This window comes from Pseudomonas sp. zfem001, from assembly GCF_032621725.1.
Taxonomy (GTDB): domain Bacteria; phylum Pseudomonadota; class Gammaproteobacteria; order Pseudomonadales; family Pseudomonadaceae; genus Aquipseudomonas; species Aquipseudomonas sediminis.
In genome coordinates this window covers 683,732-739,303 of the sequence record NZ_JAVYJI010000002.1, presented here as the reverse complement: position 1 = coordinate 739,303, position 55,572 = coordinate 683,732, and the positions used below count along the sequence as shown (strand labels likewise).

Sequence of the window (55,572 nt, the reverse complement as noted above, 5' to 3'; positions counted from 1 at the left end):
TCATGCTCAACCCTCCCGGCTTTCGAAGTCGATGCGCGGATCGACCAGGGTGTAGGTAATGTCACCGATCAATTTCACGACCAGTCCCAGCAAGGTGAAGATGAACAGGGTGCCGAACACTACTGGATAGTCGCGGTTGATCGCCGCTTCGAAGCTCATCAGGCCCAGGCCGTCGAGCGAGAAGATCACCTCGATCAGCAGCGAGCCGGTGAAGAAAATGCCGATAAAGGCAGCGGGGAAACCGGCGATGATCAGCAGCATGGCGTTACGGAACACATGCCCGTAGAGCACGCGGTGGTTGGTCAGGCCCTTGGCGCGGGCGGTAACCACGTACTGTTTGTTGATCTCGTCGAGGAAGCTGTTCTTGGTCAGCAAGGTCAGGGTGGCGAAGTTGCCTATGACCAGGGCTGTGACCGGCAGTACCAGGTGCCAAAGGTAATCGAGAATCTTGCCGCCGAGGCTGAGCTGCTCGAAGTTGTTCGAGGTCAGGCCGCGTAGCGGGAACCAGTCCCAGTAGCTGCCGCCGGCGAACAGCACGATCAGCAGGATGGCGAAGAGGAACGCCGGGATGGCGTAGCCGACGATGATCGCTGAACTGGTCCAGACGTCGAAGGCGCTGCCGTGGCGGGTGGCCTTGGCGATGCCCAGCGGGATGGAGACCAGATACATGATCAAGGTGCTCCAGAGACCGAGTGAAATCGACACCGGCATCTTCTCGATGATCAGATCGATGACCTGGGCGTCGCGGAAGAAGCTGGAGCCGAAGTCCAGCTGCGCGTAGTTCTTGAGCATGATCCAGAAACGTTCCGGTGCCGACTTGTCGAAACCGTACATTTTCTCGATCTCGGCGATCAGCTGTGGGTCGAGGCCCTGGGCGCCTCGGTAGTTTGAGCCGGCCACCGACACTTCGGCGCCGCCGCCGCCGATGCGCCCCGTGGCGCCGCCGGCAGCCGCATCGAAACCTTCCAGCTTGGCGATCATCTGCTCGACCGGGCCGCCGGGTGCGGCCTGGATGATGATGAAGTTGATGACCAGAATGCCGAACAGGGTCGGGATGATCAGCAGCAGGCGGCGAAAGATATAGGCCAGCATGTTATTGCTTCGCCTCTTCGGTCGCTTGTTCGGCGGCTTGCTGCTGGGCCTCGCTTGGCTGCTCCAGGCCTGGGCGTACCCACCAGGTGTGCAGGCCGATATCGTAGAGCGGCGTCACTTTCGGATGCTCGAAGCGATTCCAGTAGGCGACGCGCCAGGTCTTGATGTGCCAGTTGGGGATCACGTAATAGCCCCACAGCAGCACGCGGTCGAGAGCCCGAGTGTGTGCGATCAGATGTTGCCGCGAGTCGGCGTTGATCAGTCCTTCGACTATCTGGTCGATGGCCGGGTCCTTGAGACCGATGAAGTTGCGGCTGCCAGGGTTGTCCGCGCTGGAAGAATGCCAGTATTCACGCTGTTCGTTGCCCGGCGAGTTGGACTGGCCGAAACCACCGACGATCATGTCGAAATCACGCGAACGCAGGCGGTTGATGTACTGCGAAACGTCAACACGGCGGATCACCAGCTCGATGCCGAGGTCGGCCAGGTTGCGTTTGAAGGGCAGCAGCACGCGTTCGAATTCGGTCTGCGCGAGCAGAAACTCGAAACTTACCGGCTGGCCGCTGGCGTCCAGCATGCGATCACCGTCGATACGCCAGCCAGCCTGTTGCAGCAGCTGGTAGGCGCGGCGCTGTTGCTCTCGGATGATGCCGCTGCCGTCGGTGACCGGTACACGGAATTCTTCGCTGAACACTTCGGCTGGAATCTTGCCGCGCAGCGGCTCGAGGATCTTCAGTTCGTCTTCACCGGGCAGCCCTTGCGAACCCAGCTCGGAGTTGTCGAAGTAGCTGCGGGTGCGGAAATAGGCGCCGTTGAACAGGCGTTTGTTGGCCCATTCGAAGTCGTACAGCAGGCCCAGTGCTTCACGTACGCGGCGATCCTGGAACTGCGGACGGCGGGTGTTGAAGATGAAACCCTGCATCCCTGTGGGGTTGCGGTTCTGGATTTCTTCCTTGATCAGCTGGCCGTTGGCAACCGCCGGGGTGTTGTAGGCGGTGGCCCAGTTCTTCGCACTGGTTTCCAGCCAGTAGTCGAACTGGCCGGCCTTCAGCGCTTCCAGGGCCACGGTGTTGTCGCGGTAGTAGTCGATCTGGATGGTGTCGAAATTATAGAAACCACGGCTCACGGGCAGGTCCTTGGCCCACCAGTCGTCGACCCGCTCGTAGCGGATGCTACGACCGGCCTGGACACGACCGACCTTGTATGGGCCGCTGCCCAGAGGCACCTCGAGATTGCTCTTGGCGAAGTCGCGCTCGGCCCACCAGTGCTTGGGTAGCACCGGCAGTTGGCCGACGATCAGCGGCAGCTCGCGGTTGCCGGCGTGCTTGAACACGAAACGCACGCTGTGCGGCGATTCCACTTCCACCTCTTCGACATCGGCGTAGTAGCCGCGGTACATCGGTGCGCCTTTTTCCATCAGCGTATCGAAGGTGAACTTGACGTCCTCGGCGGTGATCGGCGTGCCGTCGTGGAAGCGCGCTTCCTTGCGTATCAGGAAGCGCACCCAGGCGTTGTCAGGCGCTTTCTCGATCTTTTCTGCCACTAGGCCATAGGCGGTGAAAGGCTCGTCCATGCTCTGCACGGCAAGGGTGTCGTAGATCAGATTGATCTCGTCGGCGGCCACGCCCTTGCTGATGAAGGGGTTGAGGCTGTCGAAGCCACCGAAACCCGCTTCGCGAAACGTGCCGCCCTTGGGCGCGTCGGGGTTGGTGTATTCGAAGTGCGTGAAGTTGGCGGGATATTTGGGCGGCTCGTCGTAGAGGGTGACGGCATGCTTGGGGGCGGCGAAGGTGAGGCCGGCCAGGCCGAGCAGAATGAGGCTGCTACCGTGGAGCAGGAAACTGCGCAGCGGGTGGGTCATCGAGCGTTCTCCGTGGGCTTCAGCCACCAGGTGCGCAGGCCCAGGGTGTAGGGCGGCGTGGTGACGAAGGCGAACCGGTTGCGGTACGCCAGGCGGTGATAATTGATGTACCAGTTGGGAATGCTGTAGTGCTGCCAGAGCAGGACCCGATCAAGGGCCCGTGCGGCTGCCACCTGTTCGTCCCGCGTCTGCGCCGAGAGCAGCTTGTCGATCATCTCGTCGACCACCGGATCATTGACGCCCGCATAGTTCTTGCCACCCCTGATGTTCACTTGGCTGGAATGGAAATACAGCGATTGCTCCAGGCCTGGGCTGAGGGTTTGCGGCAGGGTCAGCAGGATCATGTCGTAGTCGAACTGGTCAAGGCGTTGCTTGTATTGGGCGCGGTCGACAGTGCGCAGGTTGGCGCGTATGCCGATACTGGCGAGGTTGGCGATATAGGGTTGGAGAATGCGTTCGAGGCTGGGGTTGACCAGCATGATCTCGAACTCGAGGCGTTGACCGCGAGCATTACGCAACTCCTGGCCGGAAGGCTTCCAGCCGGCGTCGGCCAATAGACCTAGGGCGCGGCGCAAGGTTTCCCGGGGGATACCGCGGCCATCGGTTACCGGTTGTGTCAGTGGCTCGGTGAGCAGGCGCGCGGGCAGCTTGTCGCGGTGAGGTGACAGCAGCAACCACTCTGCGCCTTCGGGTTTGCCGGTGGCCGAGAATTCGCTGTTGGGGTAGTAACTGGCGGCGCGTACGTAGGCATTGTTGAACAGCGTGCGATTGGTCCACTCGAAATCGAACATCAGCCCCAACGCTTCGCGCACCCTGCGGTCGCTGAACAGCTCGCGGCGCGTGTTCATGAACAGTGCCTGGGTCTGCGTCGGGATCTGGTGCGGTATCTCGGCGCGAATCACGTCGCCGCGGATCACGGCCGGGAAGCGGTAGCCGTTGCTCCAGTTCTTCGCCTGGTTCTCGATGTAGAAGTCGAATTCACCGGCCTTGAAGGCTTCGAAGGCGACATGGTTGTCGCGGTAGAACTCGACCTCGACGCGGTCGAAGTTGTACTTGCCACGATTGACCGGCAGATCCTTGCCCCACCAGTCCTTCACCCGTTCGAACACCAGGCGCCGGCCAGGCACGACCTGGACGATGCGGTACGGGCCGCTGCCCAGCGGGGCGTCGAATGTCGTGCTTTTGAAGTCGCGATCTTTCCAGTAGTGCTGCGGCAGCACCGGCAGTTCCCCCAGGCGCAGGATCAGCAGCGGATTGCCGGCGCGCTTGAAGACGAAGCGGATGCGGTGACGACCGAGGATATCGACGCGCTTCACCTCCTGCAGGTTGGTGCGGTACTGCGGATGGCCGTCATTGCGCAGCAGGCGATAGGAGAAGGCTACGTCATAGGCGGTGATCGGCTTGCCATCGTGAAAGCGCGCTTCGGGGCGCAGATTGAACACCACCCAGCTGCGATCTTCGCTGTACTCGACGCTTTTGGCGATCAGGCCGTAACTGGAGGCTGGCTCATCGCCGGAAGGATCGTAAGCGCCCGTGCCGACCATCAAGGGTTCATTCAGCTCATTGGCGCCGTACTGCAGGAAATGCGCGGTCGAGATCGGGCTGCTGCCCTTGAGTGTGTAGGGATTGAGCGTATCGAAAGTACCGGACGCCATGATGCGCAACGTGCCACCTTTGGGCGCATCGGGGTTGACCCAGTCAAAATGACTGAAGCTGGCAGGGTACTTGAGTGTCCCGAACTGGGCGTAGCCGTGGCTCTCGCTGATAGTCGCAGAGGCGGGAAAGCTCAAGGCCAGGCTGAGGAACAGCAGGAGGAGGGGACGCATCGGGCGTGAGATCCGATCCATGGCGGCGTTTGGGCTCTGGGGCGGTACAGTAACAGCTTGTATGGACAGGAAAAAGAGTGCAGCGGTGGGCGGGCGGTTACCACGCTATGACATACACTTCAGGGACACGCCATGAGGGTACGAATTTGTCGGAACGAAGCCATGGTTTGCAGTCATGGATCGATCGCCTGAACCAAGCTGAACTGCCCGCGCTGGCTGCCGTCGTGCAGGATCTGCAACGCCTTGCGCAGCAGGATTCTGCATCGGTGCAGCAGTTGGCCGATGTGTTGCTGCGTGATGCGGCGCTGACCAGCAAGGTGCTGCGGGTCGGCAACAGCGTCTACTACAACCCGTCCCAGGAAACCATCAAGACCATCTCGCGAGCCATTGTCCTGATCGGCTTCGACAATGTGCGCCTGATCAGCCTTTCTGTGAGCCTGATTGACGGGCTGCTAACCCGTGCGCCGCGAGAGCAGTTGCAGACATTACTCGCGCGTTCTTTCCATGCCGCGGTGCAGGCGCGCAACCTGGCTGGCTATGTCATTTCCGGGCACACCGAAGAGGTATTCATCGCTGCACTGCTCCATCACCTGGGCGAGCTGGCGTTCTGGGGTTGTGGTGGGGCGCAGGCTGACGAACTGGCCGATGCCCTTGACCGCCCCGGTGTCGATGTCGATGAGGCGGTGCGTGAGGGGCTCGGCGCCAGCTTTCGTCAACTTACCCAGGCGTTGTTGAAAAGCTGGAATCTGAGCGAAACCGCCATCCTCGCCCAGGCAGGCGCCAGCCAGCATGATCCGGCCGCCTACGCCGTACAGTTGGGCGTGCGAATCAGCGAGGCGGCGATGGGTGGCTGGGATTGTGCGGAAATGGAGGGCGTGCTGGGCAAGGTAGCGGCGTTTATCGAGCTGACTCCCGAGGAAACCCTGCAGCAGGTGCTGGCCAGTGCTGATGAGGCGGTGAAGGTCGCCTCGACCTTCGGTGCCAGCAAGTTGTGCCGGCTGATTCCCAATACCGATCCCGAGCAGATTCGTCAGCAGCAGGAAGAGCGTCGTGCGCGCTTACTGCAGCCGGATCTGTTGGTGATGCAGCAGGCACTGCAGGATCTCGGCCTGATGGTCAATGCCAGGGTCGATGTCGGGCTGGTGCTCGATACCTTGCTCAAAGGCCTGCATCGCGGCGCTGGCCTGGAGCGTGTGATGCTTACGGTGCTGGCCGATGGGCAGAGCCGCTTCCGCGCCAAACGGGTGATCGGTGAAAAGTCGCAGCAATGGCTGGAGGAGTTCGTACTGCCAGCCGAGCAGATGGAGCAGCCGCATATCTTCAGTTATGCGCTGCGCCATCGTGAGGCGATCTGGATGGGCGTGCCCGCCAGCTACAACCTGGCCGAGCTGGTGACCCAGCCGATACGGCGCAGTCTTGGCGCTGGCATGTTCTTCATCGCGCCGATTATCGCGGGTACGCGGGAAATCGGCGTGCTGTATGCCGACAGCCGGCTGTCCGGGCGGGCGCTACGACATGAGCAGTTCGTGGCGTTTCAACGCTTCACGCAATTGGCGGGGCGTTGTCTGGAGGCGATCAGCAGGCGCTGATCACGGCAGGTAGAGGGTCAGCATTTCCCCTGGTTGCAGCCTGCTGCTGCGTGGGTTCCAGGCTTGCAGGCGCTTTAGGTCGATCTTGAAGCGCTTGGCGATGACGTACAGCGAATCACCATGCTGCACGCGGTAGTAGGTGGCCTTGTCGCGCGAACTGGAGGTGCTGCGAGCGGTGCTGGCGACACGCGCGCTGCTATCGGCGGCGGCCAGGGTGAGCACCTGGCCGACTTTCAAATCATTGCCCTGCAGCTTGTTCCAGCGCTTCAGATCATGCACGGCGACCTGGTTGGCGCGAGCGATCTGCCACAGGTTGTCGCCATTCTTCACTTGATAGGTCCGGCTGGCCACGCTCTGCGCGGTGTCGCGCTGTTGATACAGCGGCTCGCTCGGCTGCGTGCCAGGTTTGCCTGGAATGGTCAGTACCTGGCCGATGCTCAGGTTGTTGCTGCTCAGGCGATTGACGTCCTTGAGCATGTTCACTGAAAGGTGATGACGATTGGCAATGGCGTGCAGGCTATCGCCGGAGCGCACGGTGTAACTCTGCCAGTCGACCATTTCCTGCGGTTTCATCAAGGCCAGGTTGGCGCTGAGCATCTCGGCTTTGTCGGTTGGTACCAGCAGATGTTGCGGGCCATCGAGGGTAATGCCGCGCTTATAGGCCGGGTTGAGCTGCAGCAGTTCCTGTTCATCCAGGTCGGCCAGTTTGGCGACGCGGGCCAGATCCATGTGCTGCTTGATCGCGATCTGTTCGAAGTAGGGTTCGTTGGCGATCGGCGAGAGGGTCACGTTATAGGCTTCCGGCGTCAGGATCACCTGCGACAGCGCCAGTAGCTTGGGCACGTAATCTTCGGTTTCCTTGGGCAGCGACAGGTTCCAGTAGTCGCTGGGCAGGCCGAGTTTCTCGTTGCGTTCGATGGCGCGACTGATGCGGCCTTCGCCAGCGTTGTAGGCAGCCAGGGCGAGTAACCAGTCGCCGTTGAACATTTCGTGCAGGCGGCTGAGATAGTTGAGTGCGGCCTGGGTCGAGGCGGTGACGTCGCGGCGACCGTCGTACCAGTTGGTCTGGCGCAGGTTGTAGTAACGGCCGGTAGATGGAATGAACTGCCAGAGGCCGACCGCGTGCGCCGAAGAATAGGCTTGCGGGTCGTAAGCGCTTTCGATCACTGGCAGCAGCGCCAGCTCCATCGGCATGTCGCGCTCTGCCAGGCGTTCGACGATGTAGTGGATATAGGGGGCGCTACGTTCGCTGACGGTGTCGACGTGCTTAGGATTGCTGGCGTACCACAGGCGTACGCGTTCGATGCGCGGGTTGATGCCTATCTGGTCCTGCAGCTTGAAACCGTCGCGCATGCGCTCCCAGATATCGGTGTATTCGCGGGGTTTGATTTCGCTGCTGAGCCACTCGGGCTCACGTTCCATGCCGATGGCGCGGGAGGTATCGGCAGAGCGATCCGGGGTGTCGCTGGGCAGGCTCTGACAACCGGCCAGGATCATGCAACACATCACTGCGAGCGCTCGAGAGCTTCGCGCCAATGCCTTTATATTCAATGGCTTGCGTGATGATAAAGGCATTGGCTGAGGTGTTCATCCCGACGAAAAATTCGGGCGATTCTAGGAATCGAGGCGGTGCTGGTCAAGTTTTCACCAGTCCCGGACTGGTCTTTTGCGGGCCTGTCGACCTTTTTCTCAGCAGCTAGAAGTTGTCTTTCCAGGCGCGCAGGCTAGCGAATACGGCGCTTGGCTCGCTCGACTGGCGGTCATCGCGTCCGTTGGTCGCAGCGACGACCGAAGGCTCGCCAGCACGCAGGAAAGGATTGGTGGCCAGTTCCAGTTCGATGTTCGACGGCAGGCTGATGCGGCCTTCGTCGCGCCAGCGGGTCACTTCGGCCAGGCGTTCGTTTAAGCGCGCATTGTCCGGCTCGACGGCGTGGGCGAAGCGCAGGTTGCTCAAGGTGTATTCGTGGGTGCAGTACACCAGGGTACGGGCGGGCAGGGCAGCCAGGCGGCTGAGAGACTGATGCATCTGTTGCGGGGTGCCTTCGAACAGGCGGCCACATCCGCCTGCGAACAGGGTATCACCACAGAACAGTAGGTCCTCTCCGGCGTGGTAGTAAGCAATATGACCGAGCGTGTGGCCAGGCACGGCCATGACCTGGAAGCGCAGGCCGAGCACGTCGATCTCGTCGTTATCACTCAGGTCGAGGTCACGGGCCGGGATCTTTTCTGCCGCCGGGCCGGCAACACGTGCGCCGGTGGCTTTCTTCAGTGTTTCGACACCGCCGACATGATCGAAGTGGTGGTGGGTGATCAGGATGTCGCTGAGCGTCCAGTCAGGACGGGCCTCCAGCCAGGCCATGACCGGCGCCGCGTCGCCGGGGTCGACCACGGCGCAGCGCTTGCTGCGGGCGTCCTGCAGCAGCCAGATATAGTTGTCATTGAAGGCGGGCAGCGCGTCGATCTGAATCATTGCGGGTCGCTAAGCTGATGATAAAGGTGCATCTTAGACACGACATGCAGAACCTGTCATGCGGAGGCAGCGATGACTGATGAGGCATTCGCCCAGGCCGACCCTGAGTGGCTCAAGCTTATCGGCGAGGCGCGCGACTGGCTTGCCGGGCCGCTCGGCCAACTGTTGCTGGAGGAAGAGCGGCGCTTGCTGGAAGAGGAGCTGGCGCGTTTTTTCGGTGGTTATCTGGTGAGCTACGGCCCTGGCGCCGAGGGCCCGCCCAAAGCGGGACAGATCCAGCACAACGTGCGCCTTGGCGCGCCGATGCCAGGCGTGCAGATCGTCTGCGAAGAGCAGTCCTGGCCGCTGGGCGAGCACGCCGCCGACGTGGTGGTGCTGCAGCACGGCCTGGATTTCAGCTTGTCACCCCACGGCCTGTTGCGTGAGGCGGCGCGTAGCGTCAGACCTGGCGGGCATCTGTTGATTCTGGGTATTCACCCCTGGAGCTCCTGGGGTGTGCGTCGCCTGTTTGCCCGGGACGGTTTGGCCAAGGCACGTTGTATCGCCCCGAGCCGTGTCGGCGACTGGCTGAGTTTGCTGGGCTTTGCGTTGGAGAAACGGCGGTTCGGGTGCTATCGTCCGCCGCTCGCTTCGCTGGCCTGGCAAACGCGCCTGCGGCGAATGGAGAGCTGGGGCGATGCCTGGCAGTTGCCGGGCGCCGGTTGTTACCTGTTGGTAGCACGCAAGTTGGTGGTTGGTTTGCGTCCGTTGCGGCAGTCGCGCCGCGAGCCGATGGGCAAGTTGCTGCCGATGCCAGTGGCGAAGGTCAGTCGGCGTGATCTCGACAACTGATTGCGGCAATTTGCTGCCGGCCAGACTCCGGCCAAACAATTCTGTACAGAGCTTATGAATGTCTGAAAACCATGATGTGGTGATTTACACCGACGGTGCCTGCAAGGGCAATCCTGGCCCCGGAGGTTGGGGCGCGCTGCTGGTGTACAAAGGTGTGGAGAAGGAACTCTGGGGCGGAGACCCCAATACCACCAATAACCGCATGGAGCTGATGGCGGCGATTGCCGGCCTGATCGCGCTGACCCGGCCGTGCTCGGTCAAGCTGGTGACCGACTCGCAGTATGTGATGAAGGGTATCCAGGAATGGCTGCCGAACTGGAAGAAGCGCGGCTGGAAGACCGCTTCGAAAGAGCCGGTGAAAAACGCCGATCTCTGGCAGAAGCTGGATGAGGAAGTGAATCGCCATCAAGTGAGCTGGCAGTGGGTGCGCGGGCATACTGGTCACCCCGGCAATGAGCGTGCCGACCAGTTGGCCAATCGCGGCGTCGACGACGTGCGTGCGGCGCGCTGAGCGGTTATTCAGCACCTGAGTTAAGATGCTGCGCTGAGTGTGCGGCAACCCGAATAGATGAGAGAGGCAAGGCGTGACAACCGAGAACACCGTCAAACGCTACGTAGTGCTGGATACCGAAACCACGGGTATGCCGGTCACCGACGGGCACCGCATCATCGAGATCGGTTGTGTCGAATTGCTGGGCCGCCGTCTGACCGGGCGTCACTTCCACGTTTACCTCAACCCCGATCGTGAAATCGACGAAGGCGCCATCGCGGTTCACGGCATTACCAACGAATACGTTGCCGACAAGCCGCGCTTCAAGGAAGTCGCCGATGAATTCTATGAGTTCATCAAGGGCGCCCAACTGATCATCCACAACGCGGCGTTCGACGTTGGTTTCATCAACAACGAATTTGCCCTGTTGGGGCAAAGCGAGCGTGCCGACGTCAGCGATTATTGCTCGGTACTCGATACCCTGATGATGGCGCGCGAGCGTCATCCGGGGCAGCGCAATAGCCTCGATGCGCTGTGCAAGCGTTACGGCGTCGACAACTCCAACCGCGAACTGCACGGCGCCTTGCTCGACTCGGAGATTCTCGCCGACGTCTACTTGGCGATGACTGGCGGGCAGACCAATCTGTCCCTGGCCGGTGAAGGTTCCGATGGCGATGGCAGCGGGCGTCAGCAGGCCACGCCTATTCGCCGTCTTGACGCATCGCGTCCGCGTACTCGCGTCATTCGCGCCAGCGAAGACGAACTAGCGGCGCACATGGCGCGTCTGGCCGTGATCGAAAAATCCGCAGGCGGCCCGTCGCTGTGGGCGCAGTTGGAAAAAGCGCCGGAATAACCGAACAGCGCAATTGCGACCTTTTCTTATAGCGTGATGCACAGGGGGTTCCGCCGATCGGGGGGAGCCTCTAACCTGAGGTGATGGGCAGGCCAAGCCTGCCAGCCTTCAGGACGTCACAATGTATAAAGATCTCAAATTCCCCGTCCTAATCGTGCACCGCGACATCAAGGCCGACACCGTGGCTGGTGATCGCGTGCGCGCTATTGCTCAGGAGCTTACCCAGGACGGTTTCAGCATTCTGCCCACGGCGAGCGCTGCCGAGGGGCGCATTGTCGCGTCCACCCACCACGGCCTGGCCTGCATCCTTGTGGCCGCCGAGGGAGCGGGGGAGAATAGCCGCCTGTTGCAGGACATGGTCGAGCTGATTCGTGTGGCGCGAGTGCGTGCACCGCAGTTGCCGATCTTCGCCCTGGGTGAGCAGGTCACCATCGAGAATGCGCCGGCCGAGGCCATGGCCGATCTCAATCACCTGCGCGGCATCCTCTATCTCTACGAAGACACTGTGTCGTTCCTCGCCAGGCAGGTGGCGCGTGCGGCGCACAACTATCTTGACGGCCTGCTACCGCCGTTCTTCAAGGCGCTTGTGCAGCACACCGCGCAGTCCAACTATTCCTGGCACACACCTGGTCACGGCGGTGGCGTGGCCTATCGCAAGAGTCCGGTGGGTCAGGCCTTCCACCAGTTCTTCGGTGAAAACACACTACGTTCGGATTTGTCGGTGTCGGTGCCGGAGCTGGGCTCGCTGCTTGACCACACTGGCCCGCTGGCCGAGGCCGAGGCGCGTGCGGCGCGTAACTTCGGTGCCGACCACACCTTCTTCGTGATCAACGGCACCTCGACGGCGAACAAGATCGTCTGGCATTCGATGGTCGGCCGCGATGACCTGGTGCTGGTGGATCGCAACTGCCACAAGTCGATCCTGCACTCGATCATCATGACCGGCGCGATCCCGCTTTACCTGTGCCCCGAGCGCAATGAACTGGGGATCATCGGGCCGATTCCGCTCTCCGAGTTCAGCAAGGAATCGATCCAGGCCAAGATCGACGCCAGCCCGCTGGCGCGTGGTCGCGCGCCCAAGGTCAAGCTGGCGGTGGTGACCAACTCCACCTATGACGGCCTCTGCTACAACGCCGAGATGGTCAAGCAGGCGCTGGGCGGCTCGGTCGAGGTGCTGCACTTCGACGAAGCTTGGTACGCCTACGCCGCTTTTCACGAATTCTATGCTGGCCGCTATGGCATGGGCACCCAGTGCGATGAACATTCGCCGCTGGTGTTCACCACGCATTCGACGCACAAGCTGCTGGCTGCTTTCAGCCAGGCCTCGATGATTCACGTGCAGGATGGCGGGCAGCGCCAGCTGGATCGCGACCGCTTCAACGAAGCCTTCATGATGCACATTTCCACCTCGCCACAGTACGGCATCATCGCCTCGCTGGATGTGGCCTCGGCGATGATGGAAGGGCCGGCAGGGCGCTCGCTGATTCAGGAAACCTTCGACGAGGCGCTGAGCTTCCGTCGCGCGCTGGCCAATGTGCGGCGTAACCTCAGTGCCGAGGATTGGTGGTTCAGTATCTGGCAGCCGGGGGCGGCCGATGGCGCCGACAGCCTGACGACCGCCGACTGGGTATTGCAACCGGACGCCGACTGGCATGGCTTCGGCGAAGTGGCCGATGACTATGTGCTGCTCGATCCGATCAAGGTCACGCTGGTGATGCCCGGCCTCAATGCCGCCGGCAAGCTAGAGCCGCAGGGCATTCCCGCCGCGGTGGTCAGCAAGTTTCTCTGGGAGCGTGGCCTGGTGGTGGAGAAAACCGGCCTGTACTCCTTCCTGGTGCTGTTCTCCATGGGCATCACCAAAGGCAAGTGGAGCACGCTGCTGACCGAGCTGCTGGAGTTCAAGCGCAGCTACGACGCCAATCTGCCGTTGATCGATGTACTGCCCTCCATCGCCCACACGGGCGGCGGGCGCTATCAGGGTATGGGCCTGCGTGACCTGTGCGACGCGTTGCATGGCTGCTACCGCGAGAACGCCACGGCCAAAGCGCTGAAAAGCATGTACACGGCGCTGCCTGAACTGGCGATCAAACCGGCCGATGCCTACGACCGTCTGGTGCGCGGTGAGGTCGAGGCGGTACCCATCGATCAATTGCAGGGGCGTATCGCTGCGGTGATGCTGGTGCCTTACCCGCCGGGTATTCCGTTGATCATGCCAGGCGAGCGCTTCACGGCGGCCACGCGCTCGATTCTCGACTACCTGGCGTTCGCGCGGACGTTCGACCAGGCCTTCCCGGGGTTCGATATCGACGTGCACGGTTTGCAAACCGAGGCGGGTGAGTACAGCGTGGATTGCCTGGTGGAGTAATCCTGCCGTGGATCTGTCGGGGAGCAAGATCCTCGACAGATCAATCTCTTATCTCTGACATTCAAAGCGGTTGTTAACGTCCGGGGCGTGCCCTGCGTCACAGTGGCAAGCATCGACTTTTATGGCGCGCTTGTTATAGTTGCTCGGTTATTAATCACAAAATTGTTACTGTGCTGCCGAGCCGCGGCTGAGGATGCCTGCCATGTCCGACTACAAAGCCTTCCGCGTCGAGCTGGCGGACAAGATCGCCCATGTGCAGATCAACCGTCCGGACAAGATCAACGCAATGAATGCCGACTTCTGGCGCGAGATCATCGAGATCTTCCAGTGGGTCGATGACAACGATGCGGTCCGTGTCGTAGTGCTCTCCGGTGCTGGCAAACACTTTTCCTCGGGCATCGACCTGATGCTGCTGGCCTCGGTCGGTGCCCAGCTGGGCAAGGACGTTGGTCGCAACGCCACGGCACTTCGCCGCAAGATTCTCGAACTGCAAGCCTCCTTCAACGCCGTCGACAATTGCCGCAAGCCAGTGCTGGCTGCCATTCAGGGCTATTGCATCGGCGGCGCCATCGACCTGATCAGCGCTTGCGACATGCGTTATTCCACGCTCGATGCACAGTTCTCGATCAAGGAAATCGACATGGGCATGGCTGCCGATGTCGGCACCCTGCAGCGTCTGCCGCGCATCATCGGCGACGGCATGATGCGTGAGCTGGCCTTCACCGGGCGCAACATCGATGGCACTGAAGCTGCCCGTATCGGCCTGGTAAACCGCACCTATGAAAATCAGGAGGTGCTGCTGTCCGGGGTGATGGAGATAGCCGCACAAATCGCCGCCAAGTCGCCGATTGCCGTGCGTGGCACCAAGGAAATGATTCGCTATATGCGCGATCACCGGGTCGACGATGGCCTTGAATACATCGCCACCTGGAACGCCGCCATGCTGCAATCGGAAGACCTGCGCCTGGCCATGGCGGCGCACATGACCAAGCAGAAGCCGGAGTTCGCCGACTGATGCCGTATTCGCTGATGTTCGCTGCGAGGCCTAGAGCATGGTAAGTGGAGCCACATCCCTGAATCTGGTGCGCGACGAGCTGTTCGTCACCATGGAAGAGGCCGAGCAGAGCCTGGAGCATTTCATCGCCGAGCGGCACAACGGCAGTCTGTTGCAGCAAGCGGTGGAAAGCCTGCACCAGGTTCGCGGCACGCTCAACCTTATCGAACTGGCCGGAGCGGAACTGCTGGCTCAGGAAGTGCTGGATCAGGCCACTGATATTCCGGCTGGTGCTGGTGAGGAGCGCGACGCGCAGCTCTCGGCGCTGAGCAATGCCCTGCATGTACTGCGTCGTTATCTGGAAAACGTCGAAGCCCATCGCCAGGAAATGCCTGAGCTGTTGCTGCCGGCGATCAACGATTTGCGTCAGGCCGGTGCGCAGCAGCCGCTCCCGGAAAGTTTCTTCTTCAGCGTTCGCCTCGATCATGCGCGGCCGCACACGGCTACCCAGCCACTCGATGGCGCGGCCAAGCTGAGCGAAGGCAAGCGCCTACGGCATATGTATCAGGTCGGGTTGCTGGGTTTTATCCGTGAGCAGAATCCGCAGGCCAGCCTCAAGCTGATGGTGCGTGCCATGGCGCGTTTGGACAGCCTGTTCGCCAACGAGCCGCGCGGACGCATGTGCTGGATTGGCGCGGCTGCAATCGAAGCCCAGTGCGATGGCCAACTGCTGCCGCGCAAATCGCGCAAGCAGCTGTTTTCGCGAGTGGATCGCGAGCTCAAGCTTATGCTCGGCAACCCACAGTACGAGGCGCCGCGCAGCTTGCTGAAAGAGTTGCTGTATCTGGTCGCGCTCGCCGATAGCCATGGCCCGCACGCCACTGCTATGCGCGAAGTGTTCGGCCTCACGCCATTGCCATTCACTGACCATTTGCTGGAAGAGGAATACCAGCGTCTGGCCGGGCCGGGGCAGGCGGTGATGCGTTCGTTGTCCACGGCGATTCGCGAAGAGCTGGCCAGCGTCAAGGACATGCTCGACCTGCTCGAGCGTGGCACCTTGCAAGGTGAAACCCTGGGCACCCTGCATGCGTTGCTGGGCAAATTGGCCAAGACCCTCGGCATGGTCGGTTTGAATTCTGCCGGCAACTCGCTTGGCGCTCAGCTGCCGCAGGTTGCCGCCTGGAGTGAAGAAACGCCGCCGCAGGCGGAGCAACTGCATAAGCTGGCTGATGCCGTGCTCTATGTCGAAGGTATGGTGGCCAGCCTGGAGCGTGGCGAGGGTCGCGATCTCAGGCCGGCTGCTGTCGAACCGGGCAATGAGGCCGACTCCTTCGCCACTCATCAGCTCAACGAAGCCCGTATCGTGGTGGTCGACGAGGCCCAGGCCGGTTTGGCTCTGGCCAAACGCGCGATCACCGCGTACCTGGAGTCGGCTGGCGATAAGATGCACCTGTCCAACGTGCCGTTCAGCTTGCAGGCCGTGCGTGGTGGCTTGTGGTTCCTCGAGCAGCGCCGCGCCGCGATGCTGGTCGGTGCCTGCGCCGACTATATCCAGGCGCGCATGCTCGATTCCGCGCAAATGCCGTCGGAACAGATGCTGGAAACCCTGGCTGATGCGCTGAGCAGCCTCGAGTATTACCTGGAAGCCGGCGCTGTGATGCGCCCGGAAACCCGCCCCAGCGTGCTCGATCTGGCTGAGGAAAGCGTCAAGGCGTTGGGTATGCCGGTGGCGGCCTGATGGTCTGGCGCAATACCTTTCTCGATCCTGCTCAGCCAGGCGGCTGGGCGCTGCTCTACAACCAGCAGCACTTTCTTGCCGACAGCAATGGCGTGCTATTTCCGCGTGACTGGGTCAAGCGCCAGGACCTGCCGATTCTAGGCGAGCAGGGTATCGGTCATTTCGGTGACGATGCCGTTTACCTGCTGCAACTCAAGCCCTCGGCGACGCTGGAGGGCTGCGCCTGGCAGAGCCTGCGTCAGTTCATGCTGCAGGGCGAAGCAGAAACCTTCCGCATGCTGGCCTACGCCGCACAGATTGGCACCTGGTACGCCGAGCACCGCTACTGCGGCAGCTGCGGTGCGCCGACTCGTCAGCTTCCAGGTGAGCGGGCGATGCGTTGTGACAGTTGCGAATCGCAGCACTATCCGCGTATCTCGCCGAGCATGATCGTGCTGGTGACGCGTGGAGACGAGGTCCTTCTGGCGCGCTCGCCGCGTTTCGTGACAGGGGTCTACAGCACCCTGGCAGGCTTTGTCGAACCAGGCGAGTCGGTGGAGCATTGCGTGGCACGCGAGGTGCGCGAGGAAGTTGGTCTCGAGGTGAAGAATCTGCAGTACATCGGCAGCCAGGGCTGGCCGTTTCCGCATTCGCTGATGCTCGGCTTCCATGCCGAATTTGCCGGTGGCGATATCGTCATGCAGGAAGACGAAATCGAGGATGCGCGCTGGTTCCGTGTCGATGACTTGCCGCCATTACCGGCGTCGCGCTCCATCGCTCGCCATCTGATCGACCTTTACGTCGCGCGCCGCCTCGGTCTGCCCGAGCCGAGTCTGTAGGGCGGGTGCAACCCGCCAAGTCGTTGCGGCGGCGGGTTGCACCAGCCCTACGCGACCCAGTGCTGCCAGACCAGGCGGGCGGTAAGCGCCAGAACCACGGCGATGAATACCGGGCGGATGAATTTCGAGCCGCCGCCAATCGCCGTGCGCGCACCGAGAAAGGCGCCGGCCATCAGCGAAAAGCCCATGCACAGCCCCAGCACCCATGCCACCTGTCCGGCGATGATGAACACCGCCAGGGCGCAGGCGTTGCTGATGAAGTTCATCGAGCGTGCCACGCCGCTAGCGCGCACCAGATCGAGCGGGTACATGAGCAGCGTGCTGACCGTCCAGAACGCACCGGTTCCCGGGCCGGCTACGCCATCGTAGAAGCCCAGGCTGATGCTCTGGGGCCATTGCCGGCGGCTGGCGATGGGTAGGTCGGCGTCCAACGGTGCGTCCGGCGTCTTGCCGAAGAGCAGGTATAGGCCGCAGGCGAATACCACCAACGGCAGCATCTTGTTGATCCACTCGGCCGGCATCCAGTGCACTAACACCGCACCGCCAATCGCACCAATGGCGGTGCCGGCCATTGCGTTCTTCCATTTGCCCGGGCTGAACAACTTACGCCGGTAGAAGGTGTAGCTGGCGGTTGCCGAGCCGAAGGTCGCGCACAGTTTGCTGGTGCCTAGCACCAGGTGCGGCGGCAGGCCGGTGGTGAGCAGGGCGGGGATGGTCAGCAGACCGCCGCCACCGGCAATGGCGTCGATAAAGCCAGCGATGAAGGCGACCAGGGCGAGAATGGCCAGTGTGCTGGGGTCGATGGCGAGCTCGAGAGCGAAGGGCATATTTAAAGTGTCGACTTGTGGGCGAATGCGCAGCCTGCTGGCTGTTCGTCGTGGAGAGAGCTGCGCATAATGCCGGGAATTCGCCAGAGAAGGAACGCAATCGATGCAATACGACGGGTTGGCCTGGGCCGTGGCGCTGTTGGCCGTATTGGCGCTGCTGGTGGCACTGCGCATCCTGCTCAATACGGGATGGTTCCTCGGCTGGTTGCGTGGCACCTGTGGTCTGGCATTTCTCGCGTTGGCCGCGCTGGTGGGCCTGGCGGCTTACGATCTGTATGCCTATGAGCCGTTGCAGCCGGGCAAGCCCCTGGTGACGCTGAGCTTCAAAGCCGACGGCCCGCAGCGCTATCAGGTGACGTTGCTCGAAGGTGGGCACGAGCGCACGGTTACCTTGGAGGGCGACATGTGGCAGCTCGATGGTCGGCTGATTCGCTGGAAAGGCCTGGCCGAGCTGATTGGTCTTGAGCCGGGTTACCGCCTGGAGCGTCTGTCTGGGCGTTTTCTGGCCATCGAGCAGCAGGCGCTGGCGCAACACGGTCGCGTGCAGTTAGCCGAAAGCCCCTATGGTGTGGACCTGTGGCGCTGGCTGCGGCTGAGCCAGCGTGATCTGCTGCTGTTCGACCCGCAGGCGCTGCGAGTGACCTATCTACCGATTGCTGCAGATGCCGTCTATAGCGTCAGCCTGACGCCGACCGGTCTGCTGGCCGAACCGATGAACCCGGCAGCCGAAGCCGCGTTGAAGGATTGGTAAGCGGCAGCAGAGTGTGGCGGAAGTAGGGTGCGCCGTGCGCACCCTACAAAAAAGGCACCTGCAAGGTGCCTTTGTCGTTTATGCCGTCAACCTCAGGAGAGGAAGCCGCCGTCCACGTTCAGCGCCACGCCGGTGGTGTAGCTGGAGGCGTCACTGGCCAGATACAGCACCGTGCCAGCCATCTCGCTCGGGTCGGCCACGCGCTTTAGCGGGATACGTTGCAGGGCGTGCTTGAGGATGGCGTCGTTCTTGGTCAGCGCCGAGGCGAACTTGGTGTCGGTCAGGCCCGGCAGCAAGGCGTTGCAGCGAATGCCGAACTGCGCGCATTCCTTGGCGAACACCTTGGTCATGCTGATCACCGCAGCCTTGGTCACCGAGTAGATGCCCTGGAATTCGCCAGGGGAGACGCCATTGATCGAGGCGACGTTGATGATCGAGCCGCCGCCGTTTTCCTTCATCAGCTTGCCGCCTTCGATGGACATGAAGTAGTAGCCGCGGATGTTCACGTCCACGGTCTTCTGGAAGGCGGAGAGGTCGGTGTCCAGCACGTTGCAGAACTGCGGGTTGGTCGCGGCGTTGTTGACCAGGATGTCGAGGCGGCCGAACTGTTCCTTGATCTGCGCGAAGACGTTGGTGATCTGCTCCATCTCGCCGATGTGGCAGGCGATGGCAGTGGCCTTGCCACCCTCGGCGGTGATGGCATCGGCCACGGCCTGGCAGCCGTCGATCTTGCGGCTGGAAACGATCACGTGGGCGCCTTGCTGGGCCAGCAGCTTGGCGATGGCCTCGCCGATGCCGCGGCTGGCGCCGGAGACGAAGGCGATCTTGCCGTCGAGGTCGAACAGTTGGGTCTTGGACATTGTGATTACCCCGGGGTTAGAGAGTGGATTTACCGATGACCTGCAGGCACATCTGCTCCAGCAGCTTGTTCATGTGAATGAACTGCGCGAAGCGCTTGTCCTGGGTCTGGCCGTGATAGAAGCGGTAGTAGATCTGCTGCACGATGCCGGCCAGGCGGAACAGGCCGTAGGTGTAGTAGAAGTCGAAGCTCTTGATCTCGATGCCGGCTTTTTCGGCGTAGTAGTCGACGAACTGCTGGCGCGTGAGCATGCCCGGCGCGTTGCTCGGCTGACGGCGCATCAGTTGCACTGGCGCCGGGTCTCCGGCTTCGATCCAGTAGGCCAGGGTGTTGCCCAGGTCCATCAGCGGGTCGCCGATGGTGGTCATCTCCCAGTCGAGCACGCCGATGATCTGCATCGGGTTGTTCGGGTCGAGGATCACGTTGTCGAAGCGGTAGTCGTTGTGCACGATGCCCGGCTTGTGGTGGTCGGCTGGCATCTTGTCGTTGAGCCAGGCCTTGACCGGCTCCCAGCTCGGCGCGTCCGGAGTCAGGGCCTTCTCGTAGCGGTCACTCCAGCCCTTGATCTGGCGCTCGACATAACCTTCAGGCTTGCCCAGGTCGCCCAGGCCGCAGGCGTTGTAGTCGACGTTGTGCAGCTCCACCAGCTTGTCGATGAAGCTCTTGCACAGCGCGGCAGTCTGCTCGGCGCTGAAGTTCAGCTCAGCAGGCATTTCAGAGCGCAGGATGATGCCCTTGACCCGCTCCATCACGTAGAACTCGGCGCCGATCACCGAGTCGTCGGTGCAGTGCACGTAGGCTTTCGGGCAGTAGGGGAAGCCGGCATTGAGCTGATTGAGGATGCGGTACTCGCGGCCCATGTCATGCGCCGACTTGGCCTTGTGGCCGAAGGGCGGGCGGCGCAGGACGAACTCCTGCTGCGGGTACTCGATCAGGTAGGTCAGGTTCGAAGCGCCGCCGGGGAACTGGCTGATCTTCGCTTCACCGCTCAGGCCTGGAATATTGGCTTTCAGGTAGGCGTCGATGACGGCAGCATCGAGCTCTTCGCCGGTGCGAATGCGGGTGGATTGGTCAGTGAGCGCCATGCTTATCCCTTCTACTTATGATGGGTGCCCCAGATAATTGGCTAATCTAATGCTGCACCCTGGCTGTCACAAGCAATACGCGCCGTTATAGGCGGGCGTGTTGCACCTCGATCAAACTGCCTGATCAGTCATTTTCGACCTGACCTTTCGCTTGTGCGCAGGCAATAAAAAACCGGAGTGCCAGGACTCCGGTTTTTGTGTTTTGCGCTCGGCTCGCCGATCAGACCGGGAACAGTTCGCCCAGCTTCATCGCCAGCATCATGTCGCCTTCGGCGCGCAGCTTGCCAGCCATGAAGGCCTGCATGCCATCGGTTTCGCCACTGACGATGCCCTTGAGGGTTTCGCTGTCCATGATCAGGGTCACGTTGGCGTTCGGGTTGTCGCCTTGCTCGAGGGCGCAGGTGCCGTCTTTGACGATCAGCGCGTAGTTCTCGCCATCTTCGATGTTGAATTGGAATACCAGATCCAGGCCTGCAGCGGCGCTGGCGTTGAACTTGGACTGCATGGTTTGGGCGATGTCAGCAACACTCATGGTCTTATCCTTTTTCGGTTTTTTCGCGCAGCCTCGCGGCCGCAGTGGGCTGGAGCTCATCGATAGGTGATGAGCTCCGGCGCCTTCAGCAGCTGTAAATGCACATGGCTGTTGAAGGAAGCCAGACTCACCTCGCTGCCACGGAATTTCAGCTGGCTGAGCGAGGTATTGACGATCTGCCAATTCAGTTCGAAGGCCTTTGCCGCCGGTACGCCGGTAATCAGGCGAAGCAGGGCGGTGATGGTACCGCCGGAAGTGAACACGGCAATGTTCTGTTTGTTGTTGGCCTGTTCGAGGATGCGCCGCAGGCCGCCTTCGACCTGTTCGACATAAGCCTGCCAGCTCTGCAGGCCTGGTTTGTCATGTTCGCCGGAAATCCAGCGCTGGATCAGTTTGGCGAACAGGCGCTGGAACTCGGCACGGTTCTGCGCACCGTTGCGCAGAATGTGCAGGGCTTCGGGCTCTTCCGGCAGCAGATCCGGCAGCAGCGTACGAATCACAGCATCGGCGTCGAATTCGTTGAAGGCTTCGTCTATATCCAGTGTCGGCGCATGGCTCATGCGCTGCAGGGCGGCGTTGGCGGTGTGCTGCTGGCGACGCAGGCTGCCACTGACGCAACGATCAAGGGCGATACCGAGTTGTTCGAGGTGTTCGCCCAGCACTTCGGCCTGGCGTACGCCGACGGGAGACAGGACATCGTAGTCGTCTGCACCGAATGAGGCCTGGCCATGTCGAATCAGATAGATGCTGCCCACGTCCGTATTGGTCCCGGCACGTTGAATGTTTCGCGAGGGTATGAGGAAGCTCAGGGGCTGTCAACGAAAAAACATACGCTTGTTTGAATTGCTTGTATGGCTATTGCAGCAACGCTGCCGAGGTTGGCCGCTAGGCCGCTGCGCCGGTATGCTTGAGCCTTTGTGCGCTCAGGCGCCGCTGCATTGTCCGAGGGGGATCCGTGGAGTTTCTTAGCGAGTACGCCAGCTTTCTGGCGAAAACCCTGACCCTGGTGGTCGCCATCGTCGTGGTGCTGGTGGCGATCGCCGCCACGCGCGGCAGGGGGCGGCGTGGCAGTGGCCAGCTACAGGTGCAGAAGCTCAATGACTTCTACAAGGATCTGCGCGAGCGCCTGGAGCAGAGCGTGTTGTCCAAGGATCAGCTCAAGGCTACGCGCAAGGCCGAGGCCAAGGCCAAGGCGGCCAAGCAGGAGAAGAAAACGCCGCCCAGCAAGCCACGGGTGTTCGTGCTGGATTTCGACGGCGATATCAAGGCATCGGCCACCGACAACCTGCGCCATGAAGTAACGGCGTTGTTGTCCATGGCCAAGGCCGAGGACGAAGTGGTGCTGCGCCTGGAAAGTGGTGGCGGCATGGTGCACAGCTACGGCCTGGCTTCGTCGCAGCTGGTGCGCATCCGCGATGCAGGCATCCCGCTGACCGTATGCGTGGACAAGGTAGCAGCCAGTGGCGGCTACATGATGGCCTGCATCGGCCAGAAGATTCTCAGTGCGCCTTTTGCCATTCTCGGCTCCATTGGCGTGGTGGCGCAGTTGCCCAATGTGCATCGTCTGCTGAAGAAGCACGAGATCGACTTTGAAGTGCTGACCGCCGGCGAGTACAAGCGCACGCTGACAGTATTTGGTGAGAACACTGAAAAGGGCCGGGAGAAATTCCAGGAAGATCTGGAAACCACTCACGAGCTGTTCAAAGGCTTTGTCGGTCGTTATCGCCCGCAGCTGGATATCGACGCCATCGCCACCGGTGAAGTCTGGCTGGGTATGGCCGCGCAGGAGCGCCTGCTGGTGGATGAACTGAAGACCAGCGACCAGTACCTGGCCGAACGCGCCGCCGAGGCTGAACTGTTCCATTTGCATTTCGCTCAGAAAAAGAGCCTGCAGGAGCGTGTCGGGCTTGCGGCCAGCATGGCGGCAGATCGCTTCGTCCTGACCTGGTTGAGCCGGCTCAATCAGCAACGCTTCTGGTAACGCTTCGTTCATGATGGGCTGCACGGCCGACTCGCGTCGCGCAGCAGCGAACCACGACAAGAGGAGAGGATGATGACCGAGTTCAAGGCCTTGCTGGTCAGCGAAGGCGCCGATGGCGGTTTCCAGCGTGAAGTAGTCCAGCGCAACGTCGAGCAGTTGCCGCAGGGCGAGTTGTTGATCCGCGTGCGCTATTCCTCGCTCAACTACAAGGACGCGCTGTCTGCCAGCGGCAATCGTGGTGTGACCAAGGCTTACCCGCATACGCCCGGTATCGACGCGGCGGGTGTGGTTGAGGCTTCCAGCGCTGCCGAATTCGCCGTGGGTGACGAGGTGATCGTCACCGGCTACGACCTGGGCATGAACACGGCCGGCGGCTTCGGTCAGTACATTCGTGTACCGGCCGCCTGGGCGATCAAGCGCCCGCAGGGCCTGCCGCTGCGCGAGGCGATGGTGCTCGGCACCGCCGGCCTGACCGCCGCGCTGTGCGTGGACAAGCTGGAGCAAGCTGGCGTCACCCCTGAAGCCGGTACGGTGCTGGTCACTGGGGCTACCGGTGGTGTTGGCAGTATTGCGGTCGTGTTGCTCAAGCAGCTCGGTTATCGCGTAGCCGCGGCTACCGGCAAGGCCGAGCAGGCGGATTTCCTGCGTGGTCTGGGTGCCGACGAGATCGTCAGTCGCGAGGAGCTGCAGCAAGGTAGCGACCGACCGATGCTCAAGGAGCGCTGGGCGGGAGCGGTAGATACCGTGGGCGGCGACATTCTGTTCAATGTGGTCAAGTCGTTGCGCCACAGCGGAAGCGTGGCCTGCTGCGGACTGACCGCTGGCGTCGGCTTCCAGGCCAGCGTCCTGCCGTTCATCCTGCGCGGGGTCAACCTGCTGGGGGTGGATTCGGTGGAGCTGCCACTGGTGGTCAAGGCATCGATGTGGGACAAGCTCTCGCTGCAGTGGAAGCTCGATCTCTCGCCGCTGTGCCAGGAAATTGGCCTGGCGGAGTTGCCGGCGTCCATCGAGCGGATCCTGGCTGGCGGCATGGTCGGCCGTATTCTGGTGCGACTCGACTGAATGCATGAGCAAGGCCCGTCGATGACGGGCCTCTGCATTTCAGGCCTGGCTGACGTACATGGTGATCTCGGCGCGAAACACCGGCTTTTCACCGACGTAGGCCATTACAGGCACCTTGATGTCACCGGTCTGCCCCCAGTCCACCTCGCTGCCATCGGCCACCGTGCGGATGTCGCCATCGGCCTTTGCCAGGTATTCCACTGTCATGCCCTTGGGAATCCAGCGGCAACCGGCGGGGATGGAGGCGTCGGTCATGCTGCCGGCGGCAAGCTCGGCAGCATTGCACAGCGCGATCGCGTGCACCGTACCTATATGATTCAGTACTTCGCGGCGTTTGGCGAAGCGGACCTCGGCATAGCCTGGACGCAGCTCGACCATTTGCGGGGCGATGCTGGCGAAGTAGGGGGCGACCTGACCGATCATCGTGCTGAACTGGGCAGCACCGGCTTGCTGGAACATCTGCAACATCTGACTCATGGCTTTCTCCTGAGTGTTTGCGATTGAAGATGAGCGCGCGCCGGAGCAGTATACGAAGATTAGAAAGTTATTCTAGAAAAATATTCTAGTCATAAGGAGCGGTATGGCTCGTCCATCACGCAAAGATGAGATTCTGCAGGCTGCACTGGCGTGCTTTACCGAGCACGGCGTCGATGTCACCACCATCGAGATGATTCGTGACCGCTCTGGCGCGAGCATCGGCAGTCTGTATCACCACTTCGGTAACAAGGAGCGGATCATCGCCGCGCTCTATATGGCCGGTACCGCTCAGTACGCCGACCTGCTGCAGCGCGGATTTGCCAGCACGGCCAGCGCCGAGGCCTGCGTCAAGTTGCTGGTGACCAGCTACATCGACTGGGTGGTGGCCAATCCGGATTGGGCGCGCTTCATCCTGCACAGCCGCAGTCGGGTCGAAGCGGGGGAGATGGGCGAAGCCCTGCGCGAAGCCAATCGTCAGCATTTCGCGCAGATTCTCACGGCGCTCGCCGAGTACCGCCTGCAGGGGCTGTTCAAGGCGCTGCCGGATGACTGTTTTGCCTCGGTGGTGATAGGCCCGACGCACGACCTAGCACGCAACTGGCTGGCCGGCCGCACCCAGAGCGAGCTGGGTGAATGCCGTGAGCTGCTGGCGCAGATCGCCTGGGACAGCGTGAAAAGCAGCAACTAGTCGAATCGATAGATGTCCATACCCAGTGCGCCGTAGGTGAAGCCTGCGTGAATCACGGAAAAGGCTTCGCCTGCGCCACGAGCGAAGAACAGCGGTAGCAGGTGTTCTTCGCTGGGATGGTTACGTACGGCGTTGGGTGCCTGCCGGCGGTAGTGGTGCAAGGCCTCTTCGTCGTTCGCTTCGAGCTTTTCCACCACCCAGTCGCGAAACTCCTTGGCCCAAGGCGTGATGACGTCGGGGCCGGCGCGCCAGTCGAGCTCGCCGAGGTTGTGGGTGATGCTGCCGGAGCCGATAAGTAATATGCCTTGTTCACGCAAGCTGCTCAGTGCACGACCCACACGCGTCTGCTGCTCGGGGCCAAGACGGCTGGGTAGCGAAAGCTGCACCACGGGGATGTCGGCTTGCGGATACATCAGCGACAACGGAACCCAGGCGCCATGATCGAATGGGCGCCGGGCATCGAGCGCTGCCGGCAGGCCCGCGTGATTCAATTGCTCTGCGATCTCCTTGGCCAGTTCTGGTGCGCCGGGAGCAGGATACTGCACGGCGTACAAGGGCGCCGGGAAGCCGCCGAAATCGTGCCAGGTATGCGGATGCTCGCCCGCTGTCAGCAGCAGTTGCTCGCTTTCCCAGTGCGCCGACACCACCACGATCGCCTTGGGCCTGGGCAGCTCGGCGGCCAGCCTGGCCAGTGCGGGGCCGCTGGCACCTGGGTCCAGGGCCAGCATGGGCGAACCGTGGGATATGAACAGTGAGGGCAGCATGACGATCAGCTCCTGAAGTAGGATGTCGCCATCTTCGTTGCTGGACCTATCGACTTCCAGCATAAATAGTTGAGCATTCCTATCGAATTTGTGGAGGTTTCACTCATGCACGAGGCGTTCTGGCAGGAGCGTTGGGCGCGCAGCCAAATCGGCTTTCATCAGGAGAAGGTCAACGGTTACCTGCGTCGACACTGGGCTCGGCTCGGGCTCGCCGAACAGGCGGCAGTGCTGGTGCCGCTGTGTGGCAAGAGCCTGGACCTGGCCTGGCTGGCGGAACAGGGCCACACCGTGATTGGTGTCGAACTGGCCGAGCGCGCCGTGGAGGATTTTTTCGCCGAACGTGATGTACAGCCACAGATCTCGCACCAGGGAGCGTTCAAGATCTATCAGGCCGGCAAGCTGCAGATTCTCTGCGGCGACTTTTTCGCCCTGAGCCGTGACGACGTTGCCGGGTGCCAGGCGTTCTATGACCGCGCGGCGCTGATCGCGTTGCCGCCGGAGATGCGCGAACGCTACGCCGCCCACCTGCAGGCGATTCTGCCGCCAGCTTGTCAGGGCCTGCTGGTGACCCTGGTATACGACCAGCAACGCATGGATGGCCCACCGTTCTCGGTCGAGGACGCCGAGGTCGAGCAGTGCTTCTCGCCAGGTTGGCTGCGGCATGAGCTGGAGCGCAAGGATGTGCTGAGCGGTAACCCGCGCTTTGTCGAGAATCAGCTCGAGGCGGTGGAGGAGGTGGTGTTTCACCTGGCGCGCCGCTAAAGCAGCGAGCAATGAAAAAGGCGATCCTGAGGTCGCCTTTTGTTTTTCGGTTTCGATCAGCCGTGGCGGCGCAGCGCCTCGATGCGATCTTCCAGTGGCGGGTGGCTCATCAGCAGGCCGGCCAGGCCGTTCTTCAGGCCGCCGTTGATGCCGAAAGCAGTCAGGCTGTCGGGCATCTGCACCGGCACGCCCTGTTCGGCACGCAGACGCTGCAGCGCCGCGATCATGGCGCCGGTGCCGGCCAGGCGGGCACCGGCTTCGTCAGCCTTGTACTCACGTTTGCGCGAGAACCACATGACGATGATGCTGGCCAGGATACCCAGCACCAGCTCGGCGAAGATGGTCGCGACGAAGTAGCCGATACCGTGGCCGTCTTCGTTCTTCAGGATCGCCTTGTCGACGAAGTTACCGAAGATGCGCGCGAAGAACATCACGAAGGTGTTCACCACGCCCTGGATCAGTGCCAGGGTGACCATGTCGCCGTTGGCCACGTGGCCGATCTCGTGGGCCAGCACCGCGCGGACTTCATCAGGCGAGAAGCGCTCGAGCAGACCCTGGCTGACGGCGACCAGCGCGTCGTTCTTGTTCCAGCCGGTGGCGAAGGCGTTGGACTCGTAGGCCGGGAAGATACCGACTTCCGGCATCTTGATGCCGGCTTCACGGGACAGCTCCTCGACGGTCTGCAGTAGCCACTGTTCGTGACGGGTGCGCGGTTGGGTGATGATCTGGGTGCCGGTGCTCATCTTCGCCATCCACTTGGACAGGAACAGCGAAACCAGCGAGCCGGCGAAACCGAACACAGCGCAGAAAATCAGCAGGCTGCCATGGTTCTGGCCGGTGAAGCGGTCGACCCCCAGCAGTTTGAGGGTGATGCTGGCGATAACCAGAACCGCCAGGTTGGTGGCCAGGAACAACATAATGCGCATCATGGTGTGAACGGACTCCTCACGGGGAAAGACTTTTACTAATGCCGGCTATATAAGGGCGCCCCCCAGGGGCTTTCAACTGGCGACTATTTCAAACTATGTCGCCTGTAGCGCTGGGTTGGGCATCGAACAATAGACGGGTAAGCCGAGCGGTACGTTCCCCATGCTGGCGCGCCAGTGCTTCGCGCAACTGGAAGGCCAGGGTGGCATGTACGCGACGTACGCTGGGTGGCAGTGGTTCGCCCTCCGGTAGGACATGGGGAATACTGCGGGAAAGGCGCATGAAGCCTTTTTCGCTGAGTACTGCTTGATCCAGTGCATCGTAGGCGATGGTCGACTCGAAACGCAGATAGCCTTCTTCGGCCAGCCACAACAGTGCACCCAGGCAGGCCTGGTGACGCTTGCTCGGCAGGCCGAATTCGTCCGGCTCCTCGCGCCCGATCAGGTCTTCCACGTACAGCGCCATCTTGCGCGGGAAGGCCTGATAGAGCATGAGCAGGCCGCTGGCGGCGTCCTTGTAGAAGTCGTCTATCTGCAGGTCCATGTCGGCTTACTGGCTGTAACCCTTGAGGAAGTTGCCGATACGGCCGATGGCCTGCTCCAGGTCGTCAACACGGGGCAGGGTGACCACGCGGAAATGATCCGGCCACGGCCAGTTGAAAGCGGTGCCCTGAACGATCAGCAGCTTCTCTGAAAGCAGCAGGTCGAGGACGAACTTCTCGTCATTGTGGATTGGGCAGACCTTCGGGTCGATCTTCGGGAAGGCGTACAGCGCGCCCATGGGCTTGACGCAGCTGACCCCGGGAATGTCGTTGAGCAGCTCCCAGGCGCGGTTGCGCTGTTCCAGCAAGCGGCCGTTTGGCAGTACCAGGTCGTTGATGCTCTGGTAGCCACCGAGTGCGGTCTGGATCGCATGCTGGCTTGGCACGTTGGCGCACAGGCGCATGTTGGCCAGGATATCCAGGCCTTCGATGTAGCTCTGCGCCCTGTGTTTGGGCCCGGAGATGGCCACCCAGCCAGAGCGGAAACCGGCCACGCGGTAGCTCTTGGACAGGCCGTTGAAGGTCAGGCACAGCACGTCCGGTGCCAGCGAAGCGGTGCTGATGTGCACGGCGTCGTCGTAGAGGATCTTGTCGTAGATCTCGTCGGAGAAGATCACCAGGTTGTGCTGACGGGCCAGTTCGACGATGTCCTGCAGCACTTCCTTCGAGTACACCGCGCCGGTGGGGTTGTTCGGGTTGATCAGCACCAGGGCCTTGGTGTTCGGTGTGATCTTGGCGCGCATGTCGGCGATGTCGGGGAACCAGCCGGCCTGCTCGTCGCACAGGTAGTGCACCGGCTTGCCGCCGGACAGAGCCACGGCAGCAGTCCACAGCGGATAGTCAGGCGCCGGGATAAGCACTTCGTCACCGTTGTTGAGCAGCGCCTGCATGGCCATGACGATCAGCTCGGACACACCGTTGCCTAGGTAGATGTCTTCGATGGTGACGCCTTCGACCTGCTTCTGCTGGTAGTACTGCATCACCGCCTTGCGCGCGCTGAACAGACCCTTGGAGTCGCTGTAGCCCTGAGCGGTTGGCAGGTTGCGGATGACGTCCTGGAGAATTTCTTCCGGTGCCTCGAAACCGAACGGCGCCGGGTTGCCGATGTTCAGCTTGAGGATGCGATGACCTTCCTCTTCCAGACGCTTGGCGTGCTTGAGCACCGGCCCGCGAATGTCATAGCAGACGTTGGCGAGCTTGTTCGATTTGCTGACCTGCATGTAAGGAATCCCGAGCTAAGGAGAGCCCACGCAAATACGCTGCAAAATTCTCTCGACGGAGAATCTTGGCAGCCTGTAGCGCGGGTGACAGACTGGGGTCGAATCATACGTGGCGCCCTGAGCGCGGCAAAGGTATCCGCCCGGCTTTTTTCTGGCCTGCCACAGGGTGCACAGTGACCGAGCAGTCGCACACCGCTCGCTTTGGCAGCGGTTGCCACCAGGCGCTGGCGCAGCCTGCAACGCCGCGTATCGCCCATTACCGAGGAGGAACTCCGTTCGTGGATAAAGTCGACAAACCCCTGGATAGCTGGCGCGAAGAGCTGACCGACGAGCAGTTTCATGTCTGCCGACTGGGTGGCACTGAGCGGCCGTTCACCGGCGCTTATCACGACAGCAAAACCCCTGGCATCTACCACTGCGCCTGCTGTGGCGAGGCGCTGTTCGACTCGGACGCCAAATACGACTCGGGCAGCGGTTGGCCGAGCTATTTTCAGCCGATCAATGACGAGGTGATCGCCAGCCTCGACGATTACAGCCATGGCATGCATCGCATCGAAGTCAAATGCGCCAAATGCGACGCGCATCTGGGACATGTGTTCCCCGATGGCCCACGCCCGACCGGGTTGCGCTACTGCATCAACTCACTGTCGTTGAAACTGGTGCCGAGCGAGTAAGGTATGCGCGCTGGGCACGTTGAGAGCCCAGCGCAGCGGTTTCACGCCTGCTGGCTGACGCGCTGGCGACTTTCTTCCAGGGCCTCACACGCCTCTTGGATCATGTCTTCGGTAATGGGCACTTCGCGGCCTTGGCCGTCGATGATAAAACCGCCCACCGGTTCCTGCTGTTGCGCGGTGGCGGGGCATTGGGCGGCGTTGTCTTGCAAGCTCATGGCCTGTCTCCTCATCAGTGGTGGGCGCCAGTCTGGGACATCCAGATGAAGGCGCGGTGACAATCAGGAACCTGCTCGAAGTCTGCGCACGTCGGCCATGCTGCGTTGAAATCGGGCTCAGAAAGCTCATTTACTACTCGTAAACTCGCTTGTTCGCCCGATTTCGCCTTGCCTGGCTCTAGCTCGCAATACTTTAAACAGATTCCAAGATGGCGGAACTCCGTCACAAAACACAGTGCAAAAATCGTATTGCAGGCTGCGTGCCAGCCTGTGTGGAACGAGGAACTCATGTCGCGTTTTCATATTGGTCTGATCATCAATCCGCTGGCCGGCCTAGGTGGCCCGGCAGCGTTCAAGGGCAGCGACGGCATGGCCGAGCAGGCGCTGGCTCTGGGTGTCGAGCCAAAAGCTGCACAACGTACGCGCACCGCGCTTGAGCAGTTGTTGACCCTGCAAGAGCGCATTGAGTTCGTCAGCTACCCCGGCGCCATGGGTGGCGATCTTTTGGCGCAGATGGGCTTCGAACATCGTTTGCTGGGTGAGTTGAGCGAAGGTGCGACCACCGCCGAAGATACCCAGCGTGCGGTGCGGCAACTGCAGGACGCCGGTGTGGCGTTGATTCTCTTCGCCGGTGGCGACGGTACCGCGCGCGATGTTTGCGCCGCTGTCAGGGACGGGCAGCCGGTGTTGGGCATTCCTGCTGGAGTGAAGATCCAGTCCGGCGTCTATGCCATCAGCCCGCGAGCCGCGGGCGAACTGACGGCGCGCCTGGTAGACGGCGGCCTGGTGCGATTGGCCAGCGGCGAAGTGCGTGATATCGATGAGAGCGCCCTGCGTGAAGGGCGTGTCACCGCACGCTGGTATGGCGAGCTGTGCGTGCCGCAGGAGGGCGGTTACGTGCAGGCAGTCAAGCAGGGTGGCGTGGAGTCCGAAGAGTTGGTGCTGGCCGATCTCGCCGCCTGGCTGGAGGCGGAGTGGGAGCCAGACGCGCGCTACGTGTTCGGCCCAGGCTCGACCCTGCACGGCCTGGCGCAGAATCTGGGGCTGGAAACCACGCTGCTGGGCGTCGATGTGATTGAAGCCGGCCAGGTCATCGCCCGCGACGTCAACGAAACCGAGTTATTCGATCTGGTCGACGGGCACCAGACTTACCTGCTGGTGACTGCAATCGGCGGTCAGGGCCATATTGTCGGCCGTGGCAATCAGCAGATCAGCCCGCGTGTGCTGCGCGCCATCGGCTTGGAGCGCCTGCGTGTGGTAGCCACCAAGCGCAAGCTGGCGACGCTGGAGGGCCGGCCGCTGCTGGTCGACAGTGGTGACGTGGCGCTGGATGATGCCTTCCCCGATGCCGTGCGGGTGTGGGCGGGGTACAAGGAAGAGTTGCTATACCCGCTGAGTCGATAGGAGATCGAAATGCGCATGCTGGTTCTACTGCTGGCTTGGTCGCTGGCACTTGCCGCGCAAGCTATAGAGGCTGACAAGCTGGTGCTCGATGCACGTAAGCAGGTCGGCGTGACCTTGGGTTATGACTCGGCCTACCGCACGTTGAGCTATCCGGGCGGCGACGTACCGATGGCCACCGGCGTCTGCACTGACGTGGTGATCCGCGCGCTGCGTCAGCAGGGGCTGGATCTCCAGGAGGCGGTGCATCGCGACATGCGCGGCAACTTCGCCGTCTATCCGAAGAACTGGGGGCTGAGTCGCCCGGACAGCAACATCGATCACCGCCGCGTGCCCAACCTGATGACCTGGTTCAAGCGTCAGGGCTGGGCGCTTGCGGTCAAGCAGGATGCTTCGGCGTACCGTGCCGGCGATATCGTCACCTGGGATCTGGGGCGTGGCCTTACCCATATCGGCATCGTCAGCGACCGTCAGGCTGCAACAGGCACACCGCTAGTGCTGCACAACATCGGCCGGGGCACGCAGGAGGAGGACATCCTGTTCGCCTACCGCATCACCGGCCATTACCGCCCGCTGGCGCAGCAGGCGAGCGTTGTGCAATGACCAGGCAATCGTTACCGCCCGGTTTTGCTGCAGGCGAGCGCGTGGTCCTGTTCGACGGGGTCTGCAAGCTCTGCAATGGCTGGGCGAAATTCCTCATTCGGCATGACCGCCAGCGCCAGTTTCGTCTGGCTTCGGTGCAGTCGGCACAAGGCCAGGCATTGTTGAGCTGGTATGGGCTGCCGACGGACCACTTCGACACCATGGCGCTGATCGATGAGGCAGGGTTGCACGTACGCTCGAACGCGCTGCTGCGCATCCTTGCGCGCCTGCCCCAGCCCTGGCGTGCGCTCGCCTGGCTGCGCCTGATTCCGCGCCCGCTGCGCGATTGGTGTTATGACCGCATCGCGCTGAATCGCTACCGTCTGTTCGGTCGGCATGAGGTCTGCCTGTTGCCCAGCGCCGACCATGCCGAGCGCTTCCTGCATGACTGAGGCGCGTCTGGCGCAGGTTGCCTGGCTCGCTCGGCTGGCCTTGGCGTTGGTGTTCATCTGGCATGGGCTGGCACCGAAGATTCTCTGGCTCAGCCCTGATGAGGTGGCGATGATCGGCACCCATCACTTGCCAGACCATCCGTTGTTCGCGCCACAAGTGATCGCGATCATTGGCGGCGTGGCCGAGATTCTCCTGGGTATCCTGCTGCTTACGGTGCGTCGCCATCGTTGGCCCTTGTTGGTCGCGGGCGCGATATTGCTGATGTTGCTGCTTGATGTTGCGATGCTGAGCCCCCATCTGCTGATTCAGGCGTTCAATCCGCTTTCGACCAATCTGGCTGCGCTGGCCTTGTGTGCAGTGGCCTGGCTGGCTGAAGCGCCCTCGGCTGCTGACTCCTGAGACCTGTCATGACCTCGATGCTTTCTTCTCGCCAGCGTGGCGCCATGCGTCTGGCCTGGCGCTTCATCGCGCCTTATCGCGGCCGAGTGGTGGGCGCGCTGCTGGCGCTGATGTTCACGGCGGCTATCACCCTGTCAATGGGCCAGGGCATCAAGCTGCTGGTGGATCAGGGCCTGGCCACGCAATCGCCGGCAGCGCTGCGGCAGTCCCTGCTGCTGTTTTTCGTGCTGGTACTGGCGTTGGCCTTCGGTACCTACACGCGTTTCTATCTGGTTTCGTGGATCGGCGAGCGGGTGGTCGCGGACATCCGCCGGCGGGTGTTCGATCACCTGATCGAGTTGCATCCAGGCTTCTACGAGAGCAATCGCAGCTCGGAGATCCAGTCGCGGCTGACCGCCGATACCACGCTACTGCAATCGGTGATTGGCTCGTCGCTGTCGATGGCGCTGCGCAACCTGATCATGCTGATCGGCGGCAGCGTGCTGCTGGTCGTGACCAATCCCAAACTCAGCGGCATCGTCCTGCTGGCCCTGCCGCTGGTGGTGGCGCCGATCCTGCTGTTCGGCCGTCGTGTGCGTGCGCTGTCGCGGCAGAGCCAGGACCGCGTGGCGGATGTCGGCAGCTACGTCGGCGAGACGCTGGGGCAGATCAAGACGGTGCAGGCCTACAACCATCAGAACGAGGACAAACGACGCTTCGGTGAGTCGGCCGAGGCCGCTTTCGATGTGGCGCGTAAGCGCATCGCCCAGCGTTCGTGGCTGATCACCGTGGTCATCGTGCTGGTACTCGGTGCGGTGGGGGTGATGCTCTGGGTCGGCGGTATGGATGTGATCGCCGGGCGTATCTCTGGCGGTGAGCTGGCAGCCTTCGTGTTCTACAGCCTGATCGTCGGCTCGTCGTTCGGCACGCTGAGTGAGGTGATCGGTGAGTTGCAGCGTGCGGCTGGCGCCGCCGAGCGTATCGGCGAGCTATTGCGCGCCAGTAACGCCATCGTGGCGCCAGAACAGCCGCAGCATCTGCCGCAGCCGGTGCAGGGACGTATCGAGTTGCAGGGCGTGCGTTTCGCCTATCCGTCGCGCTCGGACAGCTATGCCGTCGATGGCATCGATTTACAGGTGGCGGCAGGTGAAACCCTGGCGCTGGTGGGGCCGTCCGGTGCTGGCAAGTCGACGCTGTTCGATCTGCTGCTGCGTTTCTTCGACCCGCAGGGCGGGCGCATCCTCATCGACGGTGTGCCGATCGATCAGCTCGAGCCGCGCGAGCTGCGCGCCTGTTTCGCTCTGGTGTCACAGAATCCTGCGCTGTTCTTCGGCTCCGTCGAAGACAACATTCGCTACGGCCGCCTGGATGCCAGTCAGGCCGAAGTGGAGGCGGCCGCGCGAGCAGCACATGCCCATGAGTTCATCCAGCGTTTGCCGCAGGGCTACCAGACCCATCTCGGTGAGGCCGGGCTCGGACTTTCCGGTGGCCAGCGTCAGCGTCTGGCCATTGCCCGCGCCTTGCTTGCCGATGCGCCGATCCTGCTGCTCGACGAGGCCACCAGTGCGCTGGATGCCGAGAGTGAACACCTGATTCAGCAGGCGCTACCATCGCTGATGGCCGGGCGTACTACGCTGGTGATTGCTCACCGTCTGGCCACGGTAAAGCAAGCGGATCGCATTGCAGTGATTGAACAGGGCCGTTTGGCTGCCATCGGCAGCCATGCCGAGTTGATCGAAAGCAGCCCGCTCTATGCGCGGCTGGCCGAGTTGCAGTTCGGTACTTAACTTTTTGGCTTGATAGTGGCGGCCGCCCCGGCCGAGGCGACGATGATCGCGCCGACGGCCAGCCACTGGCCCCATAGCAGCTTCTCGCCGAGAAAGGCCAGGCCGCACATTGCCGCGACTGCCGGCTCGAGGCTCATCAGTACGCTGAAGGTGCGCGCTGGTAGGCGTGTAAGGGCGACCATCTCCAGGCTGTAGGGCAGGGCCGAGGACAGCACCGCGACACCCAGGGCGATGGGCAGCAGGTCAAGGCTCAGCAGGTCACTGCCGGCATGCCAGACTCCGATGGGCAGTACCAGGAGGGCGGCGACCCAGGTGCCCAGGGCAACGGTGTGGCGACCATGCTGGGCGCCGGCTTTCTGTCCGAAGATGATGTACAGCGACCAGCAAACACCCGCGCCAAGTGCCATGGCTGCGCCGAGCGGATCGATGGCGTGTTGCGTGGCGCCGGTAGGCAGCAGCATCCACAGCCCGGCGACGGCCAGGATCACCCAGACGAAATCCAGCAGGCGGCGCGAGGAAAACAACGCCAGGGCCAGCGGCCCGGTGAACTCCAGGGCCACGGCGATGCCCAGCGGAATGCTCTGTAGCGACATGTAGAACATCAGGTTCATGCCGCCCAGCGCCAGGCCGTAAGCCAGCAGGGCGTGGCACTTGCGCAGGTCCAGACGTGCACGCCACGGTTGCATCACCAGCGACAGGATGATCGCGCCGAGCACCAGGCGCAGCGCCGTGGTGCCTTCGGCGCCGACCAGCGGGAACAGGTTCTTGGCCAGCGAGGCGCCGCTCTGGATCGAGACCATGGCCACCACGAGCAAGGCAATGGGGACGAAAAGTGCGCTGCGTGGCATGGGTATGTCCTGCTGGTGAGCATGAAAGAAAAAACCGGCCGCGAGGGCCGGTTTTTCATGAGGCCTGTGGCTTAGCGGTATTCGCAGAGGTAGGCGGTGTCTACGGCTACCTTGAGCTGGAACTTGCTGTTGGCCTCGACGGTGAACTTGCTGCCGGCTTCGAAGGTGTTCCAGCTGTCGCTGCCTGGCAGCTTGACGGTCAGAGCGCCGGCAACCACGTGCATGACTTCCAGCTGGCTGGTGCCGAATTCGTATTCGCCCGGGGCCATTACGCCGATGGTGGCAGGGCCTTCAGCCATGGTGAAACCGATGGATTTGACGGTGCCGTCGAAGTATTCGTTGACCTTGAACATCTGCGATTCCTCGGAAGGGGTTGAAAAAGTTGCTGGGAGCCATGTTTAACGTCGTGTGACGACGGCCCGAAGGGTGACCGCCATGCATGGCAGGCCATAAAAGGGTCGCCAGTATGCCCAAGCGCCTTTTCTTCGTCATCAGTCTTTGAGGGGCAATACCAGTGGCAGCAGGCGGGCGGTGTTACGCGCATCTTCGAGGGCGCGGTGCTGTTGCCCTTGAAACTGCATGCCAGCCAGTTGCAGTGCACTGTGCAGACCAACCGGGCGCTGCAATTGGCGCGCCTTGGCGAAAGCCTGTTTGAGGTTGAGGTGCGGCACCTCGGTCAGCAGGCTGTGCACCTGATGTTGACGCCATTCCTGCTCCAGCTGGCGGCGGTCGTAATCACCCCAGCTGCTCCAGCCGACCAGGCGCGGTGAATGTTGCGTCAGCCAGCGCTCGAACTGAGCCCAGACCTGGGGCAGGGTAGCGGCGCTGTCGATCTCGGCCTGGGTGATATGGGTGAGTTCGCGGCAGAAGTCGGTCAGGCAGGGGCGGCGCTGTGGCCTGATGAAGCGTTGAAAGTGATCGCGCTCATGACCGTCTGCTCCGACCAGGCTGGCTCCGATTTCGATGATTTCCATTTCTTCCATCGCCCAGCCGCCTTCGTCGGTGGTGGCCTCCAGGTCGATGACTAGCCAATGCCCCATGGGCGCTCCTATTAGAACCTGTCTGCGATCTGTTGCGCTTCGGCCTCACTGCATGGAAAAGGTTCCTGGTATCAGGACCAAGTTCAAGCCCCTGTGCTGAGCGGTACCGCAGGCAGTATGGAAGGCCTTTTCGGCCAGGGCAAACGTCGTGTTAGGCTCTGGCGCCTATATCTACAGGAGGTCGCTATGGCAAAGGTCGCGTTTCTCGGTTTGGGCGTCATGGGCTATCCGATGGCCGGGCATCTGGCCCGCAACGGTCATCAGGTGACTGTCTACAACCGTTCGCCGGGCAAGGCCGAGCAGTGGATGGGCGAGTATGCCGGCAGCAGTGCGCCGACCCCGCGTGAGGCGGTGGCGGGCGCCGAACTGGTGATGTGTTGTGTCGGCAACGATGACGACCTGCGCAGCGTGGTGCTCGGCGAGCAGGGCGCATTCGCTGGCATGGCGCCGAGCGCCATTCTGGTCGACCACACCACGGCTTCGGCCGATGTCGCGCGTGAGTTGGCAGCCATCGCAGTCGAGCGTGGCCTCGGTTTTCTCGATGCGCCGGTGTCTGGCGGTCAGGCGGGAGCGGTCAATGGCGTGCTGACCGTAATGGTCGGTGGTGAGGCCGAAACCTATGCCGTGGCCGAGCCGGTCATCCAGAGCTACGCGCGAATGATGCGCCTGATGGGGCCGGCCGGTAGCGGCCAGTTGAGCAAGATGGTCAATCAGATCTGCATCGCTGGTCTGGTTCAGGGGTTGGCAGAAGCGCTGAACTTCGCTCAGCGCGCAGGGCTGGATGGTCATGCGGTGGTTGATGTGATCAGCAAGGGCGCGGCGCAGTCCTGGCAGATGGAAAACCGCTACAAGACCATGCTGGCGGGCGAGTTCGACTTCGGCTTCGCGGTCGACTGGATGCGCAAGGACCTGTCGATTGTGCTCGAAGAGTCGCGTCGCAACGGTGCACAGCTGCCGGTGACGGCGCTGGTCGATCAGTTCTATGCCGATGTTCAATCCATGGGTGGTGGCCGCTGGGATACCTCCAGCCTGCTGGCCCGCCTGCAGCGTAACCGCTGATCGTGAAAGGCCTCGACGGCAAGTGCGTGCCTCATTAGCAGGCCGTTGAAAAACGTAGGCGAGGCAGCCAGTACAAGGCAAAAACAGGCGAAAAAGCGCAGTTTACGAGTTGTAAATGAGCATTTTGATCGGACTCGCGCACGAGCCTGTTTTTAACGCAGCAATGGCAACGTAGGTAGTTTTTCAGCGGCCTGTTAGGATCGCCGCCGTTCGTTTGTAGTCGAGGTCGTTTCATGGAGTGTCGTGCTGGTTGCGGTGCCTGCTGCATCGCGCCTTCCATCAGTTCTCCGATTCCGGGCATGCCCGATGGCAAGCCGGCCGGCGTGCGCTGTATTCATCTTGATGCCGAGTTTCTCTGCGCCATCTTCGGTCGCCCGGAGAGACCTGCTGTGTGCGGAGGTTTCAAGGCAGAAGAACAGTTGTGTGCGGATGACCGCGAGAGTGCCATTCGGATGCTGGGCTGGCTGGAGCAGGCGACGGCCTGACGATTTGAACCGCTTACGGCCCGTGCGGGTCGAAACGCAAACAGTCCTCCCGGGAGTTGCTCGAAATGATGCGTTTTTCCGTTCTGGCCATGCTGTTGTGCGCGACCGCTGCCCAAGCTGCCGAAAGGCAGTGGCAGTTGGAGCGCGAGGAAGACGGTGTCAGCGTTTATCTGGCTGATGTGCCTGGGTCGAAGTACAAGGCCTATCGTGGCGTGGTGACGATCAAGGGCGACCTGGCTGCCGTACAAGCGGCGCAGGAGGATGTCGCCGGCTCCTGCTCCTGGATCTTCAGTTGCCAGCAGCAGCGACTGCTCGAGAGCAAGGGCGACGTGAGCGAGCTGTACACCCGTTTCGAAATGCCCTGGCCGGTGAAGGCGCGTGATTCGGTGATCCAGGTGATTACACGCACCGATGCAGATGGCGGCGTCACGCGTCTGCTCAAGGCGGTGCCGGAGCGCTTGCCGGAGGAAAAGGACTTCGTGCGGGTGCAGCGTGTCGATGGCGAGTGGCATCTCAAGCCGCTTGATCAGGGCGAGGTGGAAGTGACCTACGAGGTACATACCGAACCGGGCGGCAGCGTGCCCTCCTGGCTGGCCAACAGTTTCGTCGTCGATGCGCCGCTGCAAACGCTGCAGGGCTTGCGGGCGAAGGTGGAAGGGCGCTGAGCCAGGCTCGCTCCGGGCAATAAAAAAGGCTGCCATTGGCAGCCTTTTTCGTTTCGCGGCGCTATCAGTCGCGGTTAGCCGGCAGATCACGCTGCTCGTAACCGGTGTACAGCTGGCGCGGACGGCCGATCTTGTACGGACCCGAAAGCATTTCCTTCCAGTGCGAGATCCAGCCCACGGTACGTGCCAGGGCGAAGATAACGGTGAACATCGAGGTCGGAATGCCGATGGCCTTGAGGATGATACCCGAGTAGAAGTCCACGTTCGGGTACAGGTTGCGCTCTTTGAAGTACGGATCGGTCAGAGCGATCTCTTCCAGGCGCATGGCCAGTTCCAGCTGCGGGTCATTGGTGATGCCCAGTTCGCCGAGTACTTCGTCGCAGGTCTGCTTCATCACGGTGGCGCGCGGGTCGCGGTTCTTGTAAACGCGATGACCGAAGCCCATCAGCTTGAACGGGTCGTTCTTGTCCTTGGCCTTGGCGATGAACTTGTCGATGTTGGAAACGTCACCAATCTCGTCGAGCATGGCCAGTACGGCTTCGTTGGCGCCGCCGTGTGCCGGGCCCCACAGCGCAGCGATACCGGCTGCGATGCAGGCGAACGGGTTGGCACCCGAGGAGCCAGCCAGACGTACGGTGGAGGTGGAGGCGTTCTGCTCATGGTCAGCGTGGAGGATGAAGATCTTGTCCATCGCCTTGGCCAACACCGGGCTGATCGGTTTGATCTCGCACGGGGTGTTGAACATCATGTGCAGGAAGTTTTCCGCGTAATTCAGGTCATTGCGCGGGTACATCATGGGTTGGCCCATGGAGTACTTGTAGGTCATGGCGGCAATGGTCGGCATCTTGGCCACCAGGCGCATGGCCGACACTTCGCGGTGCTGCGGGTTATTGATGTCCAGCGAGTCGTGATAGAACGCGGACAGGGCGCCAACTACGCCGCACATGATGGCCATCGGGTGGGCATCGCGGCGGAAGCCGTTGAAGAAGGTCTTCAGTTGCTCATGAACCATGGTGTGGTTCTTGATGGTGCTGACGAACTGGGCCTTTTCTTCCTTGCTCGGCAGTTCGCCATTGAGCAGCAGGTAGCAGGTCTCCAGGTAGTCGGATTGCTCGGCGAGCTGCTCGATGGGGTAGCCGCGGTGCAGCAGGATCCCTTGGTCGCCGTCGATATAGGTGATCTTCGACTCGCAAGAGGCGGTCGACATGAAACCAGGATCAAATGTGAACCGACCCGTGGCGGTCAGGCTCCGCACATCGATTACATCGGGACCAACAGTGCCGGTCAGAACGGGCAGTTCGACGGGGGCATTGCCCTCGATGATCAACTGCGCTTTTTTGTCAGCCATATGTGGCCTCCTAGTTATGCTTGAAATCATCAGACAGCCCCCCACGCAGGGCCCGCACCACTATAGTGGGATAAATCCGAAAGTCAATTTGCGAGAACCCAGGCAGTAGAAGGGTTTGAACGGTATTTTCAGCGAAAAAAGGCCGCTATTTACGCCATTTGTTTAAAGGCTGCAATGCGCTTTTTGGGGTAGGGCATTGCATTGTCATTAGTCTGCTAACTGTCTATACTCTGCGGCCGACCGCCACAGGCTTTAGGGCCGTGTCATGGCGGTTGTCACTCATTGGGTGATGGGTACCTTGCCAGTGCACTTCCCAACAACTTTGCCCTGATCGTTAGGGGCTCTCAGTGTGATAAAAAAGCCGTGAATAGCCAACGACCTGTAAACCTAGACCTTCGGACTATCAAGCTTCCGATCACCGCTTACACGTCCATTCTTCACCGTATCTCCGGTGTCATCCTCTTTGTCGGTATCGCCATTCTGCTGTTTGGCCTCGACAAGTCGCTGACCTCCGAAGAGGGCTTCGCCCAGGTGAAAGAATGCCTGACCAGCCCGCTGGCCAAGTTCGTGATCTGGGGTCTGTTGTCCGCTCTGCTGTACCACCTGGTGGCCGGTGTGCGCCACTTGATCATGGACATGGGCATCGGTGAGACGCTGGAAGGCGGCAAGCTGGGCTCGAAAATCGTCGTCGTAGTGGCGGCGGTAGTGATCGTGCTGCTGGGGGTGTGGATATGGTAACTAATGTCACGAATTTCTCGCGTTCGGGCCTCTATGACTGGATGGCTCAGCGCGTTTCTGCGGTCGTTCTCGCGGCTTACACGCTGTTTCTGCTGGGCTATGTGATCTGTAATCCAGGTATGGGCTACGCCGAATGGCATGGCCTGTTCTCGCATACCGTAATGCGCATCTTCAGCCTGCTGGCCCTCGTTGCACTGAGCGTGCACGCCTGGGTTGGCATGTGGACCATTTCCACCGACTACCTGACGCCGATGGCGCTGGGCAAGTGGGCGACTGGTGTGCGTTTCCTGTTCCAGGCCGTGTGTGGCATCGCCATGTTCACGATGTTCGTCTGGGGCGTGCAGATTCTGTGGGGTTTCTGATTCATGGCTAGCATCCGTACTCTTTCCTATGACGCCATCATCGTCGGTGGCGGTGGCGCTGGCATGCGTGCCGCGCTGCAACTGGCTCAGGGCGGTCACAAGACTGCCGTGGTCACCAAGGTGTTCCCGACTCGTTCGCACACCGTTTCCGCTCAGGGTGGCATCACCTGCGCCATCGCTTCGGCCGACCCGAACGATGATTGGCGCTGGCACATGTACGATACCGTCAAGGGTTCCGACTACATCGGTGACCAGGACGCTATCGAATACATGTGCTCCGTCGGCCCGGAAGCGGTGTTCGAGCTCGAGCACATGGGGCTGCCGTTCTCCCGTACCGAGCAGGGCCGCATCTATCAGCGTCCGTTCGGTGGTCAGTCCAAGGGTCCGGATAACCCGACTCAGGCTGCCCGTACCTGTGCCGCTGCTGACCGTACCGGTCACGCCCTGCTGCACACCCTGTACCAGGCCAACCTGAAAGCCGGCACCTCGTTCCTCAACGAGTGGTACGCAGTCGATCTGGTGAAGAACCAGGACGGCGCCATCGTCGGCGTCATCGCCATCTGCATCGAAACTGGCGAAACCGTCTACATTCGCTCCAAGGCCGTGGTTCTGGCCACTGGCGGTGCTGGCCGTATCTACGCTTCCACCACCAACGCCCTGATCAACACCGGTGACGGCGTGGGCATGGCCCTGCGTGCCGGCGTGCCGGTGCAGGACATCGAAATGTGGCAGTTCCACCCGACCGGTATCGCCGGCGCTGGTGTACTGGTTACCGAAGGCTGCCGTGGTGAGGGTGGTTACCTGATCAACGCCCATGGCGAGCGTTTCATGGAGCGTTATGCGCCGAACGCCAAAGACCTGGCTGGTCGCGACGTGGTTGCTCGCTCCATGGTCAAGGAAGTCATCGCCGGCAACGGCTGTGGCCCGGACAAGGACCACGTACTGTTGAAGCTCGATCACCTGGGCGAGGAAGTGCTGCACAGCCGCCTGCCGGGTATCTGCGAACTATCCAAGACCTTCGCCCACGTCGACCCAGTCGTCGCTCCGGTACCGGTTATCCCGACCTGCCACTACATGATGGGCGGCGTGCCGACCAACATTCATGGTCAGGCAATCACTCAGGACGCCAACGGCAACGACAAGATCATCGAAGGTCTGTTCGCTGTAGGTGAAGTGGCGTGCGTGTCGGTGCACGGTGCCAACCGTCTGGGCGGCAACTCGTTGCTCGACCTGGTGGTATTCGGCCGCGCCGCTGGCCTGCACCTGGAAAAAGCGCTGAAAGAAGGCGTGGAAGTCCGTGGTGCCAGCGAAACCGACATCGAACAGTCGCTGTCGCGTCTGGCTGGCGTCAACGAGCGCAGCACTGGCGAAGACGTCGCCCCGCTGCGTAAAGAGCTGCAACAGTGCATGCAAAACTACTTCGGTGTATTCCGTACTGGCGAATACATGCAGAAGGGCATCCAACAACTGGCCGACCTGCGTGAGCGCATCGCGAAAGTCAAAATCGCGGACAAGAGCCAGGCGTTCAACACTGCGCGTATCGAAGCGCTGGAACTGCAAAACCTGCTCGAAGTTGCTGAAGCGACCGCGGTCGCGGCCGAGGCTCGTAAAGAGTCCCGTGGCGCCCACGCTCGTGAAGACTTCGAGGAGCGCGATGATCAGAACTGGCTGTGCCATTCGCTCTACTTCCCGGGCGAGAAGCGCGTAGCTAAGCGTGACGTGAACTTCGCGCCGAAGACCGTTCCGGCATTTGAACCCAAGGTTCGGACTTATTAAGGGTGACTGATATGTTGCAAGTCAGTGTTTATCGCTACAACCCGGAGAAGGACGCTGCTCCGTTCATGCAGGACTTCCAGGTCGACACCGGCGGCAAGGACATCATGGTCCTCGACGTGCTGGCGCTGATCAAGGAACAGGACGAGGGCTTCTCCTACCGTCGTTCCTGCCGTGAAGGCGTATGTGGCTCCGACGGCATGAACATCAACGGCAAAAATGGCCTCGCGTGCATTACGCCGATCTCCGCTGCCGGCCTCAAGGGCGGCAAGCTGGTGATTCGTCCGTTGCCGGGCCTGCCGGTCATTCGTGACCTGGTCGTCGATATGAGCATCTTCTACAAGCAGTACGAGAAGGTGCAGCCGTTCCTGCAGAACGATACGCCGGCTCCGGCCATCGAGCGCCTGCAGACTCCGGAAGAGCGCGAGAAGCTCGACGGTCTGTACGAGTGCATTCTGTGCGCATGCTGCTCGACCAGCTGCCCGTCGTTCTGGTGGAACCCGGACAAGTTCCTCGGTCCCGCTGCACTGCTGCAGGCCTATCGTTTCCTGGCCGACAGCCGTGACACCAAGACCGCCGAGCGTCTGGCCTCGCTGGACGATCCGTTCAGTGTGTTCCGCTGCCGCGGCATCATGAACTGCGTGAACGTTTGCCCCAAGGGTCTGAACCCGACCAAGGCGATCGGTCACGTGCGTAACATGCTGCTGCAGAGCGGTACCTGATTCGCAAGTTGCTATACCTGTAACGCCTGCGAGTCCGGCTTAGGTCGGCCTCGCAGTAAAGCCAGAGCCGCAGCCCACAAAGCCGCGGCTCATACTCGAAAAATATGACGACCAGCAGGGGCATCCGGGCTGGTACCCGGACTATCTGCGGGAACCCAAGTGGCTTCATCCGAGTCGCAGCATCATGACTTTGATTAAGGCTATGCGGTATTCACGCCGGTGGTGTCCCCTTACCGAGGGTGACCAAGCATGCAAGAAAGCGTGATGCAGCGCATGTGGGACAGTGCCCACCTATCCGGTGGCAACGCTGCCTACGTGGAAGAGCTCTACGAGCTCTACCTGCACGATCCCAACGCTGTGCCAGAAGAGTGGCGCACTTACTTCCAGAAGTTGCCGACCGACGGCAGCGCTGCAACGGACGTATCGCATTCGACCATTCGCGATCATTTCGTCCTGCTCGCCAAGAATTCGCGTCGTGCCCAGCCGGTTTCCGCCGGGGCCGTCAGCAGCGAGCACGAAAAGAAGCAGGTGGAAGTGCTGCGCTTGATCCAGGCCTACCGCATGCGTGGCCATCAGGCCGCCCAGCTTGACCCTCTGGGTCTGTGGGTGCGCACTGCGCCGTCTGACCTGTCGATCAATCACTACGGCCTGACCGACGCGGATCTGGACACCACATTCCGCACTGGCGAGCTGTACATCGGCAAGGAAGAGGCAACGCTACGCGAAATTCGCGATGCGCTGCAGCAGACATATTGTCGCACCATCGGTGCCGAGTTCACCCACATCGTCGACTCCGGTCAGCGCAACTGGTTCGCCCAGCGCCTGGAAAGCGTGCGCGGTCGTCCGCAGTTTTCCGCCGAAGTGCAGGCGCATGTGCTCGAGCGCGTCACCGCTGCCGAAGGTCTGGAAAAGTACCTGGGCACCAAGTACCCGGGCACCAAGCGTTTCGGTCTGGAGGGTGGCGAAAGCCTGATCCCGCTGCTGGACGAAATCATCCAGCGTTCCGGCTCCTACGGCACCAAGGAAGTGGTCATCGGTATGGCCCACCGCGGCCGTCTGAACGTCCTGGTCAACACCTTCGGCAAGAACCCGCGCGACCTGTTCGACGAGTTCGAAGGCAAGAAGACCGAAGGTCTGTCGTCCGGTGACGTGAAGTACCACCAGGGCTTTTCCTCCAACGTCATGACCGCTGGTGGCGAAGTGCACCTGGCGCTGGCGTTCAACCCTTCGCACCTGGAGATCGTCTCTCCGGTGGTCGAGGGTTCGGTGCGTGCTCGTCAGGATCGTCGCAGTGACGCCACTGGCGACAAGGTACTGCCGATCTCCATCCACGGTGACGCGGCTTTCGCCGGTCAGGGTGTGGTCATGGAAACCTTCCAGATGTCGCAGACCCGCGGCTACAAGACTGGCGGCACCATCCACATCGTGATCAACAACCAGGTCGGCTTCACCATCAGCAACCCGTTGGACGCACGCTCCACCGAGTACGCGACCGACGTGGCCAAGATGATCCAGGCGCCGATCTTCCATGTGAATGGTGATGATCCGGAAGCTGTGCTGTTCGTGACCCAGTTGGCTGTCGACTACCGCATGCAGTACAAGCGTGACGTGGTCATCGACCTGGTCTGCTACCGTCGCCGCGGCCACAACGAGGCCGACGAGCCGAATGGCACCCAGCCGCTGATGTACCAGCAGATCGCCAAGCAGCGCACCACCCGTGAACTGTACGCTGATGCCCTGATTGCGGCCGGCGCACAGACCAGCGACGACGTGCAGGCCAAGATCGACGAGTACCGTACGGCACTGGACAACGGCCAGCACGTGGTCAAGAGCCTGGTCAAGGAGCCGAACAAGGAGCTGTTCGTCGACTGGCGTCCTTACCTGGGCCATGCCTGGACCGCGCGTCATGACACCCGTTTCGATCTGAAGACCCTGCAGGACTTGTCTGCCAAGCTGCTGGAAATCCCGGAAGGTTTCCTGGTTCAGCGTCAGGTGGCGAAGATCCTCGAAGACCGTCAGAAGATGGGGGCGGGCGGCTTGCCGATCAACTGGGGCTTCGCCGAAACCATGGCCTACGCCACGCTGCTGGTTGAAGGTCACCCGATCCGCATGACCGGTCAGGACATCGGCCGCGGTACCTTCTCGCACCGTCACGCGGTGCTGCACAACCAGAAGGATGCGGCGACCTACGTTCCGCTGAAGAACCTGTACGACGGCCAGCCGAAGTTCGAACTGTACGACTCCTACCTCTCCGAGGAAGCGGTGCTGGCTTTCGAATACGGCTATGCCACCACCACGCCGAGTGCGCTGGTGATCTGGGAAGCCCAGTTCGGCGACTTCGCCAACGGTGCCCAGGTGGTATTCGACCAGTTCATTTCCAGTGGCGAGACCAAGTGGGGCCGTCTGTGCGGTCTGACCGTTCTGCTGCCGCACGGTTATGAAGGGCAGGGGCCTGAGCACAGCTCGGCGCGTCTGGAGCGTTACCTGCAACTGTGCGCCGAGCACAACATGCAGGTCTGCGTACCGACCACCCCAGCGCAGGTCTACCACATGCTGCGTCGCCAGGTGATCCGTCCGCTGCGCAAGCCGTTGGTGGTGCTGACGCCGAAGTCGCTGCTGCGCCACAAGCTGGCCATCTCGACTCTGGAAGATCTGGCCGAAGGCTCGTTCCAGACCGTGATCGGCGAGATCGATTCGCTGGACCCGAAAAAGGTCGAGCGTCTGGTCCTGTGTAGCGGCAAGGTCTACTTCGACCTGCTGGAGAAGCGTCGTGCCGAGGGCCGCGAAGACATCGCTATCGTCCGTATCGAGCAGCTCTATCCGTTCCCGGAAGACGATCTCGCCGAAGCACTGGCGCCGTACAAGAACCTCAAGCACATCGTCTGGTGTCAGGAAGAGCCGATGAACCAGGGCGCTTGGTACTGCAGCCAGCACCACATGCGTCGCGTCGCTACTGCACACAAGAAGTCGCTGCTCCTGGAGTACGCCGGTCGTGATGCCTCGGCTGCGCCAGCTTGTGGTTATGCGTCGATGCACGCCGAGCAGCAGGAAAAACTGCTGCAGGACGCCTTTACTGTTTAACGCCTTCATCCGGCAGGTGGCGAGTGCCACCTGCCGGTAAACCGAATTTAAGGAAACGCATACAATGGCTATCGAGATCAAAGCCCCAACCTTCCCGGAATCGGTTGCCGACGGCACCGTGGCCACCTGGCACAAGAAGCCGGGCGAAGCGGTCAAGCGCGATGAGCTGATCGTCGACATCGAAACCGATAAGGTCGTGATCGAAGTACTGGCCGAGGCCGATGGTGTCCTGGCTGAAATCATCAAGAACGAAGGCGACACCGTTCTCTCCAACGAGCTGCTGGGCAAGCTGACCGAAGGTGGCGCTGCCGCCGCCGCTCCGGCTGCCGCACCGGCCGCTGCCGCTGCTCCGGCCCAGGCTGCTGCTCCGGCTGCCGCTGCTGGTGACGACGCCATCCTCTCGCCGGCTGCACGCAAGCTGGCCGAAGAGAACGGTATCGACCCGAACAGCATTGCCGGCACCGGTAAAGGTGGCCGTGTGACCAAGGAAGACGTGGTCGCTGCCGTCGAAGCCAAGAAGAACGCCCCGGCCGCTGCTGCCAAGCCGGCTGCTGCTCCGGCCGCTGCCGCTGCTGTCGTCGCTACTGGTGATCGCACCGAGAAGCGTGTGCCGATGACCCGTCTGCGCGCCAAGATCGCCGAGCGTCTGGTCGAAGCCCAGTCCACCATGGCCATGCTGACCACCTTCAACGAAGTAGACATGACCGAAGTCATGGCCCTGCGTTCGAAGTACAAGGACCTGTTCGAGAAATCCCACAACGGCGTGCGTCTGGGCTTCATGTCGTTCTTCGTCAAGGCAGCTACCGAAGCGCTGAAGCGTTTCCCGGCAGTCAACGCCTCGATCGACGGCAACGACATCGTTTATCACGGCTACGCCGACATCGGTGTTGCCGTGTCCAGCGACCGTGGCCTGGTGGTGCCGGTATTGCGTAACGCCGAGCAAATGAGCCTGGCTGAAATCGAGAGCGGCATCGCCACCTTCGGCAAGAAAGCCAAAGACGGCAAGCTGTCGATCGAAGAAATGACTGGCGGCACCTTCACCATCACCAACGGTGGTACCTTCGGTTCGATGATGTCGACCCCGATCGTCAACCCGCCGCAGGCTGCGATCCTGGGTATGCACAACATCGTTCAGCGCCCGATGGCGATCAACGGCCAGGTGGTGATCCGTCCGATGATGTATCTGGCGCTGTCTTACGACCACCGCCTGATCGATGGTAAGGAAGCCGTGACCTTCCTGGTGACCATCAAGAACTTGCTTGAAGACCCGGCTCGCCTGCTGCTGGAAATCTAAAAGCCAGTCTCCTCCACGGCGGCCCTGTTCTCAGGGCCGTCCGGTTTATTCGAGAAGGAATACGTTATGACCCAGAAATTCGACGTGGTAGTCATCGGTGCCGGCCCTGGTGGCTATGTAGCCGCCATCAAAGCAGCGCAACTCGGCCTGAAGACTGCCTGCATCGAGAAGTACCAGGGCAGCGACGGCAAGGTCGCTCTCGGCGGCACTTGCCTGAACGTCGGTTGCATTCCGTCCAAGGCGCTGCTGGACAGCTCCTGGAAGTACCACGAAGCGAAAGACGGCTTCGCCGTGCATGGTATCGAAGCCAAGGGCGTGACCATCGACGTCCCGGCCATGGTGGCGCGCAAGAACACCATCATCAAGAACCTCACCGGCGGTGTTGCCGGTCTGTTCAAGGCCAACGGCGTGACCCTGCTCGAAGGTCACGGCAAGCTGCTGGCTGGCAAACAGGTCGAAGTCACCGGCACCGACGGCAAAAGCCAGGTGGTTGAAGCTGCTCACGTGATCATCGCCTCCGGCTCCAAGCCGGTCGAGATCCCGCCCGCTCCGGTCGATCAAGACGTGATCGTCGACTCCACTGGTGCCCTGGAATTCCAGAGCGTACCGAAGAAGCTGGGCGTCATCGGCGCTGGCGTGATCGGTCTGGAGCTGGGCTCGGTATGGGCTCGCCTGGGTGCTGAAGTCACCGTTCTGGAAGCCATGGACAAGTTCCTCGCAGCTGCCGACGAGCAGATCGCCAAGGAGGCCCAGAAGACCCTGACCAAGCAGGGCCTGGACATCCGCCTGGGTGCTCGCGTGACCGGTTCGGAGGTCAAGAAGAAGCAGGTTGTGGTCAGTTTCACTGACGCCAATGGCGAGCAGAAAATGACTTTCGACAAGCTGATCGTGGCCGTAGGCCGTCGTCCGGTGACCACCGATCTGCTGGCTGCTGACAGCGGCGTTGACCTGGACGAGCGCGGCTTCATCTTCGTCAACGACCAGTGCGAAACCAGCGTTCCGGGCGTCTACGCCATCGGTGACGTGGTCCGTGGCGCGATGCTCGCGCACAAAGCCTCGGAAGAGGGCGTGATGGTTGCTGAGCGCATCGCTGGCCACAAGGCGCAGATGAACTATGACCTGATCCCGTCCGTGATCTACACCCATCCGGAAATCGCATGGGTCGGCAAGACCGAGCAGCAACTGAAGGCTGAAGGCGTTGCAGTCAACGTCGGTACCTTCCCGTTCGCTGCCAGCGGTCGCGCCATGGCGGCCAACGACACTGGCGGTTTCGTCAAGGTCATTGCTGACGCCAACACCGACCGCGTGCTGGGTGTTCACGTGATCGGCCCAAGCGCTGCCGAGCTGGTACAGCAAGGCGCAATCGGCATGGAATTCGGCACCAGCGCCGAAGACCTGGGCATGATGGTCTTCTCCCACCCGACCCTGTCCGAGGCGCTGCACGAAGCGGCCCTGGCAGTGAACGGCGGCGCGATTCACATCGCCAATCGCAAGAAACGCTAAGCGTTAGTGGCCGACTCGTTCGGCCACTCAAGTTGTTGTAAGCCGCCGTGGTAGGCGGGGCGTCGTGTAATCGCCTCATCGCTACGGTGGTGTTTGCAAGCAGAACCACGTCGGGTGGCCCGCGTCGAGTCCAACTCGCAGCGCAAGCCCCCGACGGACTGCTTCGGCAGTCACAGGTGGCGCGGTATCACAAGTACAGCGCCGAATGCGCAATACCTAAACGAAGACGGTAGACAAGCATGAATCTTCACGAGTATCAGGGTAAGCAGCTGTTCGCTGAATACGGCCTGCCCGTATCCAAGGGTTTCGCGGTAGACACCCCGGAAGAAGCCGCAGAAGCCTGCGAAAAAATCGGCGGCAGCGAGTGGGTCGTCAAAGCTCAGGTCCACGCTGGTGGCCGCGGTAAAGCCGGTGGCGTAAAGCTGGTCAAGAGCAAAGAAGACGCCAAGGCTTTCGCCGCCAACTGGCTGGGCAAGCGTCTGGTGACCTACCAGACTGACGCCAACGGTCAGCCGGTCAGCAAAATCCTGGTCGAATCCTGCACCGACATCGCCAAGGAACTGTACCTGGGCGCTGTAGTGGACCGCTCCAGCCGTCGCATCGTGTTCATGGCTTCCACCGAAGGTGGCGTGGACATCGAGAAAGTGGCCCACGAAACCCCTGAGAAGATCCTCAAGGCCACCGTTGATCCGCTGGTCGGTGCTCAGCCGTACCAGGGTCGCGAGCTGGCTTTCCAGCTGGGCCTGGAAGGCAAGCAAGTCGCTCAGTTCGCCAAGATCTTCGTAGGTCTGGCCAAACTGTTCAAAGATCACGATCTGGCTCTGCTGGAAGTCAACCCGCTGGTCATCAAGGCCGACGGCGACCTGCACTGCCTGGATGCGAAGATCAACATCGACGCTAACGCCATGTACCGTCAGCCGAAGCTGAAGACCTTCCACGACCCGTCGCAAGACGATCCTCGTGAAGCCCACGCTGCCAGCTTCGAGCTGAACTACGTGGCCCTGGAAGGCAACATCGGCTGCATGGTCAACGGTGCCGGTCTGGCCATGGGTACCATGGACATCGTCAACCTGCACGGCGGCAAGCCAGCCAACTTCCTCGACGTAGGTGGCGGCGCGACCAAAGAGCGCGTGACCGAAGCCTTCAAGATCATCCTGTCCGACAGCAACGTCGCTGCCGTTCTGGTGAACATTTTCGGCGGCATCGTTCGTTGCGACATGATTGCCGAAGGCATCATCGGCGCAGTGAAAGAAGTCGGCGTGAAAATCCCGGTGGTCGTCCGCCTGGAAGGTAACAACGCTGAGCTGGGCGCCAAGGTCCTGGCTGAAAGCGGCCTGAACATCATCGCGGCAACCAGCCTGACCGACGCTGCTCAGCAAGTCGTCAAAGCTGCGGAGGGCAAGTAATGAGCGTCCTGATCAATAAAGACACCAAAGTCATCTGCCAGGGCTTCACCGGCTCGCAGGGTACTTTCCACTCCGAACAAGCCATCGCCTACGGCACCAAGATGGTTGGCGGCGTGACTCCGGGCAAGGGCGGCACCACTCACCTGGGCCTGCCGGTGTTCAACACCGTGAAAGAAGCCGTTGAAGCCACTGGCGCTGACGCTTCGGTCATCTACGTTCCGGCTCCGTTCTGCAAAGACTCGATCCTGGAAGCTGCATTCGGCGGCATCAAGCTGATCGTCTGCATCACCGAAGGCATTCCTACCCTGGACATGCTGGATGCCAAAGTCATCTGCGACGAACTGGGCATTACCCTGATCGGCCCGAACTGCCCGGGCGTGATCACTCCCGGCGAGTGCAAGATCGGTATCATGCCGGGTCACATCCACCTGCCAGGCAAAGTCGGCATTGTGTCCCGCTCGGGCACCCTGACCTATGAGGCCGTTAAGCAGACCACCGACGCCGGTTTCGGCCAGTCCACCTGCGTGGGCATCGGCGGTGACCCCATCCCGGGCTCCAACTTCATCGACATCCTGAAGCTGTTCCAGGAAGACCCGAAGACCGAAGCGATCGTCATGATCGGTGAGATCGGCGGTTCGGCTGAAGAAGAAGCGGCTGCCTACATCAAGGCCAACGTCACCAAGCCTGTAGTTTCCTACATCGCTGGTGTGACCGCTCCTCCCGGCAAGCGCATGGGCCACGCTGGCGCCATCATCTCCGGCGGCAAGGGCACTGCAGACGAGAAATTCGCTGCACTGCAGGACGCTGGTGTGAAAACCGTGCGTTCCCTGGCTGACATCGGCAAGGCCCTGGCCGAGCTGACCGGTTGGGAAGTCAAGAAGGCCTAAGCCTTCGCTGACTGCATGCAAAAGGCCACCTTCGGGTGGCCTTTTCTGTTTTTGAGCTGTATTTGCCGATACACATCACCTGGCGTCCTATCCCACAAGAGGGGTGGAGACGCGAGTCTCAGTTGCCAGCCTCAATCGAACTGGTACTGCATGCCAGCGCCGACATACCAGGCGCGCTCCGGGCCGGGTTCGTAGTAGCGGCCGTTGCTGTCGCCGACGATCACCGAGCCGATGTACTCGCGATCCAGCAGATTGTCGATGCGCAGCACCTGGTTGAAGGTCATTGCACCAACTTTTTGTTCGAAGCGTGCCTGCCAGTTGAACAGCGCGTAGCTGGGCGCAGTCTTGGCTGTGTTGCTGTCTTCGACATACAACTGGCTGCGGTACAGGCCTTCGATGGCGGTGCTGAACCAGTCCAGCGGTTGCCAGGCCAGCTCGCCAAACAGCGTGCGCGCGGGAATGCCTGGCAGGCGATTGCCCGACTCGATCAATCGACCGTTGCTGGTGAAGTTCTTGCTATAGGTGGCGTCGATCTGTGTATAGGCGAGGTTGGCTCGCAAGGTGTCGCTCAGGCGGCTTTCCAGGGCCAGCTCGACGCCGCGGCGGCGAGTCTGGGCAGCGTTCTGGAAGCGTGATCGGCCTCCGCTGGCTGATTCGACCACCAGCTCGTCGTCGGTATCGATCTGGAACAGCGCCAGTTGCAGGCTGGTGGCCTCGGCCAGGCGTGCCTTGAGGCCGACTTCTACCTGTTCGCTGGTGGCCGGTTGCAGGTCGAAGCCGAAGCTGTTGTCAGGGCCGGAGTAGGACAACTCGTTCAGCGTCGGCGTCTCCACGCCCTTGCCCCAGCTCGCGTAGACATTCAGACCTGGCAACAGGGCGTAACTGGCACCCAGGGTCGGCGTCAGTTCGCGGTAGGTCACCGAGCCACTATCGTCGCCATTGCTCAGGAAACGGTCGTCCACGTCAAATTCCACCTGGCTGTGACGCAGGCCGGCCTGCAGCTCTAGCTTGCCCAGTTGCCAAGCGGCCTGGGCGTAGGGCGACAGGCTGGTGACCTCGTTGCGCTCGTCACGGCGCAGGTTGCCTTTTACGCCCAGGGTGCTGCCGACGAAGTTTTCAAAACCTTGGCGGTCGTCTCGCGAATAGTCGTAATCCAGGCCGGTGGTGACGGTCAGCAGGCTGCTGCCCAGGTCGAACGACTGAATCCAGCGGTTGCCGATGCCGTGAAAGCGGCGCTCGAAGTCGATCACGCCCCCGCCCTGGCGGGCAGGCGTTTGCGCACCGACTGGAATCGACTGGTACTGAATCACCCGTCGTGTACCGTTATATAGCGTGCTTTGCCAGGTGCCGGCGGCAAAGCTGCGCTCGTAGTTGAGCGCGAACTGACGATGATCGACGGTCTTGCGTGTATCGAACTCCAGTGCGCTGGGCGCGGCGCTGCGGCGGTCGCTCTTCACCTGAGCCCAGGTCAACCCTTGCGGGTCTTGCGTGTCGTTCTGATCCAGCTCGCTGAAGCTCAAACTGAGCTTGCTGACATCGTCCGGGTACAGAGTCAGCTTGGCGAAGGTCTTGTCGAGGATGGCGCCGCTATGGTCGCGGTAGCCGTCGGTCTCGAAGTGCGAGCGGTTGATGATGAAACCAGCCTTGTCGTTGCCACCTTCGGCTGCGACGCGGGTGCGACTGGTGCCGTAGGCGGCTTGCGAGGTGTCGAGTGACAGCTTGGGTGGACCTTCGCCATCACGCGAGAACAACTGGATGACCCCGCCAGAATTGCTGCCGTAAACGCTGGCGAAGGGGCCGCGCAGCACCTCGATACGTTCCAGGGTGTCGAGGTCGAAGGTCGCGGCCTGGCCTTGACCGTCGGGGTTGGACAGCGGCACACCGTCAGCCAGCAGCTTGATACCGCGAATGCCGAAGGCCGAGCGGGCGCCGAAGCCGCGCGAGGATATCTGCAGGTCCTGCGCATAGTTCTGCCGGTTCTGCACCACCAGCCCCGGCACGCTGCCGAGCGCCTCGGACAGGTTGACGCCTGGTTTGCCGAGGGTGGCCTGTTCGGCATCGATGCGGTTGACGGAGAAGGGCAGTTGCCAGCCACTGGCCTGATAGCGGCTGCCGGTGACCACTAGCGGGTCGGCCTGGTAGGAGGCGTTTTCGGCCTGTGCAGTGAGTGACCAGAATAATGGGGGCAGCCAGAAGCAGGGGCTCAGCCGATACATAAGCGAAATGTCTCTCTTGGGGCCGGTAGGCGATCTTGAACGTGTCAGCCAGCAGCGGGCCATAGCTGGACGATCATCATTAATGAAAATGCTCTACGAAATGTTGCCAGGGGAGGGTTGTCGAACGATTTGGATAGCGCTAACATTTGGCTCAAACAATGAGCGGTACCACCTTGATGGTGCCCCTGGAGTTCCCATGCAACAGCAGCCTCCCGCACTGCCTGCCCGTACCACCCTGGTGGTCATGGGGGTCAGTGGCTCCGGCAAGAGCGAGATCAGCCAGGCAGTCGCCACTGCCCTCGGTTGGCGTCATATCGAAGCCGATCATTTCCACCCCCCTGAGAACGTAGAGCGCATGCGCGCGGGCACCCCGCTGAGCGACGAAGACCGTCGCCACTGGCTGGATGCGCTGTGCGAGCAGATGCTGGCCGCGCAGGCCGTCGGTGAGTGCTTCGTGCTGGCCTGCTCGGCGCTCAAGCGCGCCTACCGCGAACGCATGCGTCAGGCGATTCCGGGGTTGCAGTTCGTGCACCTGGATATCGATCACGCTACCGCTGTGCAGCGCGTGGGTGCTCGGCCTGGCCATTTCATGCCGACTTCGTTGGTTGACAGCCAATTCGCCACTCTCGAAAGCCCGGCAGGTGAACCATACGTACGTGTCGTCGATGCGCAGCAGTCGCGGCAAACGCTGGTGGCCGAGATCCAGGCCTGGGTACGTCGAGAAGCGGCGGAGGCCGTGTCGAGCCAGGCTCAGGATATGCTCGAGAGCGAAATTGATAGCGCTAACCAAGCGGCTCAGCTAGGTGCCGAACCGATTTATGAAGGGCGCATCGCGCGTATGTTCGATCGCCTGACCGATGGAATGATGGCGGTGCTGATGGCCTTCATGGTGGTGGCGGTGTTCACCAACGTGGTGCTGCGCTACGCATTCGGCACGGGTTGGCCTGGCGCAGAAGAGTTGTCGCGCCTGGCCTTCGTCTGGCTGGTATTCGTCGGCGTGGCATCTGGCATGCGGCGGGGCGAGTTGATGACATTCCGCATGATTCGCGACCGCTTCCCGTTATTGGCGCAGCGACTGGTGGATTCACTGAGCTGGATTCTAGTGGCAGCAGCGAGCCTGCTCTCGGCCTTGGGTGCCTGGAATCAGGTGCAGTTCGGTTGGGGCAACGTCAGTACGGTGGTTGGTTACCCAGTGGTGCTGGCGATGCTACCGGTGCTGGCGAGCATGCTGGTGCTGGCGATTCTCGCCGTG

General features: G+C 61.6%; 54 protein-coding genes (2 of these 54 only partly in view). 32 read left to right on the top strand and 22 right to left on the bottom strand.

What is annotated here, in order from left to right; genetic code table 11:
* The 4 genes in view from RTH74_RS11380 to RTH74_RS11365 are tightly spaced (at most 2 nt apart) and all read right to left on the bottom strand, a layout consistent with a single transcriptional unit that may run on beyond the window.
* Nucleotides 1-4, bottom strand: partial view of an ABC transporter permease gene (locus RTH74_RS11380; protein ID WP_279922965.1) — the 5' end (the start) only. The gene continues 1,016 nt to the left of window position 1, outside the view; only the first 4 of its 1,020 coding nucleotides appear in the window; it begins with the start codon at nucleotides 2-4; the stop codon falls past the left edge of the window.
* Between the two features lie 2 nt (nucleotides 5-6).
* The gene (locus RTH74_RS11375) at nucleotides 7-1,092 is read right to left on the bottom strand and encodes a microcin C ABC transporter permease YejB (protein ID WP_279922966.1); all 1,086 of its coding nucleotides are present in this window, start codon (nucleotides 1,090-1,092) and stop codon (nucleotides 7-9) included.
* A gap of 1 nt (nucleotide 1,093) precedes the next feature.
* Complete coding sequence (locus RTH74_RS11370) at nucleotides 1,094-2,953, bottom strand: extracellular solute-binding protein (protein WP_316914707.1); 1,860 nt, start codon at nucleotides 2,951-2,953, stop codon at nucleotides 1,094-1,096.
* Entirely contained in the window at nucleotides 2,950-4,779 is a 1,830-nt protein-coding gene (locus RTH74_RS11365; RefSeq protein ID WP_316914706.1) for an extracellular solute-binding protein, read from the bottom strand. Before RTH74_RS11365 ends, RTH74_RS11370 begins: the two co-directional genes overlap by 4 nt.
* Nucleotides 4,780-4,886: 107 nt before the next feature.
* Between RTH74_RS11365 and RTH74_RS11360 the strand changes: the two genes are divergently transcribed.
* A complete protein-coding gene (locus RTH74_RS11360; protein ID WP_316914705.1) occupies nucleotides 4,887-6,368 on the top strand; it encodes an HDOD domain-containing protein in 1,482 nt (493 codons plus the stop codon).
* Here the strand turns inward: RTH74_RS11360 and RTH74_RS11355 are convergent, their stop codons facing one another.
* Nucleotides 6,369-7,943, bottom strand: coding sequence for a LysM peptidoglycan-binding domain-containing protein (locus RTH74_RS11355; protein WP_316914704.1), 1,575 nt, complete (start codon nucleotides 7,941-7,943; stop codon nucleotides 6,369-6,371).
* Between the two features lie 121 nt (nucleotides 7,944-8,064).
* A complete protein-coding gene (gene gloB, locus RTH74_RS11350; RefSeq protein WP_316914703.1) occupies nucleotides 8,065-8,838 on the bottom strand; it encodes a hydroxyacylglutathione hydrolase in 774 nt (257 codons plus the stop codon).
* A gap of 72 nt (nucleotides 8,839-8,910) precedes the next feature.
* Here gloB and RTH74_RS11345 point away from each other — a divergent pair, with 72 nt between their 5' ends.
* From RTH74_RS11345 to nudC, 7 genes are all read left to right on the top strand, one after another.
* A complete protein-coding gene (locus tag RTH74_RS11345) occupies nucleotides 8,911-9,669 on the top strand; it encodes a methyltransferase domain-containing protein (protein ID WP_316914702.1) in 759 nt (252 codons plus the stop codon).
* A gap of 58 nt (nucleotides 9,670-9,727) precedes the next feature.
* Nucleotides 9,728-10,180 (top strand): ribonuclease HI, encoded by a 453-nt coding sequence (gene rnhA / locus RTH74_RS11340; protein WP_099524432.1) that lies wholly within the window; start codon nucleotides 9,728-9,730, stop codon nucleotides 10,178-10,180.
* A gap of 73 nt (nucleotides 10,181-10,253) precedes the next feature.
* Nucleotides 10,254-11,012: a DNA polymerase III subunit epsilon gene (gene dnaQ, locus RTH74_RS11335; RefSeq protein ID WP_099524431.1), complete on the top strand. Its 759-nt coding sequence runs from the start codon at nucleotides 10,254-10,256 to the stop codon at nucleotides 11,010-11,012.
* Between the two features lie 121 nt (nucleotides 11,013-11,133).
* Nucleotides 11,134-13,377 (top strand): Orn/Lys/Arg decarboxylase N-terminal domain-containing protein, encoded by a 2,244-nt coding sequence (locus RTH74_RS11330; RefSeq protein WP_316914701.1) that lies wholly within the window; start codon nucleotides 11,134-11,136, stop codon nucleotides 13,375-13,377.
* A gap of 202 nt (nucleotides 13,378-13,579) precedes the next feature.
* Complete coding sequence (locus RTH74_RS11325; protein ID WP_316914700.1) at nucleotides 13,580-14,392, top strand: crotonase/enoyl-CoA hydratase family protein; 813 nt, start codon at nucleotides 13,580-13,582, stop codon at nucleotides 14,390-14,392.
* A gap of 37 nt (nucleotides 14,393-14,429) precedes the next feature.
* On the top strand, nucleotides 14,430-16,109 hold the full coding sequence (locus tag RTH74_RS11320) for a ferrous iron transporter B (RefSeq protein ID WP_316914699.1): 1,680 nt from the start codon (nucleotides 14,430-14,432) through the stop codon (nucleotides 16,107-16,109).
* Nucleotides 16,109-16,927, top strand: a complete 819-nt coding sequence (gene nudC, locus RTH74_RS11315) for an NAD(+) diphosphatase (protein WP_316914698.1) — start codon at nucleotides 16,109-16,111, stop codon at nucleotides 16,925-16,927. The genes RTH74_RS11320 and nudC overlap by 1 nt, the downstream gene beginning before the upstream one ends.
* 47 nt (nucleotides 16,928-16,974) lie before the next feature.
* Here the strand turns inward: nudC and RTH74_RS11310 are convergent, their stop codons facing one another.
* Nucleotides 16,975-17,754, bottom strand: a complete 780-nt coding sequence (locus tag RTH74_RS11310) for a TSUP family transporter (RefSeq protein WP_256836339.1) — start codon at nucleotides 17,752-17,754, stop codon at nucleotides 16,975-16,977.
* 103 nt (nucleotides 17,755-17,857) lie between these two features.
* On the opposite strand from RTH74_RS11310, the gene RTH74_RS11305 reads away from it, so the two are divergent.
* Nucleotides 17,858-18,505: a hypothetical protein gene (locus RTH74_RS11305; protein ID WP_316914697.1), complete on the top strand. Its 648-nt coding sequence runs from the start codon at nucleotides 17,858-17,860 to the stop codon at nucleotides 18,503-18,505.
* A 92-nt stretch (nucleotides 18,506-18,597) separates the two neighbouring features.
* On the opposite strand, the gene RTH74_RS11300 is transcribed toward RTH74_RS11305, so the two are convergent.
* From RTH74_RS11300 to RTH74_RS11285, 4 genes are all read right to left on the bottom strand, one after another.
* A complete protein-coding gene (locus tag RTH74_RS11300; RefSeq protein ID WP_099524409.1) occupies nucleotides 18,598-19,365 on the bottom strand; it encodes an SDR family oxidoreductase in 768 nt (255 codons plus the stop codon).
* A gap of 16 nt (nucleotides 19,366-19,381) precedes the next feature.
* Nucleotides 19,382-20,449 (bottom strand): phosphotransferase family protein, encoded by a 1,068-nt coding sequence (locus RTH74_RS11295; protein WP_316914696.1) that lies wholly within the window; start codon nucleotides 20,447-20,449, stop codon nucleotides 19,382-19,384.
* A gap of 220 nt (nucleotides 20,450-20,669) precedes the next feature.
* Nucleotides 20,670-20,981, bottom strand: a complete 312-nt coding sequence (locus RTH74_RS11290; protein WP_003459932.1) for an SCP2 sterol-binding domain-containing protein — start codon at nucleotides 20,979-20,981, stop codon at nucleotides 20,670-20,672.
* A gap of 56 nt (nucleotides 20,982-21,037) precedes the next feature.
* Complete coding sequence (locus tag RTH74_RS11285; protein ID WP_316914695.1) at nucleotides 21,038-21,736, bottom strand: histidine phosphatase family protein; 699 nt, start codon at nucleotides 21,734-21,736, stop codon at nucleotides 21,038-21,040.
* 200 nt (nucleotides 21,737-21,936) lie between these two features.
* On the opposite strand from RTH74_RS11285, the gene sohB reads away from it, so the two are divergent.
* The gene (sohB, locus tag RTH74_RS11280) at nucleotides 21,937-22,962 is read left to right on the top strand and encodes a protease SohB (RefSeq protein ID WP_316914694.1); all 1,026 of its coding nucleotides are present in this window, start codon (nucleotides 21,937-21,939) and stop codon (nucleotides 22,960-22,962) included.
* A gap of 72 nt (nucleotides 22,963-23,034) precedes the next feature.
* Nucleotides 23,035-24,024 (top strand): YhdH/YhfP family quinone oxidoreductase, encoded by a 990-nt coding sequence (locus RTH74_RS11275; RefSeq protein ID WP_316914693.1) that lies wholly within the window; start codon nucleotides 23,035-23,037, stop codon nucleotides 24,022-24,024.
* Between the two features lie 39 nt (nucleotides 24,025-24,063).
* On the opposite strand, the gene RTH74_RS11270 is transcribed toward RTH74_RS11275, so the two are convergent.
* Nucleotides 24,064-24,501: a hotdog fold domain-containing protein gene (locus RTH74_RS11270; protein WP_316914692.1), complete on the bottom strand. Its 438-nt coding sequence runs from the start codon at nucleotides 24,499-24,501 to the stop codon at nucleotides 24,064-24,066.
* 103 nt (nucleotides 24,502-24,604) lie between these two features.
* On the opposite strand from RTH74_RS11270, the gene RTH74_RS11265 reads away from it, so the two are divergent.
* Nucleotides 24,605-25,189, top strand: coding sequence for a TetR/AcrR family transcriptional regulator (locus tag RTH74_RS11265; protein WP_316914691.1), 585 nt, complete (start codon nucleotides 24,605-24,607; stop codon nucleotides 25,187-25,189).
* On the opposite strand, the gene RTH74_RS11260 is transcribed toward RTH74_RS11265, so the two are convergent.
* Nucleotides 25,186-25,953 (bottom strand): class III extradiol ring-cleavage dioxygenase, encoded by a 768-nt coding sequence (locus RTH74_RS11260; protein WP_316914822.1) that lies wholly within the window; start codon nucleotides 25,951-25,953, stop codon nucleotides 25,186-25,188. The genes RTH74_RS11265 and RTH74_RS11260 overlap by 4 nt on opposite strands.
* Nucleotides 25,954-26,058: 105 nt before the next feature.
* Between RTH74_RS11260 and RTH74_RS11255 the strand changes: the two genes are divergently transcribed.
* Entirely contained in the window at nucleotides 26,059-26,715 is a 657-nt protein-coding gene (locus RTH74_RS11255) for a thiopurine S-methyltransferase (protein ID WP_316914690.1), read from the top strand.
* A gap of 56 nt (nucleotides 26,716-26,771) precedes the next feature.
* On the opposite strand, the gene htpX is transcribed toward RTH74_RS11255, so the two are convergent.
* The 3 genes from htpX to RTH74_RS11240 all read right to left on the bottom strand — a co-directional run bounded on the left by htpX (nucleotide 26,772) and on the right by RTH74_RS11240 (nucleotide 29,403).
* Nucleotides 26,772-27,644 carry a protease HtpX gene (htpX, locus tag RTH74_RS11250; protein ID WP_316914689.1) on the bottom strand — a complete coding sequence of 291 codons (873 nt, stop codon included), beginning with the start codon at nucleotides 27,642-27,644 and terminating at the stop codon, nucleotides 26,772-26,774.
* A gap of 88 nt (nucleotides 27,645-27,732) precedes the next feature.
* Nucleotides 27,733-28,185, bottom strand: coding sequence for a hypothetical protein (locus RTH74_RS11245; RefSeq protein WP_316914688.1), 453 nt, complete (start codon nucleotides 28,183-28,185; stop codon nucleotides 27,733-27,735).
* A 6-nt stretch (nucleotides 28,186-28,191) separates the two neighbouring features.
* Nucleotides 28,192-29,403 (bottom strand): pyridoxal phosphate-dependent aminotransferase, encoded by a 1,212-nt coding sequence (locus RTH74_RS11240; protein WP_106732405.1) that lies wholly within the window; start codon nucleotides 29,401-29,403, stop codon nucleotides 28,192-28,194.
* A gap of 278 nt (nucleotides 29,404-29,681) precedes the next feature.
* Here RTH74_RS11240 and msrB point away from each other — a divergent pair, with 278 nt between their 5' ends.
* Entirely contained in the window at nucleotides 29,682-30,077 is a 396-nt protein-coding gene (gene msrB / locus RTH74_RS11235; RefSeq protein WP_099524388.1) for a peptide-methionine (R)-S-oxide reductase MsrB, read from the top strand.
* Nucleotides 30,078-30,118: 41 nt separating this feature from the next.
* Here msrB and RTH74_RS11230 read toward each other — a convergent pair whose 3' ends face one another.
* Nucleotides 30,119-30,292, bottom strand: coding sequence for a PA1571 family protein (locus RTH74_RS11230; RefSeq protein ID WP_316914687.1), 174 nt, complete (start codon nucleotides 30,290-30,292; stop codon nucleotides 30,119-30,121).
* Nucleotides 30,293-30,580: 288 nt separating this feature from the next.
* Here RTH74_RS11230 and RTH74_RS11225 point away from each other — a divergent pair, with 288 nt between their 5' ends.
* From RTH74_RS11225 to RTH74_RS11205, 5 genes are read left to right on the top strand one after another with little or no spacing between them, the layout of a single operon-like run.
* A complete protein-coding gene (locus tag RTH74_RS11225) occupies nucleotides 30,581-31,696 on the top strand; it encodes an ATP-NAD kinase family protein (RefSeq protein ID WP_316914686.1) in 1,116 nt (371 codons plus the stop codon).
* A gap of 9 nt (nucleotides 31,697-31,705) precedes the next feature.
* Entirely contained in the window at nucleotides 31,706-32,296 is a 591-nt protein-coding gene (locus RTH74_RS11220; protein ID WP_316914685.1) for a DUF1287 domain-containing protein, read from the top strand.
* Nucleotides 32,293-32,727, top strand: a complete 435-nt coding sequence (locus RTH74_RS11215) for a thiol-disulfide oxidoreductase DCC family protein (RefSeq protein ID WP_316914684.1) — start codon at nucleotides 32,293-32,295, stop codon at nucleotides 32,725-32,727. The genes RTH74_RS11220 and RTH74_RS11215 overlap by 4 nt, the downstream gene beginning before the upstream one ends.
* Nucleotides 32,720-33,127 (top strand): DoxX-like family protein, encoded by a 408-nt coding sequence (locus RTH74_RS11210; protein ID WP_316914683.1) that lies wholly within the window; start codon nucleotides 32,720-32,722, stop codon nucleotides 33,125-33,127. Before RTH74_RS11215 ends, RTH74_RS11210 begins: the two co-directional genes overlap by 8 nt.
* An 8-nt stretch (nucleotides 33,128-33,135) precedes the next feature.
* Complete coding sequence (locus RTH74_RS11205; RefSeq protein ID WP_296236034.1) at nucleotides 33,136-34,893, top strand: ABC transporter transmembrane domain-containing protein; 1,758 nt, start codon at nucleotides 33,136-33,138, stop codon at nucleotides 34,891-34,893.
* Here the strand turns inward: RTH74_RS11205 and rhtA are convergent.
* From rhtA to RTH74_RS11190, 3 genes are all read right to left on the bottom strand, one after another.
* Nucleotides 34,890-35,741, bottom strand: a complete 852-nt coding sequence (gene rhtA / locus RTH74_RS11200) for a threonine/homoserine exporter RhtA (protein WP_316914682.1) — start codon at nucleotides 35,739-35,741, stop codon at nucleotides 34,890-34,892. The two genes, RTH74_RS11205 and rhtA, sit on opposite strands and share 4 nt — an antisense overlap.
* Before the next feature lie 71 nt (nucleotides 35,742-35,812).
* On the bottom strand, nucleotides 35,813-36,094 hold the full coding sequence (locus RTH74_RS11195) for a pyrimidine/purine nucleoside phosphorylase (RefSeq protein WP_003459961.1): 282 nt from the start codon (nucleotides 36,092-36,094) through the stop codon (nucleotides 35,813-35,815).
* A 138-nt stretch (nucleotides 36,095-36,232) separates the two neighbouring features.
* Complete coding sequence (locus RTH74_RS11190) at nucleotides 36,233-36,781, bottom strand: exonuclease domain-containing protein (RefSeq protein WP_316914681.1); 549 nt, start codon at nucleotides 36,779-36,781, stop codon at nucleotides 36,233-36,235.
* Nucleotides 36,782-36,967: 186 nt separating this feature from the next.
* On the opposite strand from RTH74_RS11190, the gene RTH74_RS11185 reads away from it, so the two are divergent.
* From RTH74_RS11185 to RTH74_RS11175, 3 genes are all read left to right on the top strand, one after another.
* Nucleotides 36,968-37,840 (top strand): NAD(P)-dependent oxidoreductase, encoded by an 873-nt coding sequence (locus RTH74_RS11185; protein WP_316914680.1) that lies wholly within the window; start codon nucleotides 36,968-36,970, stop codon nucleotides 37,838-37,840.
* 233 nt (nucleotides 37,841-38,073) lie between these two features.
* Nucleotides 38,074-38,325, top strand: a complete 252-nt coding sequence (locus RTH74_RS11180; RefSeq protein ID WP_099524370.1) for a YkgJ family cysteine cluster protein — start codon at nucleotides 38,074-38,076, stop codon at nucleotides 38,323-38,325.
* A gap of 65 nt (nucleotides 38,326-38,390) precedes the next feature.
* Nucleotides 38,391-38,990 (top strand): START domain-containing protein, encoded by a 600-nt coding sequence (locus RTH74_RS11175; protein ID WP_316914679.1) that lies wholly within the window; start codon nucleotides 38,391-38,393, stop codon nucleotides 38,988-38,990.
* Between the two features lie 64 nt (nucleotides 38,991-39,054).
* On the opposite strand, the gene gltA is transcribed toward RTH74_RS11175, so the two are convergent.
* A complete protein-coding gene (gene gltA / locus RTH74_RS11170) occupies nucleotides 39,055-40,338 on the bottom strand; it encodes a citrate synthase (protein WP_037000858.1) in 1,284 nt (427 codons plus the stop codon).
* A gap of 363 nt (nucleotides 40,339-40,701) precedes the next feature.
* Here gltA and sdhC point away from each other — a divergent pair, with 363 nt between their 5' ends.
* The 9 genes from sdhC to sucD all read left to right on the top strand — a co-directional run bounded on the left by sdhC (nucleotide 40,702) and on the right by sucD (nucleotide 52,104).
* On the top strand, nucleotides 40,702-41,076 hold the full coding sequence (gene sdhC / locus RTH74_RS11165) for a succinate dehydrogenase, cytochrome b556 subunit (RefSeq protein ID WP_099524365.1): 375 nt from the start codon (nucleotides 40,702-40,704) through the stop codon (nucleotides 41,074-41,076).
* Nucleotides 41,070-41,438, top strand: a complete 369-nt coding sequence (gene sdhD, locus RTH74_RS11160) for a succinate dehydrogenase, hydrophobic membrane anchor protein (protein ID WP_316914678.1) — start codon at nucleotides 41,070-41,072, stop codon at nucleotides 41,436-41,438. The genes sdhC and sdhD overlap by 7 nt, the downstream gene beginning before the upstream one ends.
* 3 nt (nucleotides 41,439-41,441) lie before the next feature.
* Complete coding sequence (sdhA, locus tag RTH74_RS11155) at nucleotides 41,442-43,214, top strand: succinate dehydrogenase flavoprotein subunit (protein ID WP_003459985.1); 1,773 nt, start codon at nucleotides 41,442-41,444, stop codon at nucleotides 43,212-43,214.
* A gap of 11 nt (nucleotides 43,215-43,225) precedes the next feature.
* The gene (locus tag RTH74_RS11150; protein WP_003459986.1) at nucleotides 43,226-43,933 is read left to right on the top strand and encodes a succinate dehydrogenase iron-sulfur subunit; all 708 of its coding nucleotides are present in this window, start codon (nucleotides 43,226-43,228) and stop codon (nucleotides 43,931-43,933) included.
* Nucleotides 43,934-44,182: 249 nt separating this feature from the next.
* Nucleotides 44,183-47,014, top strand: coding sequence for a 2-oxoglutarate dehydrogenase E1 component (locus RTH74_RS11145; protein ID WP_316914677.1), 2,832 nt, complete (start codon nucleotides 44,183-44,185; stop codon nucleotides 47,012-47,014).
* A 64-nt stretch (nucleotides 47,015-47,078) separates the two neighbouring features.
* Nucleotides 47,079-48,308, top strand: a complete 1,230-nt coding sequence (gene odhB, locus RTH74_RS11140; protein WP_179544785.1) for a 2-oxoglutarate dehydrogenase complex dihydrolipoyllysine-residue succinyltransferase — start codon at nucleotides 47,079-47,081, stop codon at nucleotides 48,306-48,308.
* 66 nt (nucleotides 48,309-48,374) lie between these two features.
* Nucleotides 48,375-49,811 carry a dihydrolipoyl dehydrogenase gene (lpdA, locus tag RTH74_RS11135; protein ID WP_099524359.1) on the top strand — a complete coding sequence of 479 codons (1,437 nt, stop codon included), beginning with the start codon at nucleotides 48,375-48,377 and terminating at the stop codon, nucleotides 49,809-49,811.
* 239 nt (nucleotides 49,812-50,050) lie between these two features.
* Entirely contained in the window at nucleotides 50,051-51,217 is a 1,167-nt protein-coding gene (gene sucC, locus RTH74_RS11130) for an ADP-forming succinate--CoA ligase subunit beta (RefSeq protein WP_037051889.1), read from the top strand.
* Complete coding sequence (gene sucD, locus RTH74_RS11125) at nucleotides 51,217-52,104, top strand: succinate--CoA ligase subunit alpha (RefSeq protein ID WP_059392427.1); 888 nt, start codon at nucleotides 51,217-51,219, stop codon at nucleotides 52,102-52,104. Before sucC ends, sucD begins: the two co-directional genes overlap by 1 nt.
* A gap of 131 nt (nucleotides 52,105-52,235) precedes the next feature.
* On the opposite strand, the gene RTH74_RS11120 is transcribed toward sucD, so the two are convergent.
* Nucleotides 52,236-54,320 (bottom strand): TonB-dependent receptor, encoded by a 2,085-nt coding sequence (locus RTH74_RS11120; RefSeq protein WP_316914676.1) that lies wholly within the window; start codon nucleotides 54,318-54,320, stop codon nucleotides 52,236-52,238.
* A 196-nt stretch (nucleotides 54,321-54,516) separates the two neighbouring features.
* Between RTH74_RS11120 and RTH74_RS11115 the strand changes: the two genes are divergently transcribed.
* Nucleotides 54,517-55,572, top strand: the 5' portion of a protein-coding gene (locus tag RTH74_RS11115; RefSeq protein WP_316914675.1) for a gluconokinase, GntK/IdnK-type. It continues 66 nt past the right edge of the window; the window shows 1,056 of its 1,122 coding nt (coding positions 1-1,056); it begins with the start codon at nucleotides 54,517-54,519; its stop codon lies off the right edge, out of view.

Bases quoted from the DNA above. Each gene is read 5' to 3' on its own strand.
- RTH74_RS11375 (WP_279922966.1), bottom strand. From the start codon at position 1,092: ATGCTGGCCTATATCTTTCGCCGCCTGCTGCTGATCATCCCGACCCTG.
- RTH74_RS11370 (WP_316914707.1), bottom strand. From the start codon at position 2,953: ATGACCCACCCGCTGCGCAGTTTCCTGCTCCACGGTAGCAGCCTCATT.
- RTH74_RS11365 (WP_316914706.1), bottom strand. From the start codon at position 4,779: ATGCGTCCCCTCCTCCTGCTGTTCCTCAGCCTGGCCTTGAGCTTTCCC.
- RTH74_RS11360 (WP_316914705.1), top strand. From the start codon at position 4,887: ATGACATACACTTCAGGGACACGCCATGAGGGTACGAATTTGTCGGAA.
- RTH74_RS11355 (WP_316914704.1), bottom strand. From the start codon at position 7,943: ATGCCTTTATCATCACGCAAGCCATTGAATATAAAGGCATTGGCGCGA.
- gloB (WP_316914703.1), bottom strand. From the start codon at position 8,838: ATGATTCAGATCGACGCGCTGCCCGCCTTCAATGACAACTATATCTGG.
- RTH74_RS11345 (WP_316914702.1), top strand. From the start codon at position 8,911: ATGACTGATGAGGCATTCGCCCAGGCCGACCCTGAGTGGCTCAAGCTT.
- rnhA (WP_099524432.1), top strand. From the start codon at position 9,728: ATGTCTGAAAACCATGATGTGGTGATTTACACCGACGGTGCCTGCAAG.
- RTH74_RS11330 (WP_316914701.1), top strand. From the start codon at position 11,134: ATGTATAAAGATCTCAAATTCCCCGTCCTAATCGTGCACCGCGACATC.
- RTH74_RS11325 (WP_316914700.1), top strand. From the start codon at position 13,580: ATGTCCGACTACAAAGCCTTCCGCGTCGAGCTGGCGGACAAGATCGCC.
- RTH74_RS11320 (WP_316914699.1), top strand. From the start codon at position 14,430: ATGGTAAGTGGAGCCACATCCCTGAATCTGGTGCGCGACGAGCTGTTC.
- nudC (WP_316914698.1), top strand. From the start codon at position 16,109: ATGGTCTGGCGCAATACCTTTCTCGATCCTGCTCAGCCAGGCGGCTGG.
- RTH74_RS11310 (WP_256836339.1), bottom strand. From the start codon at position 17,754: ATGCCCTTCGCTCTCGAGCTCGCCATCGACCCCAGCACACTGGCCATT.
- RTH74_RS11305 (WP_316914697.1), top strand. From the start codon at position 17,858: ATGCAATACGACGGGTTGGCCTGGGCCGTGGCGCTGTTGGCCGTATTG.
- RTH74_RS11300 (WP_099524409.1), bottom strand. From the start codon at position 19,365: ATGTCCAAGACCCAACTGTTCGACCTCGACGGCAAGATCGCCTTCGTC.
- RTH74_RS11295 (WP_316914696.1), bottom strand. From the start codon at position 20,449: ATGGCGCTCACTGACCAATCCACCCGCATTCGCACCGGCGAAGAGCTC.
- RTH74_RS11290 (WP_003459932.1), bottom strand. From the start codon at position 20,981: ATGAGTGTTGCTGACATCGCCCAAACCATGCAGTCCAAGTTCAACGCC.
- RTH74_RS11275 (WP_316914693.1), top strand. From the start codon at position 23,035: ATGACCGAGTTCAAGGCCTTGCTGGTCAGCGAAGGCGCCGATGGCGGT.
- RTH74_RS11270 (WP_316914692.1), bottom strand. From the start codon at position 24,501: ATGAGTCAGATGTTGCAGATGTTCCAGCAAGCCGGTGCTGCCCAGTTC.
- RTH74_RS11265 (WP_316914691.1), top strand. From the start codon at position 24,605: ATGGCTCGTCCATCACGCAAAGATGAGATTCTGCAGGCTGCACTGGCG.
- RTH74_RS11260 (WP_316914822.1), bottom strand. From the start codon at position 25,953: ATGCTGCCCTCACTGTTCATATCCCACGGTTCGCCCATGCTGGCCCTG.
- RTH74_RS11255 (WP_316914690.1), top strand. From the start codon at position 26,059: ATGCACGAGGCGTTCTGGCAGGAGCGTTGGGCGCGCAGCCAAATCGGC.
- htpX (WP_316914689.1), bottom strand. From the start codon at position 27,644: ATGATGCGCATTATGTTGTTCCTGGCCACCAACCTGGCGGTTCTGGTT.
- RTH74_RS11245 (WP_316914688.1), bottom strand. From the start codon at position 28,185: ATGGACCTGCAGATAGACGACTTCTACAAGGACGCCGCCAGCGGCCTG.
- RTH74_RS11240 (WP_106732405.1), bottom strand. From the start codon at position 29,403: ATGCAGGTCAGCAAATCGAACAAGCTCGCCAACGTCTGCTATGACATT.
- RTH74_RS11230 (WP_316914687.1), bottom strand. From the start codon at position 30,292: ATGAGCTTGCAAGACAACGCCGCCCAATGCCCCGCCACCGCGCAACAG.
- RTH74_RS11225 (WP_316914686.1), top strand. From the start codon at position 30,581: ATGTCGCGTTTTCATATTGGTCTGATCATCAATCCGCTGGCCGGCCTA.
- RTH74_RS11220 (WP_316914685.1), top strand. From the start codon at position 31,706: ATGCGCATGCTGGTTCTACTGCTGGCTTGGTCGCTGGCACTTGCCGCG.
- RTH74_RS11215 (WP_316914684.1), top strand. From the start codon at position 32,293: ATGACCAGGCAATCGTTACCGCCCGGTTTTGCTGCAGGCGAGCGCGTG.
- RTH74_RS11210 (WP_316914683.1), top strand. From the start codon at position 32,720: ATGACTGAGGCGCGTCTGGCGCAGGTTGCCTGGCTCGCTCGGCTGGCC.
- RTH74_RS11205 (WP_296236034.1), top strand. From the start codon at position 33,136: ATGACCTCGATGCTTTCTTCTCGCCAGCGTGGCGCCATGCGTCTGGCC.
- rhtA (WP_316914682.1), bottom strand. From the start codon at position 35,741: ATGCCACGCAGCGCACTTTTCGTCCCCATTGCCTTGCTCGTGGTGGCC.
- RTH74_RS11195 (WP_003459961.1), bottom strand. From the start codon at position 36,094: ATGTTCAAGGTCAACGAATACTTCGACGGCACCGTCAAATCCATCGGT.
- RTH74_RS11190 (WP_316914681.1), bottom strand. From the start codon at position 36,781: ATGGGGCATTGGCTAGTCATCGACCTGGAGGCCACCACCGACGAAGGC.
- RTH74_RS11185 (WP_316914680.1), top strand. From the start codon at position 36,968: ATGGCAAAGGTCGCGTTTCTCGGTTTGGGCGTCATGGGCTATCCGATG.
- RTH74_RS11180 (WP_099524370.1), top strand. From the start codon at position 38,074: ATGGAGTGTCGTGCTGGTTGCGGTGCCTGCTGCATCGCGCCTTCCATC.
- RTH74_RS11175 (WP_316914679.1), top strand. From the start codon at position 38,391: ATGATGCGTTTTTCCGTTCTGGCCATGCTGTTGTGCGCGACCGCTGCC.
- gltA (WP_037000858.1), bottom strand. From the start codon at position 40,338: ATGGCTGACAAAAAAGCGCAGTTGATCATCGAGGGCAATGCCCCCGTC.
- sdhD (WP_316914678.1), top strand. From the start codon at position 41,070: ATGGTAACTAATGTCACGAATTTCTCGCGTTCGGGCCTCTATGACTGG.
- sdhA (WP_003459985.1), top strand. From the start codon at position 41,442: ATGGCTAGCATCCGTACTCTTTCCTATGACGCCATCATCGTCGGTGGC.
- RTH74_RS11150 (WP_003459986.1), top strand. From the start codon at position 43,226: ATGTTGCAAGTCAGTGTTTATCGCTACAACCCGGAGAAGGACGCTGCT.
- RTH74_RS11145 (WP_316914677.1), top strand. From the start codon at position 44,183: ATGCAAGAAAGCGTGATGCAGCGCATGTGGGACAGTGCCCACCTATCC.
- odhB (WP_179544785.1), top strand. From the start codon at position 47,079: ATGGCTATCGAGATCAAAGCCCCAACCTTCCCGGAATCGGTTGCCGAC.
- lpdA (WP_099524359.1), top strand. From the start codon at position 48,375: ATGACCCAGAAATTCGACGTGGTAGTCATCGGTGCCGGCCCTGGTGGC.
- sucC (WP_037051889.1), top strand. From the start codon at position 50,051: ATGAATCTTCACGAGTATCAGGGTAAGCAGCTGTTCGCTGAATACGGC.
- sucD (WP_059392427.1), top strand. From the start codon at position 51,217: ATGAGCGTCCTGATCAATAAAGACACCAAAGTCATCTGCCAGGGCTTC.
- RTH74_RS11120 (WP_316914676.1), bottom strand. From the start codon at position 54,320: ATGTATCGGCTGAGCCCCTGCTTCTGGCTGCCCCCATTATTCTGGTCA.